Origin of the sequence: Desulfovibrio sp. An276, from assembly GCF_002159665.1 — a bacterium.
Lineage (GTDB): Bacteria > Desulfobacterota > Desulfovibrionia > Desulfovibrionales > Desulfovibrionaceae > Desulfovibrio > Desulfovibrio faecigallinarum.
The window spans coordinates 1-47,968 of the sequence record NZ_NFJC01000024.1 but is presented as its reverse complement, the minus strand read 5'-3'; the positions used below and the strand labels follow the sequence as shown (position 1 = coordinate 47,968).

The 47,968-nt window shown below is 57.9% G+C and carries 41 protein-coding genes; 18 read left to right on the top strand and 23 right to left on the bottom strand.

Annotated features, from left to right (window positions below; translation table 11 throughout):
• The coding region (locus B5F76_RS15595) for a zinc ribbon domain-containing protein (protein WP_144268463.1) at positions 1-176 on the top strand (176 nt) is incomplete at its 5' end.
• Positions 177-224: 48 nt separating this feature from the next.
• Here the strand turns inward: B5F76_RS15595 and B5F76_RS10195 are convergent.
• Positions 225-593, bottom strand: coding sequence for a hypothetical protein (locus B5F76_RS10195; protein WP_144268462.1), 369 nt, complete (start codon positions 591-593; stop codon positions 225-227).
• Between the two features lie 132 nt (positions 594-725).
• Positions 726-1,310 carry a hypothetical protein gene (locus B5F76_RS10190; protein WP_087354133.1) on the bottom strand — a complete coding sequence of 195 codons (585 nt, stop codon included), beginning with the start codon at positions 1,308-1,310 and terminating at the stop codon, positions 726-728.
• A gap of 450 nt (positions 1,311-1,760) precedes the next feature.
• Here B5F76_RS10190 and serS point away from each other — a divergent pair, with 450 nt between their 5' ends.
• Positions 1,761-3,044 carry a serine--tRNA ligase gene (gene serS, locus B5F76_RS10185; RefSeq protein WP_087354113.1) on the top strand — a complete coding sequence of 428 codons (1,284 nt, stop codon included), beginning with the start codon at positions 1,761-1,763 and terminating at the stop codon, positions 3,042-3,044.
• 145 nt (positions 3,045-3,189) lie between these two features.
• Here the strand turns inward: serS and B5F76_RS10180 are convergent, their stop codons facing one another.
• From B5F76_RS10180 to B5F76_RS10170, 3 genes are read right to left on the bottom strand one after another with little or no spacing between them, the layout of a single operon-like run.
• Positions 3,190-5,496, bottom strand: a complete 2,307-nt coding sequence (locus B5F76_RS10180; protein ID WP_087354110.1) for a hydratase — start codon at positions 5,494-5,496, stop codon at positions 3,190-3,192.
• Between the two features lie 44 nt (positions 5,497-5,540).
• On the bottom strand, positions 5,541-6,194 hold the full coding sequence (locus B5F76_RS10175) for a LysE family translocator (protein ID WP_087354106.1): 654 nt from the start codon (positions 6,192-6,194) through the stop codon (positions 5,541-5,543).
• Between the two features lie 15 nt (positions 6,195-6,209).
• Positions 6,210-8,024 (bottom strand): PDC sensor domain-containing protein, encoded by a 1,815-nt coding sequence (locus B5F76_RS10170; RefSeq protein WP_087354103.1) that lies wholly within the window; start codon positions 8,022-8,024, stop codon positions 6,210-6,212.
• 362 nt (positions 8,025-8,386) lie between these two features.
• Between B5F76_RS10170 and B5F76_RS10165 the strand changes: the two genes are divergently transcribed.
• The 3 genes from B5F76_RS10165 to thrC all read left to right on the top strand — a co-directional run bounded on the left by B5F76_RS10165 (position 8,387) and on the right by thrC (position 12,728).
• Positions 8,387-10,546, top strand: a complete 2,160-nt coding sequence (locus tag B5F76_RS10165; protein WP_087354100.1) for a ribonuclease catalytic domain-containing protein — start codon at positions 8,387-8,389, stop codon at positions 10,544-10,546.
• Entirely contained in the window at positions 10,546-11,169 is a 624-nt protein-coding gene (plsY, locus tag B5F76_RS10160) for a glycerol-3-phosphate 1-O-acyltransferase PlsY (RefSeq protein WP_087354098.1), read from the top strand. Before B5F76_RS10165 ends, plsY begins: the two co-directional genes overlap by 1 nt.
• Before the next feature lie 113 nt (positions 11,170-11,282).
• On the top strand, positions 11,283-12,728 hold the full coding sequence (gene thrC / locus B5F76_RS10155; protein WP_087354093.1) for a threonine synthase: 1,446 nt from the start codon (positions 11,283-11,285) through the stop codon (positions 12,726-12,728).
• Between the two features lie 114 nt (positions 12,729-12,842).
• Here the strand turns inward: thrC and B5F76_RS10150 are convergent, their stop codons facing one another.
• Entirely contained in the window at positions 12,843-14,705 is a 1,863-nt protein-coding gene (locus B5F76_RS10150) for a TIGR04326 family surface carbohydrate biosynthesis protein (protein WP_087354089.1), read from the bottom strand.
• A gap of 12 nt (positions 14,706-14,717) precedes the next feature.
• Positions 14,718-15,761, bottom strand: coding sequence for an S-methyl-5-thioribose-1-phosphate isomerase (gene mtnA / locus B5F76_RS10145; protein ID WP_087354130.1), 1,044 nt, complete (start codon positions 15,759-15,761; stop codon positions 14,718-14,720).
• Positions 15,762-16,032: 271 nt separating this feature from the next.
• Here mtnA and B5F76_RS10140 point away from each other — a divergent pair, with 271 nt between their 5' ends.
• A complete protein-coding gene (locus B5F76_RS10140; protein ID WP_087354086.1) occupies positions 16,033-17,346 on the top strand; it encodes a homoserine dehydrogenase in 1,314 nt (437 codons plus the stop codon).
• Between the two features lie 53 nt (positions 17,347-17,399).
• Positions 17,400-17,807 carry a secondary thiamine-phosphate synthase enzyme YjbQ gene (locus B5F76_RS10135; protein ID WP_087354084.1) on the top strand — a complete coding sequence of 136 codons (408 nt, stop codon included), beginning with the start codon at positions 17,400-17,402 and terminating at the stop codon, positions 17,805-17,807.
• A gap of 14 nt (positions 17,808-17,821) precedes the next feature.
• On the opposite strand, the gene B5F76_RS10130 is transcribed toward B5F76_RS10135, so the two are convergent.
• A complete protein-coding gene (locus B5F76_RS10130) occupies positions 17,822-18,586 on the bottom strand; it encodes a TlyA family RNA methyltransferase (protein WP_087354081.1) in 765 nt (254 codons plus the stop codon).
• A 355-nt stretch (positions 18,587-18,941) separates the two neighbouring features.
• Between B5F76_RS10130 and rpmE the strand changes: the two genes are divergently transcribed.
• From rpmE to prfA, 3 genes are all read left to right on the top strand, one after another.
• Positions 18,942-19,154 (top strand): 50S ribosomal protein L31, encoded by a 213-nt coding sequence (rpmE, locus tag B5F76_RS10125; protein WP_087354078.1) that lies wholly within the window; start codon positions 18,942-18,944, stop codon positions 19,152-19,154.
• A gap of 37 nt (positions 19,155-19,191) precedes the next feature.
• Positions 19,192-20,130, top strand: coding sequence for a DUF1385 domain-containing protein (locus B5F76_RS10120; RefSeq protein ID WP_087354074.1), 939 nt, complete (start codon positions 19,192-19,194; stop codon positions 20,128-20,130).
• A 129-nt stretch (positions 20,131-20,259) separates the two neighbouring features.
• The gene (gene prfA, locus B5F76_RS10115; RefSeq protein ID WP_087354070.1) at positions 20,260-21,330 is read left to right on the top strand and encodes a peptide chain release factor 1; all 1,071 of its coding nucleotides are present in this window, start codon (positions 20,260-20,262) and stop codon (positions 21,328-21,330) included.
• Positions 21,331-21,436: 106 nt separating this feature from the next.
• Here the strand turns inward: prfA and B5F76_RS10110 are convergent, their stop codons facing one another.
• The 11 genes from B5F76_RS10110 to mutY all read right to left on the bottom strand — a co-directional run bounded on the left by B5F76_RS10110 (position 21,437) and on the right by mutY (position 34,554).
• Positions 21,437-22,504, bottom strand: coding sequence for a hypothetical protein (locus tag B5F76_RS10110; protein ID WP_204218381.1), 1,068 nt, complete (start codon positions 22,502-22,504; stop codon positions 21,437-21,439).
• A 79-nt stretch (positions 22,505-22,583) separates the two neighbouring features.
• Entirely contained in the window at positions 22,584-24,824 is a 2,241-nt protein-coding gene (gene pnp, locus B5F76_RS10105; RefSeq protein ID WP_087354067.1) for a polyribonucleotide nucleotidyltransferase, read from the bottom strand.
• 211 nt (positions 24,825-25,035) lie between these two features.
• Complete coding sequence (rpsO, locus tag B5F76_RS10100; protein ID WP_162608796.1) at positions 25,036-25,299, bottom strand: 30S ribosomal protein S15; 264 nt, start codon at positions 25,297-25,299, stop codon at positions 25,036-25,038.
• A 35-nt stretch (positions 25,300-25,334) separates the two neighbouring features.
• A complete protein-coding gene (gene truB / locus B5F76_RS10095) occupies positions 25,335-26,246 on the bottom strand; it encodes a tRNA pseudouridine(55) synthase TruB (protein ID WP_239407023.1) in 912 nt (303 codons plus the stop codon).
• Positions 26,247-26,336: 90 nt separating this feature from the next.
• The gene (locus B5F76_RS10090; protein WP_087354062.1) at positions 26,337-27,350 is read right to left on the bottom strand and encodes a DHH family phosphoesterase; all 1,014 of its coding nucleotides are present in this window, start codon (positions 27,348-27,350) and stop codon (positions 26,337-26,339) included.
• On the bottom strand, positions 27,337-27,627 hold the full coding sequence (locus B5F76_RS10085) for a DUF503 domain-containing protein (protein ID WP_087354059.1): 291 nt from the start codon (positions 27,625-27,627) through the stop codon (positions 27,337-27,339). The genes B5F76_RS10090 and B5F76_RS10085 overlap by 14 nt, the downstream gene beginning before the upstream one ends.
• A gap of 93 nt (positions 27,628-27,720) precedes the next feature.
• Positions 27,721-30,663 carry a translation initiation factor IF-2 gene (gene infB / locus B5F76_RS10080; RefSeq protein WP_087354056.1) on the bottom strand — a complete coding sequence of 981 codons (2,943 nt, stop codon included), beginning with the start codon at positions 30,661-30,663 and terminating at the stop codon, positions 27,721-27,723.
• A complete protein-coding gene (locus tag B5F76_RS10075; RefSeq protein WP_239407025.1) occupies positions 30,644-30,856 on the bottom strand; it encodes a YlxR family protein in 213 nt (70 codons plus the stop codon). The genes infB and B5F76_RS10075 overlap by 20 nt, the downstream gene beginning before the upstream one ends.
• Before the next feature lie 19 nt (positions 30,857-30,875).
• Entirely contained in the window at positions 30,876-32,189 is a 1,314-nt protein-coding gene (gene nusA, locus B5F76_RS10070) for a transcription termination factor NusA (protein ID WP_087354050.1), read from the bottom strand.
• Between the two features lie 158 nt (positions 32,190-32,347).
• Complete coding sequence (locus tag B5F76_RS10065; protein ID WP_087354047.1) at positions 32,348-32,998, bottom strand: ribosome maturation factor RimP; 651 nt, start codon at positions 32,996-32,998, stop codon at positions 32,348-32,350.
• 374 nt (positions 32,999-33,372) lie between these two features.
• Entirely contained in the window at positions 33,373-34,554 is a 1,182-nt protein-coding gene (gene mutY / locus B5F76_RS10060; protein ID WP_239407022.1) for an A/G-specific adenine glycosylase, read from the bottom strand.
• Between the two features lie 234 nt (positions 34,555-34,788).
• Between mutY and B5F76_RS10055 the strand changes: the two genes are divergently transcribed.
• Positions 34,789-35,298, top strand: a complete 510-nt coding sequence (locus B5F76_RS10055; protein WP_087354044.1) for a peptidylprolyl isomerase — start codon at positions 34,789-34,791, stop codon at positions 35,296-35,298.
• Positions 35,299-35,407: 109 nt separating this feature from the next.
• Positions 35,408-35,965 (top strand): hypothetical protein, encoded by a 558-nt coding sequence (locus tag B5F76_RS10050; protein ID WP_087354041.1) that lies wholly within the window; start codon positions 35,408-35,410, stop codon positions 35,963-35,965.
• A 518-nt stretch (positions 35,966-36,483) separates the two neighbouring features.
• On the opposite strand, the gene B5F76_RS10045 is transcribed toward B5F76_RS10050, so the two are convergent.
• The 3 genes from B5F76_RS10045 to ilvD form a co-directional block, all read right to left on the bottom strand.
• A complete protein-coding gene (locus tag B5F76_RS10045) occupies positions 36,484-37,575 on the bottom strand; it encodes a PTS transporter subunit IIC (RefSeq protein WP_087354038.1) in 1,092 nt (363 codons plus the stop codon).
• Between the two features lie 23 nt (positions 37,576-37,598).
• Positions 37,599-38,531 (bottom strand): AEC family transporter, encoded by a 933-nt coding sequence (locus tag B5F76_RS10040; protein WP_087354036.1) that lies wholly within the window; start codon positions 38,529-38,531, stop codon positions 37,599-37,601.
• A 66-nt stretch (positions 38,532-38,597) separates the two neighbouring features.
• Entirely contained in the window at positions 38,598-40,295 is a 1,698-nt protein-coding gene (gene ilvD, locus B5F76_RS10035; protein ID WP_087354033.1) for a dihydroxy-acid dehydratase, read from the bottom strand.
• A gap of 437 nt (positions 40,296-40,732) precedes the next feature.
• Here ilvD and B5F76_RS10030 point away from each other — a divergent pair, with 437 nt between their 5' ends.
• From B5F76_RS10030 to B5F76_RS10005, 6 genes are all read left to right on the top strand, one after another.
• Positions 40,733-42,343, top strand: a complete 1,611-nt coding sequence (locus B5F76_RS10030) for a lipopolysaccharide biosynthesis protein (RefSeq protein ID WP_342633810.1) — start codon at positions 40,733-40,735, stop codon at positions 42,341-42,343.
• Between the two features lie 356 nt (positions 42,344-42,699).
• Positions 42,700-42,915, top strand: a complete 216-nt coding sequence (thiS, locus tag B5F76_RS10025) for a sulfur carrier protein ThiS (RefSeq protein ID WP_087354118.1) — start codon at positions 42,700-42,702, stop codon at positions 42,913-42,915.
• Between the two features lie 78 nt (positions 42,916-42,993).
• Positions 42,994-43,764 carry a thiazole synthase gene (locus B5F76_RS10020; RefSeq protein ID WP_087354029.1) on the top strand — a complete coding sequence of 257 codons (771 nt, stop codon included), beginning with the start codon at positions 42,994-42,996 and terminating at the stop codon, positions 43,762-43,764.
• Positions 43,765-43,774: 10 nt separating this feature from the next.
• Positions 43,775-44,908: a 2-iminoacetate synthase ThiH gene (gene thiH, locus B5F76_RS10015; protein ID WP_087354026.1), complete on the top strand. Its 1,134-nt coding sequence runs from the start codon at positions 43,775-43,777 to the stop codon at positions 44,906-44,908.
• Positions 44,905-45,510: a sulfur carrier protein ThiS adenylyltransferase ThiF gene (gene thiF / locus B5F76_RS10010; RefSeq protein ID WP_087354022.1), complete on the top strand. Its 606-nt coding sequence runs from the start codon at positions 44,905-44,907 to the stop codon at positions 45,508-45,510. Before thiH ends, thiF begins: the two co-directional genes overlap by 4 nt.
• A 246-nt stretch (positions 45,511-45,756) precedes the next feature.
• The gene (locus B5F76_RS10005) at positions 45,757-46,218 is read left to right on the top strand and encodes a helix-turn-helix domain-containing protein (protein WP_087354019.1); all 462 of its coding nucleotides are present in this window, start codon (positions 45,757-45,759) and stop codon (positions 46,216-46,218) included.
• A gap of 87 nt (positions 46,219-46,305) precedes the next feature.
• Here the strand turns inward: B5F76_RS10005 and asnS are convergent, their stop codons facing one another.
• Entirely contained in the window at positions 46,306-47,670 is a 1,365-nt protein-coding gene (gene asnS / locus B5F76_RS10000) for an asparagine--tRNA ligase (protein WP_087354016.1), read from the bottom strand.
• Between the last annotated feature and the right edge of the window lie 298 nt (positions 47,671-47,968).

Below are 47,968 nucleotides of genomic sequence, written 5' to 3'. Positions count from 1 at the left end.
AAAATAACAGGCCCACGCAGGAGCAGTTCAAATGCACATCCTGCGGATTTGAACTCAACGCGGACCACAACGCTGCGTTGAACATACTGGCGGCAGGGCGTGCCGTCATCACTGATGGATCTGGGGAGCTTTCACTCCCCCGTGAAGCAGGAACCACCCAAGGCAGTAATCGCTAACACGATTGCTGCTGCAGGGAATCCTCCGCCTTCAGGCGGGGGAGGACGTCAAAGGCCCGAATAGTCCAGCACGTGGTTTAGGGAGACAGTGCCCTCGCGAAGGTAGGGTGTCGCATGCGTCCTGTCACAGTCACAGGCCTCAAAGCGCGTCATGGTCCAGGCTTCCATGTCAAGAACGTCCATCTTGCCCTTTGCACCGGCTGCAACTGCCTCTTGAAGCAGGGGAACGACATCCTCCCAGGGGAAATAGATGCCCTCGAAGCTTATGCGCAGCATGGTATCCTCAAAAAAGACATGGGGGCCGGGATCCCCTTCCATGGCAAGGGCTTGCGAGGCAGCCTCGCGGACTTTTTCGACAAGGTCCGAAGATACGGGAAAGAAGGCCGCATAGACCTTGAGAAGAACTGGTTGGCTCATGATTATTTCCAGATGTGTTGTGCGCAGAATACGGGGGCAAAAAGATGTCCAAAAAGGGGCGGCACCAGTGGTACCGCCCCCTGAATTTGCTGCAAGATTGTGCATACCAAAAGGCACGCACTCATGCTGCATCTAATGCTGAACGATGGTGGAAATCTTTTCGTTCATGGGTTCCACAATGTCCTTGAGCGTTTCGGCAAGGAGCTTCTCGACAGCGCTGTTGTTCGGGAAGGTGGTGGTGGAACCGGCTGCCATGAGCGGCTGACGCAGAATGACCTTGTCCTTGTTGGCCAAAACGTAGTTTACGCGAATCTTGGCCTCGAAGGAGGTGGCGGAAGTCTCGCGAACCTCAAGCTGATCGATGGAACCGTTCAGGATGTAGTCGGGGGCTGCTCGCTTGGCACTGGAAGCGTTCATGGTATAGGAGACCTGGAAGCCACTGGCGGAGAGGCGGTCGGCAATGGCCTTGCTCACCCAGTCTGCGGTATCGTCCATGGTCGTAAAGTAGCTCTTGTCACGGCGCAGGCCAAGGGAGGACGTGTCCACGCGCTTGTCCGTGAATTTCACTACGGCGATGGTCGAGGCAGAGGGCGTGGGCAGGACGGAGGCTGCCGGCTTCATGGGCAGGAGGCGGACCGTGTTGCTCGGACCGCAGGCAGAAACCAGAAGAAGCAGGGCAAGCAGGCTGAAAACGAGGAAGATGCGTTTGTACGTCATGGAGGCCTCGGAAAAAACTTGTGGGGAAGAAGAAAGGGAATTTTGCTTTTTTTCGCCGTGTGCCGCAGACCCTGAGGAAGTCTGCAAACGCTTGCAGACGTTACTTGAAGCGCCCTGCAAGCCCGGTTTTTCAGGGGAGGATGCGGGGCGGACCAGTAGCGGAATTTTGCCTTTCCGCCTTTTGTGTGCTAACGAGTCACGCGGTTTCGGGACATGCCCCGAAGACTCTCCTCCACCTTTTGACAGGGAGGATACACAAAGGCCGCGCAAGGGCCGCAAGCACCACGGTGTGCTGTTGCTTTCAGAAATTCTGCTAGCACAAAGAACCAAGAAAGGCAAAAAGTCCCTTGCCTGTACCGGTTTTTCCGGGCCCCCTTCCCCAATGGTCTTGCGGAGAAGAAGGCACAAGGGACAAATCAGCATAAGGACAAATCAGCGTAAGGACAGACAATGCTTGATCTCAAACGCATACAGAAACAGCCCGAGATTCTGGCAAAGGCCCTGGCAGACCGCCATTCGGATCTGACCATAGAGACCTTTCAGGAAATAGACGCTGTTCGCCGCAAGAACATCGCCCAGGTGGAAGAACTCAAGAGCCGCCGCAACGCGGCCTCCCAGGAAGTTGCCCGCATGAAGCGCGAGGGGCAGGACGCCTCCGCCCTTCTGGCCGAACTTTCCGATGTGTCAGACCGCATCAAGGAACTTGATGCCAAGACCGACGAGGCAATAGCCAGGCTTGAGGAATGGATGCTTTCCGTTCCCAACATTCCCGACGCCTCCGTGCCCGTGGGAAAGGACGAGACCGAAAACGTGGAAATCCGCAGGGTGGGCACACCCCGCGAATTCGACTTCGAACCCCTCCCCCACTGGGATGTGGGCACAAGGCTTAAAGGGCTGGACTTCGAGCGTGCGGTCAGGATGTCCGGCAGCCGCTACGTGGTCTCCCTTGGCTGGGCTGCCCGCCTCGACAGGGCTCTTGTGAACTTCTTCCTCGATGTGCACACGAAGGAAGAGGACTACATCGAGGTGCAGCCTCCGGCCATCGTGACTGCCCAGACCCTGACCGGCACGGCACAGCTGCCCAAATTCGAGGAAGATCTCTACAAGCTGCGCGAGGGGACCTACCTCATCCCCACGGCCGAGGTGCCCCTGACCAATCTGCACGCCCAGGAAGTTCTGGCAGAGGAGGATCTGCCAAGGGCCTATACGGCAGCCACCCCCTGCTTCCGCTCGGAAGCAGGCTCCGCCGGCAAGGACACCCGTGGCCTCATCCGCATGCATCAGTTCACAAAGGTGGAAATGGTGCGCTTTGCCCATCCGGACGACAGCTTCAATCAGCTCGAAATCATGACAGCCAATGCCAGGAATCTGCTCGAAAAGCTTGAGCTGCCCTTCCGCCAGATAGTGCTGTGCACTGGCGACATGGGCTTCAGTTCCGCCAAGACCTACGACATTGAAGTCTGGTTCCCGCAGCAGAAGACCTACAGGGAAATTTCTTCCTGCTCCAACTGCCTCGACTTCCAGGCCAGGCGCGCCAACATCCGCTTCAAGCCCAAGGGCGGCAAGACGGCCTTCTGCCACACCCTCAATGGCTCTGGCCTGCCCACAGGACGCACCATCGCCGCCATTCTGGAAAACAACCAGCAAAAGGACGGCAGTGTCATCATCCCCAAGGTTTTGGTTCCCTATATGGACGGCCTTGAGGTTATAGAACCCGACACCCGCCTTCTCTAGATACAAGGCAACAAAATTCGCAATCTGCAAGAGGTAGCACAAGGAAAAAGGCCCCAACGCCAAAGCGTTGGGGCCTTTTGTACTATAGTCAGGAACTATTTAGTTCCAATATATGAACTATTGTCTGTTTTGGTGGCAATACAGGCTAGTTGCCGCTCTTGTAGAAGTTGATAAGGCAACCGTCCAGGATGATGGTGCGCTCGTCCTCTGTCAGAGAGCCCAGGGAAAGGCGCAGGGCTTTTGCCTTGCCCTCGTGAATGAGAATGCCTTCCATATCCATGGTGTTGCTGGCAACAGCCTTGCGCACATGGGGTACTAAGACAACGTCGCCGGGAACCATGCCCTGGCCCATGCCCTTTTCCAGCAGGAAGGGCAGCATGCCCCAGTTGATGAGATTGGAGCGATAGCGCTTGGTTGCGTATTCCTCGGCAAGGTTTGCCCATCCGCCAAGAACCTTCTGGCAGGAGGCCGCCTGTTCCCTGGCGGAACCGTCGCCCGGCTTCACGGCAAAGATGGTGGAGCCAATGCCTGTCTTGTCCAGAGTGCCCGATCCGAAGACGTCCTCCCACAGGGCAGGATTTGTCTCCTTCAGGGGAGCGCAGGCCAAGGCAATCTCATCGTACAGGGCCTTGTCCGCAGGGTTGGCAAGACGGGCTGTTTCCCTTGCCTGCACGTCCTTTGCCCTGCCCACATATGCGGGATCCCTGCGCGAGAGCGTGAATTCCGAAAGCTTTAAGGGATTGGAGCGCAAGGAAGAGGTTTCGCCGGAAGGAATGAGCTCGTCCGTAGTGGTCACGGGGTCCGTGATCACGCTGACCACATTCAAAACCAGGTGTTCGGGCAGGGGACTCATGGCCGGCCAGTCCGTGATGTTGGGGCCAAGGACAAGTTTCTCGTCCCTGTGGGCGTTGCCAAAGCCATTGAAGCAGCGCTTTTCGTAGATGCCCTGATCGAAGCTGTAGGAAAGATCGCAGTGAATCTTCTCCCAGTCGAGCTCCGTGGCAGGGGTGAGGATGCCGCCATTGGCCGCAGTGGCCGCGATGGAGCGGGCGTCCATGAGGGCCACACCGGAAAGCTGGCCGTTGCCTGGCTTGGAGCCTTCGCGGTTGGGGAAATTGCGGGTGGTGTGGCGGATGGAAAGGGCGCCGTGTGCAGGGGTGTCACCTGCGCCGAAACAGGGGCCGCAAAAGGCGCTCTTCAAAAGGGCTCCAGCTGCCATGAGGCGGGTGTAGGAGCCGTTTTGAACAAGGGCCAGGGACACTGGCGCGGAGGCAGGATAGAGGGAACAGGAGAAGGCATCCATGCCTGTGCTCCTGCCGTCCAGGATGTGGGAGGCCAGGGTGATGTTTTCAAAGCTTCCGCCAGCGCAGCCTGCGATAATGCCCTGATCCACCTGCACGCCCTTCGAAGTCACCTTGTCTTGCAGGCTGAAGCTTGCCGCAGCCTTGCCGAACTTGGCCCTGGCCTCTTTCTCGATGCCTGCAAAGATATCCTTCGCGTTCTTCTGCACTTCCTTCACCGTGTAGACATTGCTCGGATGGAAGGGCAGGGCGATCATGGGCTCGATGGTTGCGAGATCCACCTTCACAAGGGCGTCAAAGGCTGCGGGTTCGTCGTAGCCAAGCTTTTGGTAGGCGTCCTTTCTGCCGTGCAGGGCAAGGTAGTCCTGCACGCGCTCGTCCGTCTTCCAGATGGAGGAAAGACAGGTGGTTTCGGTGGTCATGACGTCTATGCCGCAGCGGTATTCCACGGACAGGTTCCTTACGCCAGGGCCAGCGAATTCCATGACCTTGTTCTTGACAAAGCCGTTCTTGAAGACAGCGCCGATGATGGCAAGGGCCACGTCCTGGGGGCCTACGCCGGGCCTTGGGGCATTCTCAAGCCAGATGAGCACGACTTCGGGCTTCGGAATGTCATAGGTGCGCGAAAGCAGCTGCTTCACAAGCTCGGGGCCGCCCTCGCCGACGCCCATGCAGCCAAGGGCACCATAGCGGGTGTGGCTGTCGGAGCCCAGGATCATCTTGCCGCAACCGGCCAGCATTTCCCTCGCGTACTGATGGATGACAGCGAGGTTTGTGGGCACAAAGATGCCGCCGTACTTCTTTGCTGCCGAAAGGCCGAAGACATGATCGTCCTCGTTGATGGTGCCGCCCACGGCACAGAGGCTGTTGTGGCAGTTGGTCAGGCAGTAGGGAAGGGGAAATTCCTGAAGGCCGCTTGCCCTGGCAGTCTGAATGATGCCCACATAGGTGATGTCGTGGGAAATGAGTGCGTCAAAGGAGATGTGAAAGAGGTCGTCCTTTTCGGAAGCCTTGCTGTGGGCCTTCATGACGCGGCAGGCTAGGGTGTTTTCCCTGGCCTTTGCAAGGTCGATGCCTTGTGCAGCGGCTTCCTCTGCGCCAAGGAGGCTGTCTTTCGAGACAACGACTTTTTGGTCCTTGAGTGTGATCATGGTAAAAAATCCGTGTGGTGTTCTTGGTGAAGGGTATGGGGTGATCAGGAGGACGAGGCCAGAAGCTTCACGCTGAAGCCAAGGAAGATGACTCCGGTGATGCGCTCAAGCCAGCGCCTGAATGTTTCCGATTCGAAGTAGCGGCGCACGCGGGAGAGCATGAGGCTCAGGAATATGAACCATCCGCCTGTGACAAGGCAGCAGCTGACGCCAAGAACGAAGAGCTGGGCTGTCACTGACATCTCGGCATCGTGCACCACAAACTGCGGGAAGAAGGTCAGAAAGTAGAGTATGACCTTGGGATTGAGGATATTGGTCAAAAAGCCCTGACGAAAGGCCTTTGCAGGAGAGAACGAGGGCTTTTCCGTACCCATCCTGCCTTGCTCTTCGCTAGAAGCATTTTTGTCCGGCTTTCCGGGGCGTGCCCGCAAAGCCTGGATGCCGAGCCAGGCAAGGTAGGCAGCCCCTGCCCAGGTGATCAGGTTAAAGAGCAGGGGAGAATGGGCTATGATGGCGCTCAATCCCAAAACGCCCAGAGTCGTGTGCACGGAAAAACCCGTTGCTATCCCCAACGATGAGAAGAGCGCGTGTCTTTTGCCGTGGATGAGTGCTGTGCGCACGATAAGGGCAAAGTCCGGGCCCGGCAGCATGGCGAACATGAGGGCCGTGACAATGAATACGGGAAGTACGCTCAGCATAGGCGGAATACCTCGCTAGTCTTCGTCCTGCACGAGTTCCTGGGCATGCTTCAGGATCTGTTCGACCTGCATGTCGCAGCTGAGCACGCCCACGATCCTGTCCTCTGCGTCGGTCACTGCGCAGGAAACCGTGATGATGAGCTTGCCGGTAAAGCGCGAGGGGTAGACATCCATGATGTGCAGATCGCCAGTCTTCATGGGCTCCTTGAACCACTCGCGGTCCGAGAAGTCGAAGCCTGGGGCAAGATCCTTGTAGAGGGCGCGATAGGTCTTGTCCGTGGTCAAGGCCATGCATTTGAGAATGCCCTGATCATCCGTAAGCGAGATAAGCTGGATGAAGGGATGCTGGGTAGAGAACTTTTCCAGAAGCCTTGTGGCCTCGTCGTCGAAGTGGAGCAGGCCCTTTTCCTGGGAGAGGTTGCAGATAACGTGGGCCGAGAGCTCGCCTGCGAGCTGCTTCATGCGATCGTATTCCGTGATGGTGAATTCGGGCATGTGGCGCAGCACAAGGCGCTGCATCTCCTCGTGGGAGAAGTGGGTGGTACGGCCGTTTTCGTAGGCCTTCATGATATCGTCGTAGATCTTGCCCACTGCCGGATGCTTCTTGGTCACTTCCTTGGTTGTGCCTGTCAGCTTCAGGTTGTGATTTATCCAGTAGGCAACACCTGCGCGTCCGGACTTGTCCGTGATGATGATGGGCACGGGCTTGCCGAGAAGCAGGGTGGTATCGAAGATGTTGTAGATTTCCTCGTTCTTGAGAATGCCGTCCACATGTACGCCTGCGCTTGTGGCGTTGAAGTCGCGGCCGGCAAAGGGATAGTTGTGGGGAATGTTGTAGCGCAGTTCCTGTTCGAAGAAATCCGCAATTTCGGAAATGACGGTGGTGTCTGCTGCGCCATCGTCCCCGGTCAGGGAAATGTAGTCAATGGCCAGGGCCTCAACGGGCGTGTTGCCTGTCCTTTCGCCAAAGCCGAAGAGGGTGCCGTTGACAGCGCCGCAGCCGTAGAGCCAGGCTGTCACGCCGTTGACAAGACCCTTGTGGAAATCATTGTGGCCGTGCCACTCGAGCATTTCACCGGGAACACCGGCCTCGTCCGTAAAGGCGTGCACAATACCCTGTACGGAGCGGGGGAGTGCTGTGCCCGGGTAGGGCACACCGTACCCCATGGTGTCGCACAAGCGGATCTTCACAGGCAGGTTGGCCTGGCGGGAGAGTTCCATGAGTTTTTGTGCCAAAGGCAGGCAGAAGCCGTAGATGTCCGCGCGGGTGATGTCCTCGAAGTGGCAGCGCGGCACAATGCCCCATTCCAGGGCCTGGTTTGCCACATCCAGGTACATGTCCATGGCCTGCTGGCGTGTCTTTCCCAGTTTGAGGAAGATGTGGTAGTCCGAAACGCTGGTGAGCATGCCCACTTCGTCGAATTCCATGTCTCTCGCAAGGGCAAGATCCTGCTTGTTGGCGCGCGTCCAGGCAGTGATCTTCGGGAACTGGTAGCCCATGCTGCGGCAAACCTCTATGGCCTTGCGGTCGCGCTCCGAATAGAGGAAGAATTCGGAAGCAGAAATGAGGCCAGTCCTGCCGCCTAGGCGGTAGAGGAATTCGAACATCTTCTTGATCTGGGCAACAGTGTAGGGCGGACGCGCCTGCTGACCGTCGCGGAAGGTCGTGTCCGTGATGTGCATCTCCTTTGCCGGATGCGGGGCAAGCATTACGTCGTCAAAGGTTGTGCGGCAGATCTTGGTATAGGGATAGAGCTCGCGGTACAGTTGCGGCTGCGTAATGTCCTGCAGGGTAAAGTGGTTCAAAACCTTGGGGTGCAGAAGGGGCATGTCTCCTCCGAAAGGGAAAGAAGGGCTTTTCGGGAGCAGTTTTTTTGAAAAGCAAAAGTTTGTCTGTCTGCGCAAAAAGGCAGACGGCTCCGGCAAGAGGCCTTTTGACAAGGAGCCGGGGTCGCGTATGAACCATTGATATTTGGCCCCCTGCTTGTCAACATGTTTGCCTTCTTTTTTTTGCGCGGGGAGGGGGCGAGTGCGAAAGGCCCTAGGTTCCCTTTGCTCCCCCTTGCTGGTGTTCAAGGGCAAAAGCGCGCAATGCCTGTCTTCTTCCTTGCCTTGGGCTTTCCCGGATCTTGCAAGCCATGGGCAAAGGATATAGGAAAACAGCTTGGATTTCTTAGCCAAAGGAGCACCTTATGTCGTCATGCGTGCAGTACCCGGCTGTGGGCTGTGTGGTGGAATACTTTGACGCGAACGCGATGCAGATTGCCATTGTCCTTGAAGAAGTTTCCGGCAAGCTGCGCCTCATGCTGCCCAACAGACGCGAGACAAAGCTCGCGGCAAATCGCGTGCTCCCCTGGATAAGCGCGCCGGTGCAGGGCTTTTCCTCCATGAGCAGGGACGAGATGGTCAAGGTCCTTGAGAAGGCAAGGGCAAGGCGTGCGAAGATATGCGAGGAGATGGACGTCATCTCCCTCTGGGAGCTTGCCCAAGGCGAGGTGGACAAGGCCCAGGCCAGCTTTTTTGCAGAGCTTCTTGACAGCGAGCCTTCGGTGGACGCAGTGGCAGCCACAGGCCACGCCCTGCTTTCCTGCAGAACCCACTTTCGCTTTGTGCCCCCGAATTTCGAGATCTATGACGCAGAGACCGTGGCCCGCAGGGAAGAGGAAAAGAAAAAGCAGGAAGAGCGCGATCGCTTCATAAACGAGGCAGGCCCCTTTGTGCGCCTTTTGCTCGCAGTGGCCTCGCACAAGGCAGAGCTTCCCGCAAGGGACAAGTGGCCTTGCGAAGACGTGCAGGCAAGGCTGGAAGAGATTTTGCGCAAGCAGATGGTCGATCCGGACTCATCTACAACCCTGTGGCAGACCCTGGTTAAGGGGCTGAACGACGATCCGCTCCTTTCAGTCAGGCTTTTGCTTGCCTGGGGCAAGCTTGAGCCGCACCACAACTACTGGCTGGACAAGGCTGGCTACGATCCAGGGGATACGTGGTGGCAAAAACAGGAGGAGGCTGCAAGAGCCCTTGCAGACAATCCGGAAATTGCCGCACTTGAGGCCTGCGATTTGCCCTTTGTGAGCATAGACGGCGATTCCACCGAGGACATAGACGACGCCTTCTATATCGAAGGGCACGAGGACGGGAGCATGACGCTCACCCTGGCCCTGGCCTGCCCGGCCCTTGGCTGGCCCTTTGGCTCGAAGTTCGACAGCCTTGTGCGCTACCGCGGCACATCCGTGTACCTGCCCGAAGGGGACTACCACATGCTGCCCCGCTTCCTTGGCACGGACGCCCTCTCCCTCTTTGCGGGCAAGGACAGGCCAGCGCTTGTTTTTCGGCAAGATATCGCGAAGGACGGATCCGTGAGGGAGTTGTGCTCCTTCGAGGTGCGAAAGGTCCGGCTGGCAGCCAATTTGCGCTACGCAAAATGTCAGGAAGTACTTGATGGCACGGCAAGCGAGGACAATCCTTCCCTTGCCTATGCAGATATGCTCAAACTGGCTGCGGAATTTTCCCGCAAGCGCAAGGCCTACCGCATTTCCCGCGGGGCAGTGATACTGGACAAGCGGGAGCCTCAAATCCTTCTTTTTGGTGAAGGAGAGGATGTGAAGGTCGAGCTTTGTCCCGGAAAGCCATCCTGCGAGGCCCAGGACATGGTGGCCGAGATGATGATCCTGGCAAGCGCCTCTGCGGCAGAGTGGGCAGTGGAAAAGCGCGTGCCCTTTGTTTTCCGCACCCAGAGCGCGGACATTCCTCCGGAATACGCAGGTATCTGGAACGATCCCGTGCGCATGACCGAGATCATGCACTGCATGGTGCCTTCCATACTGGAAACCCAGCCCCGCATGCACGCGGCCCTGGGCCTTTCCTGCTACGCGCCCATGACCTCGCCCTTGAGGCGCTACGCAGACCTTGTGAACGAGGCCCAGATCCTCTCCTTCCTTGCCTGTGGCGCGCCGAAATTTGCCGCAAAGGAGCTGGACGACATCCTGCTTGGGCTGCACATTGCCCTGGATGGGGCAGGACAGATTCAGCGCTTCCGTCCCCGCTACTGGAAGCTGCTCTTTTTCAGCCAGAAGGGCGAGGACGCGTGGTGGCACGGCGTTGTCACGGAAGAAAACGACACGCAGTATTCCGTGTCCCTGCCTGACTACGACATCTTTTTGCGCGGCAGAAAGAAGCTCTTTGACGAAAGAACCGTGCCAGGCAGCAGGGTTGTCCTGCGCATAGGCCGGGTCAATCCCCTGTACAACGAAATGCAGATCCTCGAAGTTCTGCCCGAAGAGGCCATGCCGCAGACAGCGGAGTACATGGACGGCTTTGGCATGGACGAGAACACGCAAACGGGAGAAGAGTAATGCTCTTTGTCATCTCATTGTCCATTGTCGCCTATCTTTTGGGCTCGGCACCCTGGGGCCTTGTCATAGCCAGGGTCTTTTGCGGTATTGACCCCCGCACTGCCGGAAGCAGGAATACCGGAGCCACCAATGTGGCAAGACTGTGCGGCTTTGGCTGGGGCGTAGCCACGCTCTTTTGCGATATCATGAAGGGCACGCTGCCTGTGCTTTTGGCCCTTTGGGACACATCCGACCCGGCTGCCATTTCCACAGTGGCCTTTTTCGCTGTCCTTGGCCACGTCTTTTCCTGCTTCATGGGCTTTCGCGGTGGCAAGGCAGTTGCCACAAGCATTGGCGTGTTTTTGCCCATAGCCTTCCTTCCCACCCTGATTTCCTGCCTTGTGTGCATAGGCATCATTGCCGTCACGCGCTTTGTGTCCTTGGGCTCCTTGTGCCTTCTCGCCTCGCTGCCCGTAACACTGTGGCTTTGTGATGCGGCATGCTGGATCCCCCTGGCAGTGCTCCTTTTCCTTGTTGTTGCCTACAGGCACAAGGAAAACATAGTCCGTCTGCGCGAGGGCAGGGAAAACCGCCTTGTGCTCTCGAAGACAGGCTCCCTTGATCGGCAGAACAAGGGAAACTAGACAAACGATCAATCCCGAAACCCAATTATTGTGACCACCTATTGTGGCTTGCGCCAGCACCCTGCAGCCCTTGGGAAGACTGGCAGCCCCCTAGCGTATACACGGAGGAGAAAATGTCCCAGGATTTCCCGTCCTACAGAGGACAGATGGAGTATAGGTGCCTTGGGTGCGGCAAGACCCACCCCGGCGACAGCCTGCTGTACACATGCCCCGACTGTGGCGGTGTCTTTTTGCTGCACGACAACAACTTCGACGAGCTCAAAAAGCACGACGGAGCCTACTGGCGCGATGTGTTCGACAAGCGCCTCATGACAAGGACAACGGCCCTGCGCGGCGTCTTTGCCTACTACGAGCTTCTTGCCCCCATCCTGGAGGAGGAAGACATCGTGTACCTTGGCGAGGCGCACACCCCCATTGTGGCTGCGTCTTCTGCCCTGCAGGACAAGGTGGGCCTTGCCTTCAGCTACAAGAACGACGGCCAAAACCCCAGCGCGTCCTTCAAGGACAGGGGCATGGCCTGTGCCTTCAGCTATCTGAAATGGCTGTGCCGCGCAAACTCCTGGGACGAGGTGCTGACGGTCTGTGCCTCTACAGGTGACACGTCCGCTGCGGCTGCCCTGTACGCTGCCTATGTGGGAAAGCCTTTGAAGAGCGTGGTCCTTCTGCCCCATGGCAAGGTGACCCCTCAGCAGCTGGCCCAGCCCCTTGGCAGCGGCGCCACAGTGCTTGAGCTTCCCGGTGTCTTCGACGACTGCATGAAGGTGGTCGAGATTTTGGCCGAAAGCTATCGCGTGGCCCTGCTCAACTCCAAGAATTCCTGGCGCATCCTGGGCCAGGAAAGCTTTGCCTACGAGACTGCCCAGTGGTTCGGCTGGGATGTGGACAGGCTGTGCCTCTTTGTGCCTGTGGGCAATGCCGGCAACATCACGGCCATCATGTCCGGCTTCCTGAAGATGCTGGATCTTGGTATCATCAAAACCCTGCCGCGCATCTTTGGCGTGCAGAGCGAGCACGCGGATCCCGTGTACCGCTACTACAGCGCGCCGAAGGACCAGAGGGTGTGGAAGCCAGTCACGGTACGCCCGAGCGTCGCCCAGGCGGCCATGATCGGCAACCCCGTGTCCTTCCCGCGCGTGCGCGAGCTTGCCCAGCGCTTTGTGGAGGCAGGCGGTGAAAAGGCCTTCCAGGTGGTGCAGGTGACGGAACAGCAGATCATGGACGCCATGATTCTGGCAAACCGCCACGGACACATTGTCTGCACCCAGGGCGGCGAGACCCTGGCCGGCCTCATCAACGCCCGCGCCCTTGGCCTTGTGGCAGACAACGAGTATGCGGTGCTCGACAGCACGGCCCATCAGCTCAAGTTCAGCGGCTTCCAGAACATGTACTTTGCCAACGATTTCCCGCCGGAATACGGTGTCACACCCGACACAAGCCTTGCCAACAGGCCGGAACTGCTCTTGCCCGAATCCGAAAGGGCAGGCAAGAGCGTGGAGGACTTTGCAAGGCTTGGCGCAAGCGCAGTGGCCCAGAGGCTGCAGCTCAAGTCCAAGGAGTAGCCGGCCTTTGAGCAAATAGCCCCACTCAACGCATGAAAGAAGGGGGGAGAGCGATAGAGTCGTCGCTCTCCCCCCTTTGAGTATTTCGGCCTTTTCTGGATCAGCCCCTCAGGCTCAGCCTCCCTGCTTTAGCCCAAGCAGGGCACGCCAGCGGGGAAGGTCCTTTTCGAGGCACAAATAGTCGCTTGCGACAGCAAGGGGTTTGGGATCAGCCAGAGCCTTGCGCACGCTCTCCACATCCGAGGTGCGAGCAAGTTCCGCAATGTCCTGCAGGGGGCAGAGATCAAAGTCCCCCACTGGGCGCATGACAAGGACAGGCAGGCCCATGAGGGCTGCCTCAAGCACGGCAGTAGTGGAATTGGAGGCCCAGACCATGGGGTGGGAGGCGAGCATTTCCGGCAGGGGCGTGTTGGTCACCCCGGGCTTTGGGGCGCTGCCAAGACAGGCCTCAAGCATGCCTTCCACAGGCAGATAGGGGTGGGGTTTGATGGTGACGTCCTGGGCTTTCAAAACCCCTTCCTGTAGGCACTTTGCCAGAAGTTCGATATGTGCCCTTGTCTCGTCCTCGAAGAAGCTTGTGACTACAAGGATGTGCTTTTCAAAGCTGGTTGCGCTTGCGATGTTGTCCGCAAGATAGAGATAGCGCAAGGCTTCAATTTTGGTGAGGCGCTCCTCGGGAACACTGTTTTCCCGCCACTGCGAACAGGCGCTTTCTCCGTTGCCGGCAATTTTGTCCGGCTGGAAGACATTTGTCTCCGGGGCCTCCCAGGTCCTTTTGTCGTCAAAGTAGCGAAAGTCCGTGGGGCGTATGGTGGAATGCTGGGCACCAAACACTGGACCAGTCTTTTGTTCGTGGGCAGCATGGGTGAGCATGCGCTCCCAGGGGCAGTTTTCCATGGGAAAGGTGTACCAGGCCTGGGGGCCAGCCTCGGCAACAAAGTTTTCAATGCCCTGCTGCTGCAGGCAGCGCTCAAGGCTTCGCCAGCCGCGAAAGCTTTCCACATAGTCGCTTCCAAGCAGGAGCCAGAAGTTGAGCCTGGAGTCCTTGAAAACAAAGCGGGGGCGCAATTCCTCTTCCAGGGCAAGACTTGCCCGCATGATGCGCGCATAGCGGACAAGGGCGCGTATCATGTCGTTGGCCCCAAGAAATTCCTCCAGATAGTTGAAGGAAATTCCGTCCCTGCCTTCCCTTGCAAATGATTTGGCCCAGGCTACGCACTGCTTGAGAGACCCCTGGGGCGAGGGGAAGCGAACAAAAAGCCAGCGGACGGGAACATCCTTTTGGGAATCCAGAAGGCTGTGCAGACTCTCCCAGTATCTGGAGCGGAAAATGCCTTCGTCAGCCTTTTTCACGTCAATGTTGGGGAAATAGGTGGCTATGGTGCCGCTTTTGACGCTTGAGGGGGAAAGCCTTGTGCGCTTCAGATGCCTTTTCACCTGCACTAGCCACACAAAAAAACGCGCCAGGGCTCGCAGGGGAGCAGGCGTTGCCTCGTAGATCCTCCTCAATCGGGAAACCGGCTTTTTGGGAACAGTTTCACCTGCCACAAAGCCCCAGCCCCTGGCCTTGCAGAGGCTTTCAAGCATGCTCACAGCCACAGGATTAAGGCCATGGACTTCCAGGGATGTGCATCCGCCCTCAAGCAAAAGAAGCTCTGCAGTGCGCAAGAGGTAGAGCTCGTAGAGGCAAGGCGAGACCTTGGGATGACGTTCGTAGAGGATGGATGTCCACCAGGCGGAGAGAGAGGAGCCCTGTTTGAAGCCCTCTGCAACGCTGCCCAATGAGGTTTCAACAAGCCCTGTCTCGTAGGCCCAGGCCTGATGTTCGCTGCGCAGGGTAATGAGGCGCGCGTTCATCTCCCTGCAAAGGGATATGTCGTTTTCCTCCACATCCCAGGCGTCCCAGACAATGCGCTTACAGTTTGCGCTTGCGGGATGACTGGCGAGTGTTGCCGATGTCAGAAGGCAAAAATGCATGTTGTCCCCCGATCAGGCAAAGAGTTTGCCAATGCTGTCCGTATAGGGAGGGTACAAGAGGCCCTTGTCGGTGATGATGGCAGTGATGAGCTCGTTTGGGGTCACGTCAAAGGCAAAGTTGAAGGCGTTCACGCCATCGGGAGTGATGGCCCTGCCGTTGATTGAGGCCACTTCCTCCCTTGCCCTTTGTTCTATGGGGATGAGGTCACCGCTTGCAAGGCTTGGGTCAATGGTCGAGACAGGCGCAGCCACATAGAAGGGAATGTTGAAGTGTTTTGCCATGATGGCAACGCCCATGGTGCCTATCTTGTTGGCAGTGTCCCCGTTTGCGGCAATGCGGTCTGCACCCACAACCACAAGGTTCACCATACCCTTTGACATGAGGCAGGCACAGCTGTTGTCGCAGGCAAGGGTAACGGGAATGCCGTCCTTGTGCAGCTCCCAGGCAGTCAGGCGCGCTCCCTGCAAAAGGGGGCGGGTCTCGTCGGCAATGACCGTGATGTTGCGCCCCGCCTCCCAGGCTGCACGCACGACACCCAATGCCGTACCGTATCCTGCAGTGGCAAGGGCGCCAGCATTGCAGTGGGTCAGAATGCAGTCGCCTTGGTGCACAAGCTCAAGAGAGGCCTGCCCCATGGCCCTGCAGGAGGCAATGTCCTTGGCCTGCATGGCAAGGGCCTTGTCACAAAAGAGTTTGAAAAGCGCGTCAGGAGAGAGCTCACCTTTTTGTGCCGCTTCCTTCCAAAGGCCGCGCATGATTTCCACGGCCCAGGAAAGATTGACTGCCGTAGGCCTGGCCTGGGCAATCTCCAAAAGGGCCTTCTCAAGGAAGGCTCCCCAGTCCGCCTTGCCCTTTGCCTCGTGAACCGCAAGCGCGCAGGCAAAGGCTGCGCTCACCCCAATGGCAGGGGCTCCGCGCACAACCATGGTTTTTATGGCTGTGCACACATCGAGATATGTGCGGCAGACAAAGCGCTTTTCCTCCAGGGGGAGAAGACGCTGGTCAAGCAGATCCAGAGCGGGGATGTCCGCACGAAATACAATATGATCTTCCATCGAGAATTCCTTTTTTGATGTGTTCCCCAGGGTACGGCCCTGAGCAAGGGTGCCTTTGCAGCCCTTCGGACAGGATATGTGCACTTTTTCGAAAAGAAAATACAGTTTGCCTTGAGGAGCATGATTTCGGGCAGCAGGAGAGGAGGATTCCCGAATTTGGATTTTCACCTTGCTTGCCAAGCAGGCTAGCTCTGCCTTATTGTTGACTCTTTCCCCCTAACAGCCCAAAAACTGCCAACGTACGGCAAAAAACAATATAATAGGTGGATTTATGACACAATCTGCATCTTCAACCCCCCTGTATGTCGGACTGGCCGGCATGGGCACCGTGGGTGGCGGCCTTGTCCGGCTCTTGCGCGAGGACAGGGAACTTATAGAGCGGCGCGTGGGACGCGACATTGTCCTTCGCAAGGTTCTTGTGCGCAATGCCACACCGGAAAGAGCGGCCCTGCTTCCCGAAGGCTGCGAACTCACAACCGATATGGCAAGCCTGACCGATGACCCGCAGATAGATGTGGTTGTGGAACTCATGGGCGGCACGGGAGCAGCCCACAAGCTCATTTCCATGGCCCTTGAGAAGGGCAAGCACATTGTCACTGCCAACAAGGCCCTTTTGGCAGAGGACAGCGAGGATCTCTTCAAACTGGCAAGGAAGAACAACTGCATTTTGCGCTACGAGGGCAGCGCAGCAGGCTGCATCCCCATCGTGGGAACACTGACGGATCCCCTGGCAGGCAACCACATAGATTCCATCATGGGCATTCTGAACGGGACAAGCAACTACATCCTGTCGGAAATGACCAGCAACAACATGGATTTCGACGCGGCCCTGCAGCAGGCGCAGGAGCTTGGCTACGCAGAGGCGGATCCAACCCTGGACGTGGACGGCTTTGACGCTGCCCACAAGCTGACCCTTCTGACCCGTCTCGCCTTCGGCATGGACTATCCCTTTGCCAGCATGCCCGTGCAGGGCATACGCAATATGGACAGGCGCGACATAGCCTTTGCCAGGGAGTTCGGCTACAGAATCAAGCTCATTGCCGAGGCAAGGCTGCACAGGGACGAGGACACAGGCAAGACCCGTCTTGAGGCAGGTGTCTTTCCTGCCCTTGTGCACCACAGCTTCCTTCTGGCCAGGGTCGGGGGCGTCTACAACGCAGTCCGCATTGAAAGCCAGGTGTCGGGCCCCATATTCCTGCACGGCAGGGGCGCAGGTGCCCTGCCCACTGCAAGCGTGGTCTTGAGCGATCTTATGGCAGTGGCAAGGGAGGACAAACCCAACAACACGGGCTTTGTCACGGAAATCGAGCGTGCAGACATTGTTCCGCCCGAGGGCTGGCGCTCCCGCTACTATGTGCGCGTCATGGTGAGCGACGAATCCGGTGTGTTGCGCGATGTCGCTGGCTGCATGGCAGCCGAGGATATCAGCATGGCCCAGGTTATTCAGAAGGAGAACGAGAAGAATGTCGTTCCCCTGGTCTACATGACCCACGAGACAACAGCGCAGGCCATGGCAAGGGCCATGCAAAAACTGAAGGAAACTGGCATTTTGCGCGCAGAACCCGTGTTTTACCGCATACTCTAGAAAAAAGCCCTGGCTTCTTTCGTCATTTGGGAGGAGCCAGGGCAGGGAACATCATGGAAAAGATCTCCATTTCCACAAGCAAGCAGAGCCAGCTTGTCAACATCACCGAGGAGCTGGGAAGCTTTCTGGCAAGGAACGCGGACAAGAACTGGACAAACGGCTTTATCTGCGTCTTTTGCCCGCACACGACCTGCGGGGTGACCATCAACGAGGGCTACGACCCGGACGTGCGCAAGGACATAAGCGACTTTCTTGCAAGCCTTGTCCCCACGGACTGGGGATTTCTGCACTCCGAGGGCAATTCGGACGCGCATATCAAGGCTTCGCTCATGGGCAGCCACTGCCTTGTGCCAGTGGAAAACGGGCGCATGGCCCTTGGCAAATGGCAGCTGGTCTACATGTGCGAATTTGACGGGCCAAGGCTGCGCACGCTTCAGCTTTCCTTCATCCGCGCGGAATAGTCCGGATACGGGGCCTAATGCTTGCGCATGAGGGCCAGGTATTCCTGATTGCCCTTGGGACCCTTGATGGCTGCCGGCACAACGCTCAGGCAGTCGAGGCAAAGGACGTCCCTGGCAAAGGTCACGACCTTGTCTATGGCCTGCTTGCGGGCCTCTTCGCTGCGCACAACACCCTTGACCGTCTGTCCCGGACCCAACTCGAACTGGGGCTTTATGAGGGCAGCGACGTAGCCTCCCGATTTCAGCCAGGTCATGCAGGGTTCAAGCACAAGGGTCAGGGAAATAAAGCTCACGTCCGCAACCACGATGTCCACGGGTTCGGGGATGAGCTCCGCCTGTGCCGTGCGCAGATTGACGCCTTCGAGGTTGATGACCCTTGGGTCTGCTCTTAGCTTTTCGTGCAGCTGGTTCTTGCCCACATCAACGGCATAGACCCTTGTTGCGCCACGCTGCAAAAGGCAGTCCGTAAAGCCGCCTGTGGAGGCGCCTGCGTCAAGGCACACGTAGCCTGTGACATCAAGGCTTGCGTCTTCTAAAATGGTCAAAAGCTTGTAGGCCCCGCGGCTCACGTACTGTTCCTGCCCCGTCAGGGCAAAGACAGTGTCCCTTGGGAACATGTGGCCTGGCTTGTCTACCCGCACGGGAAGAGCCTTGCTGCCTTCCTTTGGCATGACCTGTACCTGTCCTGCCATGATGAGACGCTTTGCCTGTTCGCGGCTTTCCGAAAGTCCCTGTTCGTGGACAAGCTGATCCGCCCGTATCTTTGTGTGTGCTGTCATGGCAAAGCCTACTACCTTTTGCAGTACGGGAAGGCAAGGGGCTTTTCGCATATGTTTTTGGATGCAGGGGTGAGGACAAACCCTAAAGCAACGGAAAATTGTGCGCCTCAAGCGTATGAAAAGCGCAATTGTGGCGGAAAAGTGGCTTTTCCAGGGCTTGCCACTTCTGTTGTTTTGATCTATTAGAGCTTTCCTTTACGGCACCCTGTCTCATGTCCGCAGTACTTCCGAGGGCGCAATATGCGGCTTTCGATGACTGCACAAGGACAGATGCGGCAGCAAGACCGTGGGTATGAGCAGAAAGCTCGAGATGCCGGTACGTCCGGCATTTTAGATAACATTTGTAGAGGTTATGATGAAAAAAGATATCCAGCCCAAAGTCTACAAGGCCACAATCACTTGTGCCTGCGGCAACAGCGAGCAGGTCCTTTCCACCAAGGGCGAACAGGTGCATGTCGAAGTCTGCTCTGCCTGCCATCCCTTCTTCACTGGCAAGCAGCGCTTCCTTGACACTGCCGGCCGCATCGACCGCTTCCGCAAGAAGTACGCCAAGTTTGAAAAAAAGTAGCCTTTTTTGTCTAAGCGCCCTCCTCGCTGCAGATGACATGCCCCTTGTGGGCGGTCAGGCTGTGCTGGAGGGCGTTATGATGCGTAATGGCACAGCCTACGGCCTCGGAGCAAAGCTGAAAAGCGAAATTGTCGGGGAGCGGAGGCTGTGGTCTTCGTTTTTGTCCGAAAGAATTCGCACAACGCGTTTTCTGCGCGGCTTTCCGGTCCTTGTGGAAACACTGATCAACGGTATCAAGACCCTGAACCGTTCGGCAGAGCTGCAGGGGCAGGATGACGGCAAGCCCATGGAAGGCTGGCATCTGGCAGTGACGCTTATTGTGTCCATTGCCTTTGCCCTGCTCCTGTCCCTGGTGTTGCCCCATGGTCTCACCTGGCTTTTGACAGTGGCAGGCATTTCCGGAGACGTGAGCGGCGTTTCCTTCCAGCTGTGGGACGGGCTTTTCAAGCTGCTCATCCTGATGATCTATATCCTCGCCATACGGCGCGTTCCGGAAATAAAACGCGTCTTTCAGTACCATGGCGCGGAGCACAAGACCATCCATGCCTTTGAAACCGGGAAACCCGTGGACGCGGACCTTGCCGCTGCACAAAGTCGCCTGCACCCGCGCTGCGGCACAACCTTTCTGCTCTTCGTTGTCTGTGTTTCGGTTTTGAGTCACGCGCTCCTTGTGCCCCTGCTTTTGCATTTCTGGACTCCGGAAAGCGAGCTTGTGAGGCACGGGGGAACGATTTTCTTCAAGCTTCTTTTGATAGCCCCCATTGCCAGCCTGTCCTATGAGCTCATCCGGGCCACGGCCCGCATGAAGGACGGGAAATGCGCAGCCTTGCTCCGTACGCCGGGCCTGCTTTTGCAGAAACTCACCACTGCCGAACCCGAGAGGGAACAGCTTGAAGTGGCCCTTGTGGCCCTGAGGGAGGCCCTGGGCGACAATACGCCCTACGAGGTGAGGACAGTACCCTACAAGCGCCTTTAGGACGTGATTTCGCAAAGGAAGCGCGCAAGGGAAGAGGCGGAAAACAAGAGCTTTCAAGCATAAGGCCCACGAGACAATCGCGGGCTTTTTTGCCTGTCCCGCACCAGGGGACGATGTGGGAGGATATACATGTTTGCCAAACTCGAAGGTCTGGAAAAGAAATACATGGAACTGGAGAAATCCCTTTCCGATCCGGACGTCTATTCGGATCAGGACCAGTTTCGCAAGCTGAGCAAGGCCCATGCCGATCTGAAGGATGTGGTCGAACTTTTCCGCAAATACCGTTCCATAAAGACGCAGATCGAGGAAAACCGCCAGCTGCTTCATGACCCCGATCCCGACATCAAGGCCATGGCGCAGGAAGAATTGCACGAGCTGGAGGAAGAACTCCCCAAGATTGAGTACCAGCTCAAGGTGCAGCTCATCCCCAAGGATCCTCTGGACGAAAAGAACACCATTCTGGAAATTCGTGCAGGAACAGGTGGCGAAGAGGCTGCTCTCTTTGCCGCGGATCTGTTCCGCATGTATTCGCGCTACGCCGAACTCAAGGGCTGGAAGGTCGAAATCATGAGCGAATCGCCGACTGAAGCCGGCGGTTACAAGGAAATCATCTGCCTTATTTCCGGCGACAAGGTGTACAGCCACCTGAAGTACGAGGCCGGCGCCCACCGCGTGCAGCGCGTGCCTGTCACCGAAACCCAGGGCCGTATCCACACCTCTGCTGCCACAGTGGCAGTCATGCCCGAAGCAGAGGAAGTGGACGTGGATATCCGTCCCGAGGACCTCAAGATAGACGTGTACAGGGCCTCCGGAGCAGGCGGTCAGCACGTGAACAAGACAGAGTCCGCGGTGCGCATAACCCACATTCCCACAGGCCTTGTGGTCACCTGCCAGGACGAGCGCAGTCAGCACAAGAACAAGGCCCGCGCCATGAAGGTTCTGGCCTCAAGGCTGCTTTCCCTGGAGCAGGAGCGCCAGAGCAGCGAACAGGCCGCAGACAGGCGCGCCCAGGTGGGATCGGGCGATCGTTCCGAGCGCATCCGCACCTACAACTTCCCCCAGGGACGCTGCACGGATCACCGCATCAATCTGACCCTGTACAGCCTCGATCGCATCATGGAAGGCGAAATCGATCCCCTGCTCGAAGCCCTCTCCCAGGCAGCCCAGGCAGAAGCCCTGAAGGCAGAGGCAAGCGTCTAGCCAACCAATGTTTTCTGTCTGGCCCTATGGGGCAGATAAAGCAAAAAGGCCCATTCCCAACTGATGTTGGGAATGGGCCTTGAATTTTATGCGCTGTTGCCCCTGGCTACTTGTCCTGGGAAACAGGGGCCGGATGGGGCATGTCTCTTTCAAGGTCTGCCGGCATGGGCTGGGTTTGATCTTCCATGTCTATGACGCGGCCCTGCAGCCACACATAGGCATCGATCTCGTCGCCTGCTGCGGGCACGTAGTCCTTGAGCACGCTCTTGGGGGCGTAGACAGGCAGGATCAGGGGCTGATGCTCCTCGAAGGGGAATTCCAGATAGAGGATCCACACGGGCATCTTGTCGAGCTTGTGTTCCTCGACCTGCATGATCCTGGCCCTCAGCTCGTATTCGCCAAAGCTGCGCCCGGGGAAGATGAGATGGCGGCCAGCCATGGGGATCTTCAGGGGAGGCACGTCAAGGCGACCCTTTCCGGGATTCTCCTCAAGCCATTTTGCGGCATGGCTTTCGTAGTAGGGGCCCTGGGTGATGGTCAGCTCGTCCAAAAGGGCCTTGCGCACGCTGAAGGCAAGACCTGCCACAAGGAAGGTCTGCATGACACCTTCGGTCAGATCCTGACGGTCGCGCTCGTAGAGCGGATCGTAGAACCACATGGGGCTGTGGTCCTCGTCCACCTGGGCTGCCACATTGGCGCCGTGTCCTTCCTTCCAGGGATGCACCTCGGCCACGGTGAGATCATTGGGCAGGCCCTGCAGAAGCGGGAATGCGTCCACGGGATGCATCTTGTCGCCCTCGGGGCCGGCAACCAGCACTGCTGCGCGCACGGGCTCTTCCTTGGGCCAGGCCATGAGAACATAGTCAGTGACATTGTTCTCGCTGTCCTTGTTCTGCCAGCGCCAGGTGGGACGGGTGCCGCCGGCATTGAGCACTGTGGCAATGACCTGGGACATGAGATTGGCGGGATTTGCGCCAAGCAGGACTGCCCAAGGCATGCCAAGGCCTTCGAAGTGCATTCTGTTCTTGCCACTGAGCCTGTCCTTCACCTCTTCGGCAGAGGGCACGCGCTCACCAGGAGCGTCCGTAGCGGTGTCATCCTGTATGCCCTGGACGGGAGCATCAGTCTGTGCAGGCTGTTCAGCCTGTTGAGCCTCTTTCTTGAGTTTGGCCATGAGAGAACTTCTCCTTTAGGCTTGCGGGATGCCCCGCAAGGGGCCTGGCAGGCCAAAGCCTGCCAGGGAGCGATGTTCTTTAGCGCCTGTCGCGATGTCCGCCGCGGGGGCCACCGCTTCTGGGCTTGCCGCCACGTCCTTCGCGGCCTTCACGCCCTTCCGAGCTTCTGGCCGGACGGGAGGTCTCCTCGGGATTCCATGGGTGTCCCTGCTCTTCGAGAAGAACTGCCCTGCGGCTTGCGCGAATGCGATCGCCGTTGATTTCGATGACCTTGACCTTCATCTCCTCGCCAAGGGACACAAAGCCTGCCACCTGGGGCACGCGGCCGATGTCAAGCTGGGAGATGTGCACCAAAGCTTCCACGTTGGGCAAGATTTCCACGATGCAGCCAATTTCCAAAAGCTTCTTCACCTTGCCCACATAGTCCTTGCCCACTTCCGCATGCTGATCGTAGTAGGAGATCATTTCGCAGGCGCGCTTTAAGGAATCTGCAGTGGGGGCAAAGATGGAGACCTTGCCGCTGTCGTCGATGTCCACGGAGGCACCGGTGGCAGTGGTGATGGCCTTGATGTTCTTGCCGCCAGGGCCAATGATGAGGCGGATGATGTCGGGATTGACGAAGATTTCCTTGTGCTGCGGGGCATAGGGAGAGATGGTCGGACGGGGTCCGGGCAGGACCTTGGCCATTTCGCCAAGGATGTGCATGCGACCCTCGTGGGCCTGGCGCATGGCTGCACGCATGATGTCCGTGGACAGGCCTTCCACCTTGATGTCCATCTGGATGCCGGTCACGCCCTCGGCTGTGCCGGCCACCTTGAAGTCCATGTCGCCCATGGCGTCTTCGTCACCAAGGATGTCGGTGAGGATGATGAACTGATCCCCTTCCTTGATAAGGCCCATGGCAACGCCGGCAACGGGAGCGGAAATCGGCACACCTGCGTCCATGAGGGAGAGGCAGCCGCCGCACACTGCGGCCATGGAGGAGGAGCCGTTGGACTCCATGGTTTCCGAGACCACGCGGATGGTGAAGGGGAAGCTGTCGTCCTGGGGCAGGATGGGACGCAGGGACTTTTCTGCCAGGGCACCGTGGCCCACTTCGCGGCGGGACAGGCGCACGGGCTTCACTTCGCCGACCGAGAAGGGCGGGAAGTTGTAGTGCAGCATGAAGGATTTGGTGATATCGCCGCCAAGGCCGTCCGTGCGCAGCTCGTCCGTGGTGGAGCCTAAGGTGGTCACGGCAAGGCTCTTGGTCTCGCCGCGGCGGAAGATGGCGGAACCGTGGGTGCGGGGCAAAACGCCTGCCTGAATCTGGATGGGACGCACGGTTTTTGTGTCGCGGCCGTCGATGCGCAGGCCCTCGGTCACGATGCGCTTGCGCACAAAGGCCTTTTCGTTGGCAGCGATGAGATCCGGCACCTCGGCCAGAGCCTCGGGCTTTTCGGCCCAGGCGGGATCAGCCACAAGCTCTGCCATGACAGCGTCCTTCACGGCCTTGCGGGCGTTCTTGCGCTCGAGCTTTTCGGGGATGATCATGGCCTTTTCAAGGCCAGCCTTTGTGCACAGCTCTGCCACGCGGGCCACGAGCACGGGATCGTCCTCGTGGGGGGTGAAGGGCATCTTTTCCTTGCCAGCCTTCGCGCGCAGCTCTTCCTGGGCCTTGATGAGGGGTTGCACCTCGACGCGGCCCCATTCGAGGGCGTCGATGAGGATGTCCTCGGGCACGAAGTGTGCCTCGCCCTCGACCATGGTCAGGGCGGTGGCGGAAGCTGCGAACACAAGGTCCACGTCGCTCTTCTTCCTTTCCTCAAGGGTGGGATTGAGCACGAACTTACCGTCTATGCGGCCCACGCGGGCGCCCACGACAGGTCCGTCAAAGGGCAGGGAGGAAAGGTGCAGGGCAGCGGAGGCGCCGCTCATGGCCAGAATGTCGGGATCGTTTTCCTGGTCTGCGGAAAGGACAGTTGCCAGAACCTGCACGTCCTGCAGAAGGCCCTTGGGGAAGAGGGGACGGATGGGACGGTCGATGAGGCGGGAAACCAGGGTCTCGCGCTCGGAGGGGCGTCCCACCTCGCGGCGGAAGAAGTTGCCGGGAATGCGTCCTGCAGCGTACATGCGCTCGGAGTATTCCACGGTGAGAGGGAAAAAGCCCTTGCTTGTTTCCAGTGTCTGCGAGCAGACGGTCACAAGGACCACAGTGCCGCCGCACTGAACCCAGACAGCGCCGTCGGCCTGGTTGGCTATGCGGCCGGTCTCGAAGATGTAGTCCTTGCCAAAGAGATTGGCGGTCACGCGGACCGGATTGAAAATGTCGTTTGTCATGCGTCAAAGGCCCAAAAGGGGCCAGTCCTCCGTAAAAAACAGGTGACAGCCTGATCCTTTGGCATTGAGCAGGGGGACTCCGGGAAGGGCAGGAAGAGTCTTCTTCCTGATCTTCCCGGATACCCCTGGTTGTCCTGGCAAGGTTCAGGCAGTCACAAACAAGACAAAAGGGGCCCCGGACTAGCCTTGGGCCCCTTGATGAAAAAAGCGGTTACTTGCGCAGTCCGAGCTTCTCGATAAGGGCACGGTAGCGCTGAATGTCCTTCTTCTTGAGGTAGTTGAGGATGTTGCGGCGACGGCCGACCATCTTCAAAAGACCTGTACGAGAGTGGAAGTCCTTCTTGTGGACCTTGAAGTGGGCGGTCAGACCCTCGATGCGGGCTGTCAGAAGGGCAACCTGCACTTCCGGCGAACCGGTGTCGCCTTCGTGTTTGGCATGAGCGTCAATAACCGTCTTCTTGGCAATAGGATCCATAGCCACAGCAGTTCTCCTGGTGTTGTAAAAGGTTGTTAGGACCAAAGCCCCCTGGCTACTGTCAGTCTTGCACCGTCTGTCACTTTCGCAAGAGCCAGAACCCCGCCCTCGTCCTTCAAGAGCACGTTTTGTGCGCCACGAAGGTCCTGGGGACAGGGAATGGACATGCCGTTGCGAACCCTTGCAGCGTGCTCACTGCTCACGGAAAGGACCGGCCACTCGGGCAGTGCTTCCTCTATGGAATGCACATGCCGTGAAAGGCCCTGGGGATCCGCATTCAGCTCGTCCAGCGTCACGGACTGGTTGAGACCAAAGGGGTGGCTGTATTCCCGTGTCAGCCTTGTCAGTGTTGCTCCGCACCCAACTCGCATCCCCAAGCTGTGGGCCAGGGATCGTATGTATGTGCCGGAACTGCACGTGACACGGAAATGGACAAGCGGAAGTTCCATGGAAAGGACTTCCGCACGAAAGATGTGTACATTCTTGAGCTTGACAGGCACGTCCCTGCCTGCCCTGGCCAGTCTGTACAGGGGCTGACCATTGCTCTTGGCTGCCGAATAGGGGGGCACGATCTGTTCGAGCTCGCCCTCGAAGGAGGATATGACATTTGCTACGTCTTCGGCGCGCACATCCTGCCAGGGCTTTTCTGAAACAGTCCTGCCCTCCGCGTCCCATGTGTCGGTTTCAAGGCCAAGGCGCGCTGTTGCGCTGTAGACCTTGCAACCGGCCTCAAGCAGATAGTTGGAAATCCTGGTGGCTGCGCCGAGAAGCAGAAGCAGCACACCATCCGCCATGGGATCGAGGGTGCCGGCATGGCCGATCTTCTTCTGGCCAAGGCGCTTGAGCACAGAAAGGCAGCGATTGGACGTGGGGCCCGAGGGCTTGTTGAGCACAAGCACGCCGTGCTGTTGCGCCGGAATTTGCATGGTCTGGGTAGAAGATGGCATAGGGGAAGACCTATAGGGGCATTTTGTGCAAAAGTCAAAAGCTGCAAGGTGCGCAAACAGCCTTTTTTGCATTTTGAACCAGAAAAAAATCTAGGCTCCTTGCGATGCGAGGCTTTGGGCAATGGTGCGTCGCAAAAGCTCGGAAGCCCGCTCGAGGCTCATGGCAAGGGTGCCGCCTGCAGCGTTGCGGTGGCCTCCGCCGCCAAGCGAGGAGGCAATGGCGTTCACGTCCATGTCCTCTACGGAGCGCAGGCTGAACTTGCACACATCAAGGTTCTGTTCGCGAAGGAAACAGGCAATCCTGACAGAGCGCAGTTCGCGCATGTGTTCCACAAAGCCTTCCGTATCCTCGCTCTTGCAGCCGTACCTTTCAAGAAGGTCAAGGGGAAGGATACACATGGCAAGCTTGTCTTCCTGCTCGAGCGTAAGCCTTTCCGACATCTTCCCCCACAGCTTCATGCGCGCAAGAGACCAGTTCTTCTCAAGGCTTTCGCGCAGTCTATGTATGGAAGCGCCGTGGCTTTCGAGAAAGGCAGCCAGGGCAAAGACGGCTGGCGAGGCGTTGGCGTGGCGAAAACCGCCTGTGTCTGTCACAAGGCCAAGCGCAAGAGCGCTTGCGATCTCGGGCGTAAACTCGGCACCTGCCTTGCGCAAAACGCTTGCCAGAAGCTGCGTTGTGGAGGCAGCCTCTGGCTCCACAAAACTCGCAATGGTACCCATGCCCTGCCCATGGTGGTGATCGATGTTGATGCAGGAAAGATCCGCCATGGCTTCGGAAAGTTCCTCGCCAAGGCGGGCAGGAACGCCGCAGTCGAGGGCAATGAGGGCCCTTGGCTCGAAGGGCAGGGCGGAAAGGGTCTTGTACACAGGGTAGGGCAGGGGCACAAAGTCGTAGTTGCCGGGCACGCCAAAGGGCGCAAAAAGGGCAAAGCGCTTGTGTTTTTGCTCAAGAAAGTGCGCCATGGCAAGAATGGAGCTCAACGCATCGCCGTCAAGGCGCACGTGGGCTGCCACAAGGTAGTTGTCGTGGTCGAGCAGGGCCTGCGCGGCCCTTGCTGCCCCGTCCTGCCAGGCGGTGGGAAAGGCCAAATCAGTCAGCATCATAGAGTTCAAAGCTTGAATCAACGAGTTTTTCTCCCGCAACGGCCTCCATCATGAGCAGACACTTGTCCATGCGGCTGCGCAGATGTCGCTCGGAATTGGAAAGGGAGATGACGGAAAGACGCAGCCTTGTCAGACTGTTCTCCGTCCCGTCCTCGGCCACGGCCACATTGAAGCGATTGCGCGTCTTCTGTTTCAGGCTGTTAGCCACGCGGCGCTTGGCCTTCAGGTTGTCGTTGCCGTCCAGGGAAAATTCGACAATGAGATGCCCAATCAACATAAGGAAAAAAGAAGCAAACGGGGAAGGGTGTGGTACCCTTCCCCGTACTGCAAAGGGATGAGTGAGGAAGGAGACTCTAACCTTGATGCCGGTCTAGAGAGTTGCTGCTTCCTGCACGGTTTCGAAGGCTTCGATAATGTCGCCTGCCTTGATGTCGTTGAATTTGTCGAGGCCAATGCCGCACTCGTTGCCGCGCAGGACTTCCCTTGCATCGTCCTTGAAGCGCTTGAGCGAGCTTATGCGGCCTGTGTAGACCACGACACCGTCACGCAGGAGGCGAACCTGTGCGTTGCGGGAGACCTTGCCGTCCGCCACATAGGAACCGGCAATGGTTCCGACCTTGGGCAGGGAGAAGGTCTGACGCACTTCGGCCTGGCCAAGGTAGACTTCCTTTTCCACAGGGGCCAGAAGGCCTGCCATGGCGCTCTTCACATCGTCCACCAGCTTGTAGATGATGTCGTAGAAGCGGATGTCCACATTCTCGTGTGCGGCAATGTCCTTGATGCGGGCAGTAGGACGCACGTTGAAGCCGATGATGATGGCCTGGGACGCGGAGGCAAGCATGATGTCCGATTCGGAAATGGCGCCCGTTGCCCCGTGGACAACGTTGACCGAAACCTTGTCTGTGCCAGCCTTGCGCATGGCGTCCTGCACGGCTTCGAGGGAGCCCTGCACGTCCGCCTTGACCACAAGGTTCAAAGTCTTCTTCTCTTCGCCTGCGGTGGAGGCCAGGAAGGTTTCCAGTGTTACCTTGGTTTCGCTGGCAAGTTCCTTTTCGCGCTGCAGCACTGCACGGGCGTCGGCAATGCGGCGGGCAACCTTTTCGTCAGCCACGGAGGCAAAGACCTCGCCTGCATCCGGCACACCGGTAAAGCCCTGCACTTCCACGGGGATGGAGGGACCGGCCTCGCGCACCTTCTTGCCCTGATCGTTCAGAAGAGCACGCACGCGTCCGGAGAAGGTGCCGCAGACAAAGTTGTCGCCCTGATGCAGGGTGCCTTCCTGAATGAGCACGGTAGCCACGGGGCCGCGACCCTTGTCCAGCTTGGCTTCGATGATGTGGCCTCTGGCGGGCTTGTCCGGATTGGCCTTGAGTTCCATGACCTCGGACTGCAGGGCCACGAGTTCGAGCAGTTCATCGAGGCCCTGATGGGTCTTGGCCGAAACCTTGGCAACGATGGTGTCGCCGCCCCACTCTTCGGGCTGAAGGCCAAGGGTGGAGAGTTCGGTGAGCACGCGGTCGGGATCTGCGCCGGGCTTGTCTATCTTGTTCACGGCCACGATGATCGGCACTTCGGCAGCCCTTGCGTGGTTGATGGCTTCCCTTGTCTGCTCCATGACACCGTCGTCTGCAGCGACAACCAGAATAACAAGGTCGGTTATCTGGGCGCCGCGGGCGCGCATGGCAGTGAAGGCCTCGTGACCGGGGGTGTCCAGGAAGACAACGTCGCCGTTTTTCGTATTCACGTGGTAGGCGCCGATGTGCTGCGTGATGCCGCCGGCTTCGCCGCTTGTCACGTGGGTCTTGCGGATGGCGTCGAGCAGGCTCGTCTTGCCATGGTCAACGTGGCCCATGATGGTGACAACGGGCGGACGGGGCTTGAGATCCTCGGGCCTGTCGGGAGTGGAATCCTCGAGGTAGTCCTTTTCCTCAAAGCCTGTTCTCTCGACCTCGTAGCTGAATTCCGAAGCAAGGATGGAGGCAGTGTCGAAATCGATGCTCTGGTTGATGGTGGCCATGATGCCAAGGTTGAAGAGCACCTTGATAAGCTCGTTGGCCTTGAGGCCCATCTGATGGGCCATGTCGGAGACACGGATGGTGCCGCCTTCCACGCGCACCTTGCGCTTGGCTGCCTTCAGAGGCTGGGTCACCTGGGCCGGAGCCTGGACCTGCTTCTTCTTGCGCGAGCGGGTGCTGCGCATGCGTGGAGCTTCGTTCTCGTCGTGGGCATCGAAGCCCATCTGCTGGAAGTCCACGGTGCGGCGGCCCTTGTTGCGCTTCTTCTTGCTCTGGCCGGAACGGCTGTCGTTGTCGGCAGGACCAAAGCCCATCATGTCGCCTGCGCGCGGAGCGCCACCCTGGGGCCTTGCACCGCCGGGTCTGCCCTGGCCACCACCGCTGCGACGCTGGCGGTTGTCGTCGGAACGACCTCCTGCGTCGCGGGGGGTACGCTGCTGGCGATCGTTATCGCGGGTGTTGTCGCGGCCATCACGTCCGCGACCGCCGCCGCGGCGCTCGCCATCACGCTCGTTGCGCTGCTGCTGGGGACGGGCCGGAGCAGGGGCAGGACGGGAAATGATGCGCACCTTGGGTGTTTCGAAGGGAGCTGCGCTTGCCTGGGGCTTTTTCTCCTTGGCCTTGGCATCCTTTGCTGCATCCTTCGGCTGTTCGGCCTTGGCGGGCTTTGATTCGGTGCCCTGGGCCGGGCGTCTGGAAGCGTCCTTTGCTGCCTCTGGCTGGGGCTTTTTCACCTGCTCGGGCTGGGATGTGGCAGCGGCTTCGGGCTTCTTCTGTGCCTGGGGCTCGGAGGCCTCAACCGGCTTGGCCTGCACATCGCTTGTCTGGACTGGGGCGGCTTCCCTTTGGGCCTGCTCGGCCTTTGGCTGAACAGCACTGGCCTGTTCGGTTTTGGGCTGCTCTGCCTTCGCCTGTTCGACTTTCGCTTGATCGACTGGTCTGCTGATGATCTTGGCCTTGACGGGCTCAATGATCTTGACCTTGGGCGCTGCGGGCTTTTCAGCCTGCCTTTGGACCTTTTCCACAGGCTTTTCGGTTGCCTGCTTTTCAGCCTCTGCCTTGGGTGCGTTTTCGACCTTTTCGGGCCTTGCACCGGGCTTGCGGCGGCGCACAATGACGTCCTTGTGGTCGGCGGGCTTTGCCAGACGCTTGCGCAGCTTTTCGGCCTCTTCCGCGGACAGGGCTGTCGAGGCGTTCTTGGCGTTGATGCCAGCTTCGCGGGCGGTATTGACTGCGGCCTGGTGGTCCACCTTCAGCTCGTCCGCAAGCTCTTGTATCTTAATTTTCTTTTCTTTCATGCTTCTTCCTCCCCGCGCGCCGTTTTGCCGGTCTGAATCTGGCAAGTCTTGTCTTGCAGGACTCTTGTTCACAGACATACCAGCCTCTTCCCGGTCTGGTCTTGTCCTCGTCCAGCGCGAGACACCCCTCTGGGGTCAGTGTGTAGCGCAAGAGATCGGTTTTCAAAAATCTTTGTCTGCAGATGACGCACATGCGCACCGGCCCGTCGGCACTATTCTGCCTGGCCTTCGTCATGCGCTTCCTCCCTGGACACATCGGCAGTCGCGTCGGGTTTTGCCCCGCCATCCTCGCCGGGATTGAGGAAATTGAGGGCCTGGCGCAAATGCTCAAGCTGACTTTCCGTCAGGGAAAGGGCAGCGACAAGTTCCTCGTCCGAGGCCTGGCGCAGCTTGTCCAGATCCGTGTAGCCTGCTTCCTGCAGGGAAGCGACGGGAATTTCCGCCACACCGGCCACCTGCTCCAGACTGTGCCCTGCGGCACTGGCCTCGTTGTAGCGGCTCTCTGTGAAGATATCCACTTTCCAGCCAAGGAGGCGTGCTGCCAGCTTGACGTTCTGGCCCTTGCGGCCGATGGCGTTGGTGAGCTGATCGTCCGGAACGATGACTTCGAGCTGGTTCTGGGGCTCGTCCACGATGATGCGCGAGACAAGGGCCGGAGCCAGGGCATTGCGGGCATAGGTTGCGATGTCGGCATTCCAGATCACGATGTCGATGCGCTCGCCGCGCAGCTCCTGCACAATGTTCTGGATGCGCGCTCCGCGCACGCCAACGCAGGCGCCCACAGCGTCCACCTCGCGCTCGCGGGAGTAGACAGCGACCTTGGCGCGGGAACCGGGATCGCGGGCAACGCCCATGATCTGGATGATGCCCTCGTCCACTTCGGGCACCTCGCGGTGGAAGAGTGCCGTGATGTAGTCCGGGTGGGATCTGGAGAGCACAACCTGGGGTCCGCGGCCTTCCCTGTGCACATCGATGATGATGGCCTGGATGTTGTCGCCGCGGCGGTAGTGTTCCTTGGAAATTTGCTGATCTCTGGGCAAAATGGCTTCGGTTCTGTCAAGATTGATGACGAAGCTGCTCTTTTCCCTGCGCTGCACGGAACCGGTGACGATTTCGCCAATGCGTTCCTTGTAGTCGTTGTAGATATTGGCCTGTTCGGCATCGCGCAGGCGCTGGATGATGACCTGCTTCGCGGACTGGGCGGCAATGCGGCCGAGATCCTGAATCTTGATGCGGAAGCCCATTTCGTCGTCGATCTGGACACTCTCGTCGAGCTTCCTGGCTTCGGTGAACTCTATTTCCCTGTCGGGATTGTCGAGCTCATCGTCCGGAACGACGATCTTGAACTGGTAGACCTCAATGTCACCGGTCTCCCTGTTGTAGCTCACCTCGACGCTCATGTCCTCGGCGTAGCGGCGCTGTACGGATGTGCGCACTGCGTCCTCAAGAGTCTCCACAAGAAGATCCGCGTCAATCGACTTGTCCTTGCAGATCTGATCAATGGCTTTTTTCAGTTCCTGGTTCATTCACTATCGGCGCGCGGTTTCTGCATGCAGAAAAGAAAGCGCCGCCTCCTCGCGTAGAGCGTGTATAAAGGTTTGCAGTATTCCGCTTTTGGACAAGGGCAATGCATTGGTCCTTGGCAAAAAGACCCTTGCGGAATAGCCTGCCTGTTTGCGATTTTTTATGATTTTTTGGATTTTTTCTGGGATTTGCCCTGACTCTTGCCTGGTCCCTTGCCTGGCTTTGCAGGCTTGCGGAAGACATGGATGCGGCTGACCCTGCGCGCCCTTGCAAAGGGAATGGTCACAGGATCGCTGTTCTCCCTCGTGATTTCACCCTCGCCGTCCACGCTTGCGGGGGCAAGGATAAAGCTCTCTTCGCCCACTTCCTCAAGAACACCCTTCCAGACGCGCCTTTTTTGGCCGTCCGGAGTAGGGGCAAAGAGTTCGCCCATGCGCGCCTCGACCATTTCACCCACATAGGGCTTCATCTGCTCGATACGGAAGAAGATACGGTTGAAGCCCGGGGTGGACACTTCCAGCGTGTAGGCGCGGTCAATGACATCCTCGGCGTCAAGGGCCAGGGAGAACTGGCGCGAAATGGCCTCGCACTGATCTACCGAGGCCGAGAGCAGGGCGATTTCCTCTGCGGGCTCGTCCGTATCCTGCATGTCTTCGAGAGGCTCTTCCTCCATGGCCGGAACCTCCACGAACAGGCGCACTGTCATGTGCTGACCGTCCAGGATTTCCAGTCCCCAGATTTCCAGTCCCTGTGCCTTCACTGCAGGCTGGGCGAGACGCAAAAGTGTGTTTTCAAGCTGGTTTCGGCTCATGATGGTCCTTGCTTTCGACGGTATTTGGGCCAAAAAAAAGGGTCCCTGCTATAGGCACCCTTCTGTGAACACCAACGGTTCTCAAATGGATGATTGGCGTGAACAGCTGCGACATGCAAGAGGCTGCCGGGGGCAGACTCTTGCCGCGAACAGTCTTTCAAAAGGGAATTTCGAAAGACCAAGAATGTTCACGTCAGCCTTCATCGTGGGCGGGGCAGGAATACTGTCCGCATTTCGGCCCTTCATGCCTTGGCATGGATAGGGCAGACCATGATGAAATGCGCTGTCCCAATACTTGCAACGAGCGCAAAAGTCAAGAAAAATGCACAATGTGGAAAAAATATGTGTTCCCTTGGGAGCGTCTTTGGACAGGGCTAATCCAGGGGGAGTTGGGGAAGGTTTGCCTTGGGACGCGTTTGCAGGGTTCCGTCAACAATGTGGAGGGAATTTGCCAGCTTGCGGTGTGCGGAGGGCATGGCGTAGCCTTCGAGCTCCTTCAGGGTGAGCCAGCGATAGTCGCTTGCCTCGCTCAAGCGCGGAGGCGCGGGAAAGTCGCAGTCGCAAGGCGAGCTTTCGGGCTTTGAGGCGAGTTCCAGGGCAAAGCAGTGCAGGGTCACGTGGTATTTTGTGTAGGCGTGTTTGATTGTGGCAAGTTTTGCAAGAATGCGCACGCGAAAGCCCGTTTCCTCGAAAAATTCTCGCACAACAGTCTCTGCGGGGCGCTCACCCTCCTCTATGCCGCCTCCGGGAAATTCCCAAAGACCTCCCCAGACGTCCTTTGGAAGACGCTTTTGCACGTAGATACGGGAATTGTGGAGAAGAACGCCAGAGGCCACGGTGATGGGAATGCGCTCCTGCCTTGCGGGCAGAACGGGGCGCAGGGTTACAGTGTTGCGCTGCAAGGAAAGACAGTACTTTTGCAGGGGGCAGACCCTGCAGTCGGGATTTTTGCCGCACACAAGGGCGCCCAGCTCCATCATGGCCTGATTGTGCAGACGACCGCACCCCTTTTGCAAAAAGGCATTGGCAAGCCTTGCAAGGGCTTCCTTTCCGTCCTTTTCGCGCACGCAAAGGTCCAGATCCGCAAGCCTTGCCACAACGCGCTCCACGTTGGCGTCGATGCAGGCCACATCCTCGCAGAAGGCAATGCTTGCTATGGCAGCAGCCGTGTAGGGGCCTATGCCGGGCAGGGCCCGGATGTCTTCCAGCTTCGAGGGAAAGACACCGTTGTGACGCTCCATGATGGTGCGCGCGGCTTTCAGGATATTGCGGGCCCTTGAGTAGTAGCCAAGGCCCTCCCAGGCCTTGAGCACCTCTTCTTCGGGGGCGCGTGCCAGGCTTGCAAGGTCGGGAAAGCGTTCCATCCAGGCAAGGTAGTAGGAAACGCCGCGCTCCATCTGGGTCTGCTGCAGCATGATTTCCGAAATCCATACTCCGTAGGGAGAGTAGTGCCTGCGCCAGGGAAGCGGGCGCATGTTGCGCTCAAACCAGGCAAGAAGATCCTTTTCCATGGCGCCAAAGTTCAGCGCACTGTCGGTCTGTTTTTTCTGTGGCATGCAATCTCTGAAAGAGGGGAGAAAAGATAGGGTGGACAGGAAGTGAGTATGGAAGCAGGGGCCATTTGGCTTCCCAAAAAAGCCCTTCGGCTCCATATTGTCAAGCATCGCTCCTTTGCGTACAGTTGCGGGGCAATTTTTTCAATCAGGGGACTGGCAAAGGCACGAAAGTGCTATTCATTTTATGCCTGACCAAGGGTTGGGGCAGGCAGCGGTCCTTTCGAAGGAGACATTATGGCTACAAATCCCGTGGTACTGCTCGAAACAACGTCCGGAGACATTCTGATCGAGCTCTATCCTGACAAGGCTCCCAAGACAGTTGAGAACTTTCTGCAGTATGTGGATTCCGGCTTTTACAAGAACACGATTTTCCACAGGGTTATCCCCGGCTTCATGATCCAGGGCGGCGGCTACACCATCAGGATGGACGAGAAGGAAACCCAGGCTCCCATCGAAAACGAGGCCAACAACGGCGTGAGCAACGAGCGCGGCACCATTGCCATGGCCCGCACCATGGATCCCCACAGCGCCACTGCCCAGTTCTTCATCAACCTCGTGGACAACGAATTTCTCGATTTCAAGAGCGAGTCTCTCCAGGGTTGGGGCTACTGCGCCTTCGGCAAGGTGACCGAAGGCATGGACGTTGTGGACAAGATCGCCAAGGTCAAGACCAAGTCCCAGGGCCCGCACGACGATGTGCCCGTTGACCTTGTCATCATCACCAACGCCAGCCGTTTCGAATAGTCTTTCTTGCTGCCCCTGGTCTGGAACACCCGGCGGGCCAGGGGCAGTATTGTTTTTGTTTCAAGGTCCATGTGAGCCGGCAAAGGCTCGGGCCCGGGAGAAGAAGGAAATGCTGAAAAAGGTACTGCTTGCCGCCCTTGCCCTTGTGTGCGTGCCAAACCTCGTCTTGGCGGCCAACGAAAAAATAGATCCCGAGACCTATCTGTGCGCAGAGCTTGTCTCCAACGAGACCCTGCTTCAGGGCGAGGCACCCCTTTTCGAGGGGCTGCAGCTCGACGGCTACGCCTCCGCTGCCGTGAACATGGATGTGGCTTCCCCGGACGCGGTCCACATCATCCTCAATGAGGCGGTCAACTGGTGCCAGGAGCGCCCCACGGACAAGGTGTACTCCATCTGGCAGCAGATGCGTGCCACAGGCCCTGTGCCCGAGGGGGACTGGAACGCAAAGACGTCTACCTGCGCGGACTTTGCCCTGAACCAGGACGATGCCAGCGGTTTCATCATCTGGCTCGACGGCTACAACAGGAAGGCCAACAATACCACAAAGAGCATCCTGAACAGCGACGCTGACGTGCGCGCCTTTATCGACGCATGCCTTCTGAGCCCCAAGAGGACCATGCTCGAAGTCTTGCAGGAAAACGCCAAGGACGCGCCTGCCGCAAAGTAGCGGATTCCGGAGCACAAGAATTTTTCACGAAGGGGACAGGAGACTGTCCCCTTTTTTGGGGCCTGAAAGGCCTGGCAGATTTGTCCTGAGAGCATATTGCTCTTCATTGCGTGGCACTCTCAGATCAAGCTTCCTCGAAGCCGACTCTGGCCGATTTTTCGCAAAAGGCAATGCCCACATGGAGTATGGTCTTACCAGCAGTCCAATCACAGCCATTCAGCTAGGTATCGCAGGATGAGTGAGTGGCCTCTGAACTTCTGTTTTTGCTGCTCTCCAATCCAAAATCCGACGTGGCTGTAAGTGACCCCTGATATCGCTGGATCAATATGAGAAAACCTCACAGATCAGCCGAGAAGCTGAGGCCTATGGGGTTTTGCACAATACGAGACTGCAGGGATACAGTCCCTCTGGTCGTTGCTGCGTTGACGAAATAGAGAAGCCCTTGGGAACTTCCTTTCCCAAGGGCTTCTCTTGATATGAGCCTCCCCCAAATGAGGCAAGCTGTTTGCTGCCTTGGGTCACCCCTGCAGCGTCATATCCCCATCGCGCACAAGTCCCATGCGGCGAACCACGCAGTTGATAAGGGGTGCCAGAATGGCAGGCAGGATGAAGCAGACCAGAAGGAGTCCTGCCCAGTCGAAGGCCGTGATGGCAGCCCGTGTCCCTTCGCCGATTTCCTTCACCCAGCCTGTGTAGACACCAATCTGCCCTACAAACCCGCATGTTCCCATGCCGGAAGCAATGGCAGGGCCGTTCATTTGCAGCTGGAACACGCAGGTGGCAATGGGCCCTGTAATGGCAGAGGCAAGGGTTGGCGCAATCCAGATGCAGGGATTCTTCACGATGTTGCCCATCTGCAGCATGGACGTGCCTATGCCCTGGGACACGAGGCCGGACCATCGGTTTTCCGGAAAGGACATGACCGCAAAGCCCACCATCTGCGCGCAGCATCCTGCGACTGCAGCGCCTCCCGCAAGGCCAGTGAGGCCTAGGGCAGCGCAGATGGCCGCAGAAGAGATGGGTAGTGTCAGGACCATGCCAACGACTACAGAGACCACAATGCCCATGACAAAGGGGCGCAGCTCGGTGGCCCACATGACAAGCTCACCGAACTTCATGGCCCAGGCTCCCAGCGCAGGTGCCCACCAGGCGGAAAGAGCAAGGCCCACGCCAATGGTCACAAGGGGCGTCACAAGAAGATCTATCTTCGTTTCCTTGGACACAAGCTTGCCTGCCTCGGCAGCGACGATTGCCACAAAGAAGACGGCAAGCGGGCCTCCGGCTCCGCCGAGGGCATTGGAGGAAAAGCCTACCGTGACCAGGGAAAAGAGCACTGCGGGCGGGCAGCGCAGGGCGTAGCCTATGGCGCAGGCCATGGCAGGTCCGCTCATGGCAGCTGCAAGGCCGCCTACCGTGTAGGTGCTGTCCCGTATGCTGACAAGAGGCTGGGTCAGAAAGGCAATTTCCAGCTGCGTGCCGATTGTGTCGATGATGGTGCCGATGAGAAGGGAGCAGAAGAGCCCCTGGGCCATTGCCGCCATGGCGTCAATGCCGTAGCGGCGCAGGGAGATTTCGATGTCCTTGCGGGCGAGAAATTCGCGAAAGGTCATGAACACGTCCTTGTGGCAAAGGTTCAGAAAAGTGCCATGACCAGGGGGAGAGTCAGGACACAGCCAATGGTAGTTGTGGTGATGACAAGTGTGCCGAAGGCGGGGTCGGTCTTGTAGTGGGCGCTCAAAATGGAGGCTTGCATAACTGCCGGCAGTGCTGCCTGCAGGACAAAGACCTTGCCCACGAATTCGTCAATGCCGAAGGCAAGGACCACAAGCAGAGTCACGAGGGGACAGACAAGAAGGCGTCCCGCGCAGGCAAGCATGAGATCCTTGGAAAAAAGTGCGCGTCCCTTGGGAACAATGGAGAGGCTGAAACCTATGTAGAGCAGGGCAAGCGGTGTGGTGAGCTGTCCAATGGTTGAGGCAGCGTTCATGAACCACGAGGGCATGTTCACATTGAGAAGGGCAGCGCCAAGGCCTGCGGTAAAGCCAAGGAAAGGGGGAGACAGTATGGCCCTGATGGCGCGTCTTGCGGAAAAGGGGCTTTGCCTGTTTGCGTCCGCTGCAATGAGATAGCTTCCTATGGTCCAGAAGAAGGCCGCGTTGGCAAAGTAGTAGAGCAGCGCGTAAGGGATGGACTTGGGGCCCAAGAGCGCCCCGCACATGGGAATGCCCACAAAGACAGCACTCGAACAGGAAAAGGACGCGCAAAAGAGCCCAAAGCGCTGCTGTTTCACGTGAAACACCTTAGCCAAAGCAAGGGCAGTGGCAAAGGTCAGCAATATGGACGCTATGGGCACAAGGGAGCCGAGAAGGAAGTCGCGCACGTCCTCATGGCCAAAGGTGGTGACAATGGCGCAGAAAAGGTAGGGCGGCAGGGCGATGCAGGTGACAAACTTGGGCACAAGGCGTCGTACTTCAGGGCCAACCCAGCCAGCCCTGTCGAGCACAACACCCACAAGGCAGACAAGCAGCAGACTGAAAACGCCGCTCAGGGCGTGCAGGTATTCCATACGTGCTTTGATGAAAGAATGTCCGCCGCAAGTTTCCTTGCGGCGGACTGAAAAGGGGGGGAGAGCCTAGATGTCGCGGTAGCGGGCGCCGTTGGAAGCGGAGGTCACAAGGGACGCGTAGCGGCGCAGGATGCCGTAGGGGCTCTTCTTTTGCGAAGGCGTGTACTCTGCCTTGCGCTTTGCGAGCTCCTCATCGCTCACCTTCAGCTCAAGCTTGCGGTTGGGAATATCGATGTGGATGATGTCGCCGTCGCGCACAAGACCGATGGGGCCACCGTCTGCGGCCTCGGGCGAGATGTGACCAATGGCTGCGCCGTTGGTGCCGCCGGAGAAGCGCCCGTCTGTCAGAAGGGCCACGTCCTTGCCAAGGCCCATGCCGGTGATGGCTGCGGTTGCGGAGAGCATTTCACGCATGCCAGGGCCACCGCGCGGGCCCTCGTAGAGGATGACCACTGCATCGTTGGGCTTGATCTCGCCGTCGAGAATGGCCTTCATGGCATCGGCCTCGCCCTCGAACACGCGTGCGCGCACATCGCGGCACAGCATTTCCTCGGCTACTGCGGATTTCTTTACCACAGCACCCTCGGGAGCAATGTTGCCACGCAAAATGGCTATGCCGCCGTCCTTGGTGTAGGGATTGTCCAGGGTGCGGATGACGTCTGTGTCGAGGATGTGGGCGTTGCGCTCTGCAAGGTTTTCGGCAACCGTCTTGCCCGTGACTGTGAGGCAGTCCGTGTTGAGAAGGCCGCCCTTTGCGAGCTCGCCCATGACTGCGGGAATGCCGCCTGCAAGCTCGAGATCGCACATGTAGTGCTTGCCTGCGGGCGAGAGGTGGCAGAGGTTGGGTGTCTTGCGGCTGATGGTGTCGAAAAGGTCGAGGCTGATGTCGAGATGCGCCTCGCCGAAAATGGCGGGAAGGTGCAGGACCGTGTTGGTGGAGCAGCCAAGGGCCATGTCCACGGTGATGGCGTTGGCAACGCTCTTCTGGGTCACGATGTCGAGCGGGCGGATGTTCCTGCGCAAAAGCTCCATGACCTGCATGCCGGCCTTCTTGGCCAGGCGTATGCGGGCTGCGTGCACGGCAGGAATGGTGCCGTTGCCGGGCAGGGCGACGCCAATGGTCTCTGCAAGGCAGTTCATGCTGTTGGCGGTGAACATGCCGGCACAGGAACCGCAGCCGGGACAGGCGCTTTCTTCCATGGCCATCAGTTCTTCGGGGGTCACCTTGTTGGCCTTGAGACCGCCTACTGCCTCGAAGACGGAGATAAGGTCGGCCTTCTTGTGCGGGCCTGCGTTGCCTGGCAGCATGGGGCCGCCGGAGATGAGGATGGAGGGGATGTTCAGGCGCATCATGGCCATGAGCATGCCGGGCACGCACTTGTCGCAGTTGGGGATGAAGACCAGGGCGTCAAAGGCATGGGCGCGGGCCATGAGCTCGCAGCTGTCGGCAATATAGTCCCTCGAAGGCAGGCTGAAGCGCATGCCCTCGTGGTTCATGGCAATGCCGTCGCACACGGCAATGGCGGGAAATTCCAGAGGTGTGCCGCCAGCCATGCGCACACCGGCCTTTACGGCCTCTGCAATGCGATCAAGGTGCAAGTGTCCGGGAACGACTTCGCTTGCAGCGTTGACCACACCCACGAGCGGGCGCTCGATTTCTTCCTTTGTGAGCCCCAGGGCGTGGAGGAGCGATCTGTGCGGGGCCTTTTCAAGGCCGCACTTCATAAGCGAACTGCGGGCGTCAATCTTATGTTGGTCGTCCATTGGTAGAACCTCTCCTGCAGCACAAGCTGCAAAATGTATGTTTTTGACGTGAGTCTTTGTGTCGTTTCGCCGCTTGCCTTGGGCCCTGAAAATCCGGGGGGAAGCCTGGCCATGGAGCCTTGATGGGAAGCCCCTTGTGCCTGGCTGACAACAGAGTATGGCGTTGAGAATGAGCGAAAAACTTGGGGCCAATCTATGCCAATTCCTCTGTCAGGTCAAAAGGCAAAGTGCAGGGGTGTTTTCATGCAAAAAGAAGAAGGATGAGGCTTTGACAAATTTCTTGTACAGAAAAACAGCTTTTCCATCTTGTATTTTTTTGCAGGTATGAGTGACAGGAACAGGAAATGCAAGACATGTTGCATCGTCTTTTTTCGGGAAACGGGGCTCTCCACTTTGCAAGAGAGAAAGGGCCCTGCCACAAAAAACCGGGACAAAGAATGCGCCCTTGCTTGAGGGAAGATGAAAAAGTCGTTACCGTGCAGGCCATGCAAGGAAAAACGCCCACACTCGCACGCCGTTATCTTTTCAAGCTTCTGGCAAACATAGCTTCCGTGCCGGTCTATTTGATCATGGAGGCCATATTGCCGCGTGCCCTTGGGCCAAGGCTCTACGGAGAGTACAGCTTCGCGACCAACCTCTTCTACCAGCTTTCGGGTTTCCTTGACATGGGCACAAGCACGTGCCTGTACAACTCCCTGTCACGCAGGCAGACAGAGGGCAGCCTCATTGCCTTCTACATGCGTGTGAGCGCCCTTGTGTTCGGCATCACCATGGCCGTGGCGCTCTTCCTCTTTTCCTGCCCGACAGTTGGCAATGCCCTCATGCCGGACGTGCCTTTGTGGCTCACACCCTTTGCGGCCCTGTGGGCCTTTCTCACCTGGTGGGGGCGTGTATTGCGCTCCATGAACGACGCCATAGGGGCGACAGTTCCCTCGGAGATAGTGCGCTCGACCATCTCCCTGGCAGCTGTGGGCTTTCTTGTGCTCCTCTTTGTGTGCGATGTGCTCAACATAGCCACCCTCTTTGTGCAGCAGTACCTCATGCTGGGACTCACTGCCCTTGGCTACTGGCTTGTGACAGTACGCTGTGGAAGGGGCAGTTGGGAAAACGGCGGAAACCTCGTCCTCTCCCTTTCAAGAGAGCGCAGGCGCGCCTACACAAAAGAGTTTTTCGACTATTCAAACCCGCTCTTCGTGCAGGCACTTTTGGCCTTTCTCATGATTGCCTGCGAAAGGTGGCTTTTGCAGTTCTTCAACGGGTCTACGGAACAGGGCTTCTTTGCCCTCTCGCAGAAGGTGGGCATGGCCTGCTTTCTCTTTGTGTCTGCCATGACGCCCCTGCTCATGCGCGAGCTCTCCATAGCCTGGGGCAAGAAGGACGTGGTTGCCATGGGAAGGCTGGTCGACCGCTTTGCGCCTTTGCTCTATGTGGTGGCAGCCTACTTTTCCTGCTTCACATTGGTGGAAGCAGCGGCAGTGGTGGAGCTTTTTGGCGGAGCGGAATTTGCGGCTGCAGTATTGCCTGTGCAGATCATGGCCCTCTATCCCTTGCATCAGGCCTACGGACAGCTTGCAAGCTCCATCTTCCACGCCACAGGCAAGACAAAGATTTTGCGCAACATACAGATGTGCGAATGCGTGTATGGGCTTTCCACTGCCTGGATTCTGCTTGCGCCATCCACATTGTACGGGCTTGGCCTTGGCGCAACCGGCCTTGCCCTGAAAACCGTCCTTGTCCAGATAGTCACGGTCAACCTCTATCTCTTTCTGGCCTCACGCTTCGTGCCCCTTTCCTTTGCAAAGAACGTTTTCCACCAGATATGGAGCCTTGTTGTCCTGCTTGGCCTTGCCCTTGTAAGCCGCAAGCTGACCATGGCACTGGGAATAGGCGATCTGCAATCCTTTGTGCGCTTCCTTGTTTCTGGCGTGCTCTACACGGGCCTTGTCGCGGGCCTTGCCCTGGTCTTCCCTGCCTTTCTGGGCTTTACGAAGCAGGAAGTGTATGAGCTGAAGCGCAGGTTTTTGAGAAGGGGGGCAAGGAAGGGATAGCTCTTTCTTGCGCTTGGCCCAGCTTCCTTGCCTTGTTGGGCAAAAAATCTCCAACTTCCTGTTTTCCTTTCTTGCCTTTGTGGAAAATGGGATCTACAAAATCGCGACATCTACAAAATCGCAGCAACAGTTTGCTGCTAGAGTTCGCTACTGGCTGGGGGAGCCTTGTTATGGAAGGCTGAGAAAGGGTTCGACCCTGACCCCGAGGGCTTTTTTGCCCCATCACCTGATGCAGATAGTACTGCCGGAGGGAAAGCTGGTTTGCCAGGGGCAAAAAGCCCCAAAGCCCGCTTGATCCTCCCTTGCCGGTGGATGAGGCGGCCTTTTTTTTGCCCTTGTGTACGGCAGGAGGAAACATGTCAGAAGACGGCATGCTGATTGAAGTCAACGGCAAGGAACAGAAGGTGTCCCAAGGCACAACGCTTCTTGATATTGTCCAGGCCATGGGCGTGGACCATAAGCGCGTTGTCGTGGAACACAACCTGCAAATTGCCGACAAGGAAAAGCTCGCAGACACAGTGGTCTGCGAGGGCGACAAAATCGAAGTCATCCACTTTGTGGGCGGGGGCTAGGCTCCTTTTCGCACAGGTGGCGATGTTTTTGCGTTGAAGTGCCCAGGGCAGTGTCCATGGGACACAAAGGGGAATACAATGGACGATCTTTTTGAAATTGGCGGGGAAAAACTCACAAGCAGGCTTTTTATCGGCACAGGCAAGTACCGCTCGGACGACCTCATTCCGAAGGTGGCCGAGGCCAGCGGCTCCCAGGTCATAACCGTTGCCATGCGAAGGGTTGACGATGGAGGAAAGGGCATCATGGGCCATATTCCGGCCAACATGCACCTTCTGCCCAACACCTCGGGTGCCCGCACGGCCGAAGAGGCAGTGCGCCTTGCCCGTATAGCCCGGGCCGCAGGCTGCGGCAACTGGATCAAGATCGAGGTCATCAACGACACCCTGCGCCTTCTTCCGGACGGTTACGGTACAGCCAAGGCTACGGAAATTCTGGCCAAGGAAGGCTTTGTGGTCTTCCCCTACATCAACCCCGACCTCTACGTGGCGCGCGCCTGTGTCGAGGCAGGGGCTTGCTGCGTCATGCCCCTTGCCTCTCCCATTGGCTCCAACAGAGGGCTTCGCACAAAGGAAATGATTGCTGTGCTCATTGACGAAATGAAGGTGCCGGTCATTGTGGACGCGGGGCTTGGCAAACCCTCCGAGGCCTGCGAGTGCATGGAAATGGGCGCAGCTGCCTGCCTTGTGAACACAGGCATTGCCTCTGCAAGGGACGCTGTGCGCATGGCCGAAGCCTTTGGCAAGGCCGTGGACGCTGGCAGAAAGGCCTATCTTGCAGGCTTTGGTACAGGCAGAAGCTTTGCCGAGGGGGCGAGCGCAAGCTCTCCGCTCACCGGTTTCCTGCGCTAGGAGGGGCTCCATGGAAACGTTTCGTTCTTTCTGGGCAAGCCTTGACAGGGAGCAGCGCGAAAAGGACTGCGCTGCCATGACTGCAGACGACGTGTGCCACGCACTGAATGCAGAAGAGCTCACCCCAAGGGATTTTCTGGCACTGCTTTCCCCTGCAGCAGCCCCCTACCTTGAAGCCATGGCGCAGCGTGCAAGGGAGCTTACCACACGCTACTTTGGCTATGCGGTCAATGTCTTCACTCCGCTCTACATCTCCGATGTGTGCACAAACCACTGCCGCTACTGCGGCTTCAACGTCAACAACAAGCAAAAGCGCACCCATTTGAGCGTGGACGAGGCAGTGGAAGAAGCCATGGCCATTGCCCGCCAGGGCTTCGAGGACATTTTGCTGCTCACAGGCGAGGCACCGAAGCTCTCTTCGCCCGAGTACATTGCCTCTGTTGTCAGGCGCATCAAGCCCCATTTTGCCTCCATAGGCATCGAGGTCTATTCCTTGAGCGACGAGGAATACAAACTCATGGTGGAGAGCGGCGTCAACAACATGACAATGTTCCAGGAAACCTACAATCCGGAACTGTACGCCTGGCTGCATCCCGCAGGCCCCAAGAGCAACTACGCCTGGCGCCTGGAAGCCCCAGAGCGTGCCGCAAGGGCTGGCATGCGCTCCCTGGGCTTTGGCGCTCTTCTTGGTCTCGACAGGCTTGAGCACGACGGCTTTGCCACAGGCATGCATGCCTGGTGGATGCACCACAACTATCCCGGAACGGACATTGGCGTGAGCATCCCCCGCATCTGCAACCATGTGGGCGACTTTGCCATCCCTCACGAGTTAGACGACCGCCGCTTTGTTCAGTATGTCTGCGCCTTGAGACTCTTTTTGCCAAGGGCTACCATCACCTGTTCTTCCCGCGAGAGCGCAGACATGCGCAACCACCTTGTGAGCATCTGCGTCAATCGCGTAAGCGCAGGCGTTTCCACCGCAGTGGGCGGCAGAGTGCATCAGACCGAGACTCCTCCCCAGTTCGACATTACGGACAGTCGCGACATGGAGACAATGGCCGGGGACCTTGAAAAGCGCGGTTTCCAGATCGTGCTCAAGGACTGGGAGGATCCCACCAAGACAACAGTGAGGAAGGGCGCGTGAGCTCTGTCCTCGAAGAGGGCCTTGCGCGCTATGTGAGCTTTGGCCAATTGCAGGCCCTGCGCTCTATGCGCATAGGCATGGCCGGTCTTGGCGGCATAGGGTCCAACGTGGCCCTCATGCTCGCCAGAACCGGCGCTACAAGCCTTGTCCTTGTGGATCACGACAGTGTCGAGAAAAGCAATCTGAACAGGCAGTGCTATTTTCCGGAAGATGTGGGAAAGGCAAAGACAGAGGCCCTCACGGAAAGGCTGCGTTCACTGGATGAAAACGTTCGGCCGCTTGCCGTGAAGGAGCGCATAACCCGGGACAATGTGCGCTCGATACTCGCTCTTGCCGACATCTGGATAGAAGCGCTGGACGGTGCCGAGGACAAGGCCATGCTGGTTGAGGCATGTCTTTCGGCCTCCTTGCCCTGCATAGCCTGTTCCGGCATGGGCGGCTTTGGCGGCCCCCCTTTGAGGGTTCGCAAATTGGGCCTTTTGACTGTGGTTGGCGATTTTGCAAGCGATGTGGACGCACATCCGCCGCTTGCCCCGCGTGTCACGGCCTGCGCTGCCCTCATGGCAGACGAGGTTTTGTCCCGCATCTGGCAGGGACATTGAGCCTTGGGGCTTGTATTTTTCGCAACAGACAGGGGGAACTTTTCCCCCTTTTTTTTGAGCCGTCTTTCTCCGTTTCACGGAAAAATCTTTGTATTTGCCCTTGTAGGGCCAATTTGCCAAATTGTCTCGCAATATCTTGCAAAGCTTGTCAAAAATGTTTCCCTGGGATAAAACGATAAGGAATTTCAATTTCTTTTCTTATTTTTACTCAGCAAAACAGGCAGGGAATATCCCGGGGAGTTTGCCATGAGCAGGCAATATAGAATTTCCTTGAAAAGGCATGAGGTCAGCCTCCTGAAGGAGGTGGCGGAAAGCGGTACAGCGAGCAAGGCAGGACGCTATGCACGGGCTCTGCTCTTGCTGGACAAGGGAGAATTTGCCGAATACCGCTGGACCATATCGAGGGTGAGCGAGGATTTGGGTGTCAGTGACAGGACTCTTTCCCACATCAAGGAACGCTTTCTGACACTCGGGATGGACGCGGCCCTTGGGCGCGAACGCAGGGCAAGGCAAGCCAGGGCCTCGCGCTTTGGCTGCAATGTGGAACACGCAGTTTTGAAGCTTGCCTCCTCGAAGCCGCCCCAGGGACACCGCAAATGGACTTTGCGCCTGCTTGCAGGAAAGGCAGTGGAAGAGGGAATTGTGAAGGACATCTCCCACATGACAGTGTGGCGCATCCTGAAAAACAAGGGCAATTCCTCGAACTAGCGGCTGTAGATCAGGCTTCCTGAACAGGATGAGGGCCCCGAAAGGTCATACCTTTCGGGGCCCTCAAAGCATACACAGAAAACAGGGCTAGAATTCGAGGCTTCCAGGTGTTCTCGGGAAGGGAAGCACGTCGCGGATATTGGCAATGCCCGTCAGCATCATGATGAGGCGCTCGAAGCCCAGGCCAAAGCCCGCATGGGGATTGGTGCCGAACCTTCTCAGATCCAGGTACCAGTCGTACTCCGAAAGCTGCTGTCCAAGCTCGAGTATGCGGTGCTCAAGAAGATCCAGCCTCTCCTCGCGCTGGGAGCCGCCGATAAGCTCGCCTATTCTCGGAACAAGCACGTCCATGGCGGCAACTGTTTCCCCGTCGTCGTTGTTGCGCATGTAGAAGGCCTTGATGTTCTTGGGGTAGTCCGTGACGATTGTTGCCCTGCCGAAATGCTCCTCGGCAAGGTAGCGCTCGTGTTCTGTCTGCAGATCAACGCCGTAGGATACTGGGTAGGTGAACTTTTTGCCGCTTTTTTTGAGAATCTCTATGGCCTCGCCATAGGTGATGCGGGCAAAGGGCTCACTGGCAATATTTTTAAGCTTGTCCAAAAGGCCCTTTTCCACAAAGCGGTCAAAGAGGGAAATGTCCTCCGCACTCGTGGTCAGGATGCGGTCCGTCACGTTGTGCACAAGGTTTTCCGCCAAATCCATGAGGTCGGAAAGATCGGCAAAGGCCATCTCCGGCTCGATCATGATAAATTCTGCTGCGTGGCGCGGCGTATTGGAGTTTTCGGCCCTGAAGGTGGGGCCAAAGGAGTAGACGCGTCCAAGACCCATAGCAAGGGCCTCTGCCTCAAGCTGGCCCGAGACCGTGAGGCGGCACTCGCGACTGAAGAAGTCCTTGCTTGTGTCCTTTTCCCCTGGCGCAAGCGTGGTCACGCGGAACATCTCGCCCGCGCCCTCGCAGTCCGAGCCCGTGAGCACAGGGCAGTGCACCTCGTAGAATCCCTCGGAGCGGAAAAAGCTGTGTATGGCATAGGCAGTCTCGGAACGGATGCGGAAGGCTGCGGAGTACTTGTTTGTGCGCACGCGAAGATGCGCTATGCTGCGCAAGAATTCATCGGAATGGCGCTTTTTCTGCAGGGGATACCTTTCCGGATCAGCAGGACCGAAAACAGTGATGGCCCTTGCCTGTACTTCCCAGGCCTGCCCCTTGCCGGGGGAGGGGACAACTTCTCCCTCCACCCTGATGGCAGCACCTGTGCCGTTGTCGCCCAATGTCTCAAGGGCCTCGGTCCCTGCGTCCACAACGCATTGCAGGTTGGTGAGGCACGACCCGTCGTTCAGTTCCAGAAAGGTGACGCCCTTGCCGTCGCGTCTTGTGCGTATCCAGCCACATACCGTGACGTCTTTCGCCGGGTTTGTGGCTTTCAGTATGTCCTTGATGAGCGTCTTTTGCATGGTGTCTCCTCCCAGGGTTCCCTTGCAGTTTCTGGCATTGCAGGCTGACCTTTGCGGCAGCAATACAGTTTTTTGTAGCCACTTTTTGAGGGCTCGTCCATGGCAGGACGATCCGCCAAGCTGCATAGCGCCTTGAGATCCCCTTTGGGAAAAGGTATCTTCGAAAGAGATGCTAGGGCATGCATGCCCTATCAAGCGCGCCGTAAAACCTCTCCCTTCAGGGGGAGGATATAAGGCGCCCCTAGCTTGGCAAGTTTGCCTTTAGTTGGGAGTTCTTTGGGATTCGATATACTGCTTA

What these genes read in the sequence shown, in the direction of transcription:
- B5F76_RS10085 (WP_087354059.1), bottom strand. Translation starts at nt 27,627, where the DNA reads ATGTTGATTGGGCATCTCATTGTCGAATTTTCCCTGGACGGCAACGAC.
- B5F76_RS10150 (WP_087354089.1), bottom strand. Translation starts at nt 14,705, where the DNA reads ATGCATTTTTGCCTTCTGACATCGGCAACACTCGCCAGTCATCCCGCA.
- B5F76_RS10090 (WP_087354062.1), bottom strand. Translation starts at nt 27,350, where the DNA reads ATGATGCTGACTGATTTGGCCTTTCCCACCGCCTGGCAGGACGGGGCA.
- rpsO (WP_162608796.1), bottom strand. Translation starts at nt 25,299, where the DNA reads ATGGATCCTATTGCCAAGAAGACGGTTATTGACGCTCATGCCAAACAC.
- thrC (WP_087354093.1), top strand. Translation starts at nt 11,283, where the DNA reads ATGTCCCAGGATTTCCCGTCCTACAGAGGACAGATGGAGTATAGGTGC.
- thiS (WP_087354118.1), top strand. Translation starts at nt 42,700, where the DNA reads ATGTCAGAAGACGGCATGCTGATTGAAGTCAACGGCAAGGAACAGAAG.
- infB (WP_087354056.1), bottom strand. Translation starts at nt 30,663, where the DNA reads ATGAAAGAAAAGAAAATTAAGATACAAGAGCTTGCGGACGAGCTGAAG.
- truB (WP_239407023.1), bottom strand. Translation starts at nt 26,246, where the DNA reads ATGCCATCTTCTACCCAGACCATGCAAATTCCGGCGCAACAGCACGGC.
- B5F76_RS10175 (WP_087354106.1), bottom strand. Translation starts at nt 6,194, where the DNA reads ATGCTGAGCGTACTTCCCGTATTCATTGTCACGGCCCTCATGTTCGCC.
- B5F76_RS10135 (WP_087354084.1), top strand. Translation starts at nt 17,400, where the DNA reads ATGGAAAAGATCTCCATTTCCACAAGCAAGCAGAGCCAGCTTGTCAAC.
- pnp (WP_087354067.1), bottom strand. Translation starts at nt 24,824, where the DNA reads ATGACAAACGACATTTTCAATCCGGTCCGCGTGACCGCCAATCTCTTT.
- B5F76_RS10055 (WP_087354044.1), top strand. Translation starts at nt 34,789, where the DNA reads ATGGCTACAAATCCCGTGGTACTGCTCGAAACAACGTCCGGAGACATT.
- B5F76_RS10045 (WP_087354038.1), bottom strand. Translation starts at nt 37,575, where the DNA reads ATGACCTTTCGCGAATTTCTCGCCCGCAAGGACATCGAAATCTCCCTG.
- B5F76_RS10050 (WP_087354041.1), top strand. Translation starts at nt 35,408, where the DNA reads ATGCTGAAAAAGGTACTGCTTGCCGCCCTTGCCCTTGTGTGCGTGCCA.
- B5F76_RS10110 (WP_204218381.1), bottom strand. Translation starts at nt 22,504, where the DNA reads ATGGCCAAACTCAAGAAAGAGGCTCAACAGGCTGAACAGCCTGCACAG.
- B5F76_RS10140 (WP_087354086.1), top strand. Translation starts at nt 16,033, where the DNA reads ATGACACAATCTGCATCTTCAACCCCCCTGTATGTCGGACTGGCCGGC.
- rpmE (WP_087354078.1), top strand. Translation starts at nt 18,942, where the DNA reads ATGAAAAAAGATATCCAGCCCAAAGTCTACAAGGCCACAATCACTTGT.
- B5F76_RS10005 (WP_087354019.1), top strand. Translation starts at nt 45,757, where the DNA reads ATGAGCAGGCAATATAGAATTTCCTTGAAAAGGCATGAGGTCAGCCTC.
- thiH (WP_087354026.1), top strand. Translation starts at nt 43,775, where the DNA reads ATGGAAACGTTTCGTTCTTTCTGGGCAAGCCTTGACAGGGAGCAGCGC.
- mutY (WP_239407022.1), bottom strand. Translation starts at nt 34,554, where the DNA reads ATGCCACAGAAAAAACAGACCGACAGTGCGCTGAACTTTGGCGCCATG.
- B5F76_RS10165 (WP_087354100.1), top strand. Translation starts at nt 8,387, where the DNA reads ATGTCGTCATGCGTGCAGTACCCGGCTGTGGGCTGTGTGGTGGAATAC.
- B5F76_RS10170 (WP_087354103.1), bottom strand. Translation starts at nt 8,024, where the DNA reads ATGCCCCTTCTGCACCCCAAGGTTTTGAACCACTTTACCCTGCAGGAC.
- plsY (WP_087354098.1), top strand. Translation starts at nt 10,546, where the DNA reads ATGCTCTTTGTCATCTCATTGTCCATTGTCGCCTATCTTTTGGGCTCG.
- serS (WP_087354113.1), top strand. Translation starts at nt 1,761, where the DNA reads ATGCTTGATCTCAAACGCATACAGAAACAGCCCGAGATTCTGGCAAAG.
- B5F76_RS10130 (WP_087354081.1), bottom strand. Translation starts at nt 18,586, where the DNA reads ATGACAGCACACACAAAGATACGGGCGGATCAGCTTGTCCACGAACAG.
- B5F76_RS10195 (WP_144268462.1), bottom strand. Translation starts at nt 593, where the DNA reads ATGAGCCAACCAGTTCTTCTCAAGGTCTATGCGGCCTTCTTTCCCGTA.
- B5F76_RS10065 (WP_087354047.1), bottom strand. Translation starts at nt 32,998, where the DNA reads ATGAGCCGAAACCAGCTTGAAAACACACTTTTGCGTCTCGCCCAGCCT.
- B5F76_RS10180 (WP_087354110.1), bottom strand. Translation starts at nt 5,496, where the DNA reads ATGATCACACTCAAGGACCAAAAAGTCGTTGTCTCGAAAGACAGCCTC.
- B5F76_RS10120 (WP_087354074.1), top strand. Translation starts at nt 19,192, where the DNA reads ATGCCCCTTGTGGGCGGTCAGGCTGTGCTGGAGGGCGTTATGATGCGT.
- B5F76_RS10040 (WP_087354036.1), bottom strand. Translation starts at nt 38,531, where the DNA reads ATGGAATACCTGCACGCCCTGAGCGGCGTTTTCAGTCTGCTGCTTGTC.
- B5F76_RS10075 (WP_239407025.1), bottom strand. Translation starts at nt 30,856, where the DNA reads ATGTGCGTCATCTGCAGACAAAGATTTTTGAAAACCGATCTCTTGCGC.
- ilvD (WP_087354033.1), bottom strand. Translation starts at nt 40,295, where the DNA reads ATGGACGACCAACATAAGATTGACGCCCGCAGTTCGCTTATGAAGTGC.
- B5F76_RS10190 (WP_087354133.1), bottom strand. Translation starts at nt 1,310, where the DNA reads ATGACGTACAAACGCATCTTCCTCGTTTTCAGCCTGCTTGCCCTGCTT.
- asnS (WP_087354016.1), bottom strand. Translation starts at nt 47,670, where the DNA reads ATGCAAAAGACGCTCATCAAGGACATACTGAAAGCCACAAACCCGGCG.
- prfA (WP_087354070.1), top strand. Translation starts at nt 20,260, where the DNA reads ATGTTTGCCAAACTCGAAGGTCTGGAAAAGAAATACATGGAACTGGAG.
- B5F76_RS10020 (WP_087354029.1), top strand. Translation starts at nt 42,994, where the DNA reads ATGGACGATCTTTTTGAAATTGGCGGGGAAAAACTCACAAGCAGGCTT.
- mtnA (WP_087354130.1), bottom strand. Translation starts at nt 15,761, where the DNA reads ATGGAAGATCATATTGTATTTCGTGCGGACATCCCCGCTCTGGATCTG.
- nusA (WP_087354050.1), bottom strand. Translation starts at nt 32,189, where the DNA reads ATGAACCAGGAACTGAAAAAAGCCATTGATCAGATCTGCAAGGACAAG.
- B5F76_RS10030 (WP_342633810.1), top strand. Translation starts at nt 40,733, where the DNA reads ATGCGCCCTTGCTTGAGGGAAGATGAAAAAGTCGTTACCGTGCAGGCC.